The sequence below is a fragment of the Variovorax sp. GW823-FHT02B07 genome, from assembly GCF_058797695.1.
The window spans coordinates 1-54,085 of the sequence record NZ_JBXAJX010000002.1 but is presented as its reverse complement, the minus strand read 5'-3'; the positions used below and the strand labels follow the sequence as shown (position 1 = coordinate 54,085).

Annotated in this window: 58 protein-coding genes (1 of these 58 cut by a window edge); 21 read left to right on the top strand and 37 right to left on the bottom strand. The window is 68.8% G+C overall.

The genetic code is table 11. The features are described from left to right. The 10 genes in view from AC1RGU_RS11415 to AC1RGU_RS11370 are tightly spaced (at most 32 nt apart) and all read right to left on the bottom strand, a layout consistent with a single transcriptional unit that may run on beyond the window. Window positions 1–416 carry the 5' portion of an SDR family oxidoreductase gene (locus tag AC1RGU_RS11415; protein ID WP_492699967.1) on the bottom strand. It extends 319 nt beyond the left edge of the window, so the window shows 416 of its 735 coding nt (coding positions 1–416); the start codon lies at window positions 414–416; the stop codon falls past the left edge of the window. Further along, window positions 413–1,228, bottom strand: coding sequence for a cyclase family protein (locus AC1RGU_RS11410; protein ID WP_062475012.1), 816 nt, complete (start codon window positions 1,226–1,228; stop codon window positions 413–415). The genes AC1RGU_RS11415 and AC1RGU_RS11410 overlap by 4 nt, the downstream gene beginning before the upstream one ends. A gap of 16 nt (window positions 1,229–1,244) precedes the next feature. Next, window positions 1,245–2,498 (bottom strand): SDR family NAD(P)-dependent oxidoreductase, encoded by a 1,254-nt coding sequence (locus tag AC1RGU_RS11405; protein WP_492699969.1) that lies wholly within the window; start codon window positions 2,496–2,498, stop codon window positions 1,245–1,247. Beyond that, window positions 2,495–3,667, bottom strand: coding sequence for a thiolase family protein (locus tag AC1RGU_RS11400; protein WP_492699971.1), 1,173 nt, complete (start codon window positions 3,665–3,667; stop codon window positions 2,495–2,497). The genes AC1RGU_RS11405 and AC1RGU_RS11400 overlap by 4 nt, the downstream gene beginning before the upstream one ends. Continuing rightward, window positions 3,664–5,289 (bottom strand): AMP-binding protein, encoded by a 1,626-nt coding sequence (locus tag AC1RGU_RS11395; RefSeq protein ID WP_492699973.1) that lies wholly within the window; start codon window positions 5,287–5,289, stop codon window positions 3,664–3,666. The genes AC1RGU_RS11400 and AC1RGU_RS11395 overlap by 4 nt, the downstream gene beginning before the upstream one ends. A 10-nt stretch (window positions 5,290–5,299) precedes the next feature. Beyond that, complete coding sequence (locus AC1RGU_RS11390) at window positions 5,300–5,788, bottom strand: aromatic-ring-hydroxylating dioxygenase subunit beta (RefSeq protein ID WP_492699975.1); 489 nt, start codon at window positions 5,786–5,788, stop codon at window positions 5,300–5,302. After that, entirely contained in the window at window positions 5,788–7,101 is a 1,314-nt protein-coding gene (locus AC1RGU_RS11385) for an aromatic ring-hydroxylating dioxygenase subunit alpha (protein WP_492680855.1), read from the bottom strand. Before AC1RGU_RS11385 ends, AC1RGU_RS11390 begins: the two co-directional genes overlap by 1 nt. Window positions 7,102–7,133: 32 nt before the next feature. Continuing rightward, a complete protein-coding gene (locus AC1RGU_RS11380; protein WP_492699977.1) occupies window positions 7,134–8,120 on the bottom strand; it encodes a PDR/VanB family oxidoreductase in 987 nt (328 codons plus the stop codon). Between the two features lie 13 nt (window positions 8,121–8,133). Continuing rightward, a complete protein-coding gene (locus AC1RGU_RS11375) occupies window positions 8,134–9,639 on the bottom strand; it encodes an indolepyruvate oxidoreductase subunit beta family protein (protein ID WP_492699979.1) in 1,506 nt (501 codons plus the stop codon). Window positions 9,640–9,643: 4 nt separating this feature from the next. After that, complete coding sequence (locus AC1RGU_RS11370; RefSeq protein WP_492699981.1) at window positions 9,644–11,836, bottom strand: thiamine pyrophosphate-dependent enzyme; 2,193 nt, start codon at window positions 11,834–11,836, stop codon at window positions 9,644–9,646. 144 nt (window positions 11,837–11,980) lie between these two features. Between AC1RGU_RS11370 and AC1RGU_RS11365 the strand changes: the two genes are divergently transcribed. After that, window positions 11,981–12,457, top strand: coding sequence for a MarR family winged helix-turn-helix transcriptional regulator (locus AC1RGU_RS11365; protein ID WP_492699983.1), 477 nt, complete (start codon window positions 11,981–11,983; stop codon window positions 12,455–12,457). On the opposite strand, the gene AC1RGU_RS11360 is transcribed toward AC1RGU_RS11365, so the two are convergent. From AC1RGU_RS11360 to orn, 6 genes are all read right to left on the bottom strand, one after another. After that, window positions 12,454–13,332 carry a quinone oxidoreductase family protein gene (locus AC1RGU_RS11360; RefSeq protein ID WP_492699985.1) on the bottom strand — a complete coding sequence of 293 codons (879 nt, stop codon included), beginning with the start codon at window positions 13,330–13,332 and terminating at the stop codon, window positions 12,454–12,456. The genes AC1RGU_RS11365 and AC1RGU_RS11360 overlap by 4 nt on opposite strands. Continuing rightward, window positions 13,329–14,132 (bottom strand): alpha/beta fold hydrolase, encoded by an 804-nt coding sequence (locus tag AC1RGU_RS11355; RefSeq protein WP_492699987.1) that lies wholly within the window; start codon window positions 14,130–14,132, stop codon window positions 13,329–13,331. The genes AC1RGU_RS11360 and AC1RGU_RS11355 overlap by 4 nt, the downstream gene beginning before the upstream one ends. Beyond that, window positions 14,129–15,133: a 3-hydroxybutyryl-CoA dehydrogenase gene (locus tag AC1RGU_RS11350; protein ID WP_492699989.1), complete on the bottom strand. Its 1,005-nt coding sequence runs from the start codon at window positions 15,131–15,133 to the stop codon at window positions 14,129–14,131. The genes AC1RGU_RS11355 and AC1RGU_RS11350 overlap by 4 nt, the downstream gene beginning before the upstream one ends. Beyond that, complete coding sequence (locus AC1RGU_RS11345) at window positions 15,123–16,196, bottom strand: NAD/NADP octopine/nopaline dehydrogenase family protein (RefSeq protein ID WP_492699991.1); 1,074 nt, start codon at window positions 16,194–16,196, stop codon at window positions 15,123–15,125. Before AC1RGU_RS11345 ends, AC1RGU_RS11350 begins: the two co-directional genes overlap by 11 nt. Before the next feature lie 216 nt (window positions 16,197–16,412). Continuing rightward, entirely contained in the window at window positions 16,413–18,320 is a 1,908-nt protein-coding gene (locus tag AC1RGU_RS11340; protein WP_070062330.1) for a DEAD/DEAH box helicase, read from the bottom strand. A 248-nt stretch (window positions 18,321–18,568) separates the two neighbouring features. Then, the gene (orn, locus tag AC1RGU_RS11335) at window positions 18,569–19,165 is read right to left on the bottom strand and encodes an oligoribonuclease (protein WP_492699993.1); all 597 of its coding nucleotides are present in this window, start codon (window positions 19,163–19,165) and stop codon (window positions 18,569–18,571) included. Window positions 19,166–19,227: 62 nt separating this feature from the next. On the opposite strand from orn, the gene AC1RGU_RS11330 reads away from it, so the two are divergent. The 3 genes from AC1RGU_RS11330 to rsgA are packed head-to-tail and all read left to right on the top strand — an operon-like array spanning window position 19,228 to window position 21,847. Further along, on the top strand, window positions 19,228–20,493 hold the full coding sequence (locus AC1RGU_RS11330) for a M48 family metallopeptidase (RefSeq protein WP_492699995.1): 1,266 nt from the start codon (window positions 19,228–19,230) through the stop codon (window positions 20,491–20,493). Window positions 20,494–20,524: 31 nt separating this feature from the next. Then, window positions 20,525–20,875 (top strand): 4a-hydroxytetrahydrobiopterin dehydratase, encoded by a 351-nt coding sequence (locus AC1RGU_RS11325; protein WP_062475054.1) that lies wholly within the window; start codon window positions 20,525–20,527, stop codon window positions 20,873–20,875. Between the two features lie 12 nt (window positions 20,876–20,887). Beyond that, window positions 20,888–21,847 carry a ribosome small subunit-dependent GTPase A gene (rsgA, locus tag AC1RGU_RS11320; protein ID WP_083259283.1) on the top strand — a complete coding sequence of 320 codons (960 nt, stop codon included), beginning with the start codon at window positions 20,888–20,890 and terminating at the stop codon, window positions 21,845–21,847. Between the two features lie 25 nt (window positions 21,848–21,872). Here rsgA and AC1RGU_RS11315 read toward each other — a convergent pair whose 3' ends face one another. The 8 genes from AC1RGU_RS11315 to rpsP form a co-directional block, all read right to left on the bottom strand. Next, on the bottom strand, window positions 21,873–22,898 hold the full coding sequence (locus tag AC1RGU_RS11315) for a hypothetical protein (protein WP_492699998.1): 1,026 nt from the start codon (window positions 22,896–22,898) through the stop codon (window positions 21,873–21,875). A 17-nt stretch (window positions 22,899–22,915) separates the two neighbouring features. Continuing rightward, on the bottom strand, window positions 22,916–24,001 hold the full coding sequence (gene hisC, locus AC1RGU_RS11310; RefSeq protein ID WP_492700000.1) for a histidinol-phosphate transaminase: 1,086 nt from the start codon (window positions 23,999–24,001) through the stop codon (window positions 22,916–22,918). A 4-nt stretch (window positions 24,002–24,005) separates the two neighbouring features. Further along, window positions 24,006–25,007 (bottom strand): CobD/CbiB family protein, encoded by a 1,002-nt coding sequence (locus AC1RGU_RS11305; RefSeq protein WP_062475069.1) that lies wholly within the window; start codon window positions 25,005–25,007, stop codon window positions 24,006–24,008. Between the two features lie 58 nt (window positions 25,008–25,065). After that, a complete protein-coding gene (locus tag AC1RGU_RS11300) occupies window positions 25,066–25,809 on the bottom strand; it encodes a CoA pyrophosphatase (RefSeq protein WP_492700002.1) in 744 nt (247 codons plus the stop codon). A 127-nt stretch (window positions 25,810–25,936) separates the two neighbouring features. Next, on the bottom strand, window positions 25,937–26,320 hold the full coding sequence (gene rplS, locus AC1RGU_RS11295) for a 50S ribosomal protein L19 (RefSeq protein ID WP_056572437.1): 384 nt from the start codon (window positions 26,318–26,320) through the stop codon (window positions 25,937–25,939). A gap of 110 nt (window positions 26,321–26,430) precedes the next feature. Next, window positions 26,431–27,177, bottom strand: a complete 747-nt coding sequence (gene trmD / locus AC1RGU_RS11290) for a tRNA (guanosine(37)-N1)-methyltransferase TrmD (RefSeq protein WP_307694758.1) — start codon at window positions 27,175–27,177, stop codon at window positions 26,431–26,433. Between the two features lie 16 nt (window positions 27,178–27,193). Next, window positions 27,194–27,748, bottom strand: coding sequence for a ribosome maturation factor RimM (rimM, locus tag AC1RGU_RS11285; protein WP_095950554.1), 555 nt, complete (start codon window positions 27,746–27,748; stop codon window positions 27,194–27,196). Between the two features lie 15 nt (window positions 27,749–27,763). Beyond that, window positions 27,764–28,027 carry a 30S ribosomal protein S16 gene (gene rpsP, locus AC1RGU_RS11280; protein WP_007831311.1) on the bottom strand — a complete coding sequence of 88 codons (264 nt, stop codon included), beginning with the start codon at window positions 28,025–28,027 and terminating at the stop codon, window positions 27,764–27,766. Between the two features lie 179 nt (window positions 28,028–28,206). Here rpsP and AC1RGU_RS11275 point away from each other — a divergent pair, with 179 nt between their 5' ends. Both AC1RGU_RS11275 and AC1RGU_RS11270 read left to right on the top strand, forming a co-directional pair. Continuing rightward, on the top strand, window positions 28,207–28,731 hold the full coding sequence (locus AC1RGU_RS11275; RefSeq protein WP_139701981.1) for a GNAT family N-acetyltransferase: 525 nt from the start codon (window positions 28,207–28,209) through the stop codon (window positions 28,729–28,731). A 13-nt stretch (window positions 28,732–28,744) separates the two neighbouring features. Continuing rightward, window positions 28,745–29,191 (top strand): TM2 domain-containing protein, encoded by a 447-nt coding sequence (locus tag AC1RGU_RS11270; protein ID WP_070062592.1) that lies wholly within the window; start codon window positions 28,745–28,747, stop codon window positions 29,189–29,191. 51 nt (window positions 29,192–29,242) lie between these two features. Here AC1RGU_RS11270 and AC1RGU_RS11265 read toward each other — a convergent pair whose 3' ends face one another. The 5 genes from AC1RGU_RS11265 to hda form a co-directional block, all read right to left on the bottom strand. Then, a complete protein-coding gene (locus tag AC1RGU_RS11265; protein ID WP_062475084.1) occupies window positions 29,243–30,253 on the bottom strand; it encodes an inorganic phosphate transporter in 1,011 nt (336 codons plus the stop codon). A 14-nt stretch (window positions 30,254–30,267) separates the two neighbouring features. Further along, complete coding sequence (locus AC1RGU_RS11260; RefSeq protein WP_056571891.1) at window positions 30,268–30,912, bottom strand: DUF47 domain-containing protein; 645 nt, start codon at window positions 30,910–30,912, stop codon at window positions 30,268–30,270. Between the two features lie 217 nt (window positions 30,913–31,129). Further along, the gene (gene folK / locus AC1RGU_RS11255; RefSeq protein WP_492700005.1) at window positions 31,130–31,768 is read right to left on the bottom strand and encodes a 2-amino-4-hydroxy-6-hydroxymethyldihydropteridine diphosphokinase; all 639 of its coding nucleotides are present in this window, start codon (window positions 31,766–31,768) and stop codon (window positions 31,130–31,132) included. Beyond that, window positions 31,765–33,402, bottom strand: coding sequence for a polynucleotide adenylyltransferase PcnB (gene pcnB, locus AC1RGU_RS11250; protein ID WP_492700007.1), 1,638 nt, complete (start codon window positions 33,400–33,402; stop codon window positions 31,765–31,767). The genes folK and pcnB overlap by 4 nt, the downstream gene beginning before the upstream one ends. Window positions 33,403–33,444: 42 nt before the next feature. Continuing rightward, entirely contained in the window at window positions 33,445–34,134 is a 690-nt protein-coding gene (gene hda / locus AC1RGU_RS11245; protein ID WP_056571899.1) for a DnaA regulatory inactivator Hda, read from the bottom strand. Between the two features lie 152 nt (window positions 34,135–34,286). On the opposite strand from hda, the gene purM reads away from it, so the two are divergent. From purM to AC1RGU_RS11220, 5 genes are all read left to right on the top strand, one after another. Next, entirely contained in the window at window positions 34,287–35,327 is a 1,041-nt protein-coding gene (purM, locus tag AC1RGU_RS11240) for a phosphoribosylformylglycinamidine cyclo-ligase (RefSeq protein WP_062475090.1), read from the top strand. A gap of 50 nt (window positions 35,328–35,377) precedes the next feature. Then, window positions 35,378–36,448 (top strand): AI-2E family transporter, encoded by a 1,071-nt coding sequence (locus tag AC1RGU_RS11235; protein WP_492700009.1) that lies wholly within the window; start codon window positions 35,378–35,380, stop codon window positions 36,446–36,448. Between the two features lie 112 nt (window positions 36,449–36,560). Beyond that, window positions 36,561–37,133, top strand: coding sequence for an isochorismatase family protein (locus tag AC1RGU_RS11230; RefSeq protein WP_492700011.1), 573 nt, complete (start codon window positions 36,561–36,563; stop codon window positions 37,131–37,133). 61 nt (window positions 37,134–37,194) lie between these two features. After that, window positions 37,195–37,824, top strand: a complete 630-nt coding sequence (locus AC1RGU_RS11225) for a DJ-1/PfpI family protein (RefSeq protein ID WP_492700013.1) — start codon at window positions 37,195–37,197, stop codon at window positions 37,822–37,824. Further along, window positions 37,794–38,789: a GlxA family transcriptional regulator gene (locus AC1RGU_RS11220; protein ID WP_095950560.1), complete on the top strand. Its 996-nt coding sequence runs from the start codon at window positions 37,794–37,796 to the stop codon at window positions 38,787–38,789. Before AC1RGU_RS11225 ends, AC1RGU_RS11220 begins: the two co-directional genes overlap by 31 nt. Here AC1RGU_RS11220 and AC1RGU_RS11215 read toward each other — a convergent pair. Beyond that, a complete protein-coding gene (locus AC1RGU_RS11215) occupies window positions 38,786–40,078 on the bottom strand; it encodes an RNA polymerase sigma factor (RefSeq protein ID WP_492700015.1) in 1,293 nt (430 codons plus the stop codon). The genes AC1RGU_RS11220 and AC1RGU_RS11215 overlap by 4 nt on opposite strands. 143 nt (window positions 40,079–40,221) lie before the next feature. Between AC1RGU_RS11215 and AC1RGU_RS11210 the strand changes: the two genes are divergently transcribed. Beyond that, a complete protein-coding gene (locus AC1RGU_RS11210) occupies window positions 40,222–41,115 on the top strand; it encodes a formylglycine-generating enzyme family protein (RefSeq protein WP_492700029.1) in 894 nt (297 codons plus the stop codon). Window positions 41,116–41,128: 13 nt separating this feature from the next. Here the strand turns inward: AC1RGU_RS11210 and AC1RGU_RS11205 are convergent, their stop codons facing one another. The 5 genes from AC1RGU_RS11205 to murJ all read right to left on the bottom strand — a co-directional run bounded on the left by AC1RGU_RS11205 (window position 41,129) and on the right by murJ (window position 45,046). Continuing rightward, complete coding sequence (locus tag AC1RGU_RS11205) at window positions 41,129–41,548, bottom strand: YciI family protein (protein WP_095950563.1); 420 nt, start codon at window positions 41,546–41,548, stop codon at window positions 41,129–41,131. Between the two features lie 31 nt (window positions 41,549–41,579). Continuing rightward, the gene (locus AC1RGU_RS11200) at window positions 41,580–42,002 is read right to left on the bottom strand and encodes a YciI family protein (RefSeq protein ID WP_062477217.1); all 423 of its coding nucleotides are present in this window, start codon (window positions 42,000–42,002) and stop codon (window positions 41,580–41,582) included. A gap of 122 nt (window positions 42,003–42,124) precedes the next feature. After that, complete coding sequence (locus AC1RGU_RS11195) at window positions 42,125–42,553, bottom strand: bleomycin resistance protein (protein WP_056571928.1); 429 nt, start codon at window positions 42,551–42,553, stop codon at window positions 42,125–42,127. Between the two features lie 23 nt (window positions 42,554–42,576). Further along, entirely contained in the window at window positions 42,577–43,428 is an 852-nt protein-coding gene (locus AC1RGU_RS11190; RefSeq protein ID WP_492700017.1) for a SirB1 family protein, read from the bottom strand. Window positions 43,429–43,492: 64 nt separating this feature from the next. Beyond that, entirely contained in the window at window positions 43,493–45,046 is a 1,554-nt protein-coding gene (gene murJ, locus AC1RGU_RS11185; protein ID WP_492700019.1) for a murein biosynthesis integral membrane protein MurJ, read from the bottom strand. 118 nt (window positions 45,047–45,164) lie between these two features. Between murJ and rpsT the strand changes: the two genes are divergently transcribed. Beyond that, the gene (gene rpsT, locus AC1RGU_RS11180) at window positions 45,165–45,479 is read left to right on the top strand and encodes a 30S ribosomal protein S20 (RefSeq protein ID WP_056571937.1); all 315 of its coding nucleotides are present in this window, start codon (window positions 45,165–45,167) and stop codon (window positions 45,477–45,479) included. A 163-nt stretch (window positions 45,480–45,642) separates the two neighbouring features. Here the strand turns inward: rpsT and AC1RGU_RS11175 are convergent, their stop codons facing one another. After that, on the bottom strand, window positions 45,643–45,981 hold the full coding sequence (locus AC1RGU_RS11175) for a DUF3579 domain-containing protein (RefSeq protein ID WP_119558463.1): 339 nt from the start codon (window positions 45,979–45,981) through the stop codon (window positions 45,643–45,645). 160 nt (window positions 45,982–46,141) lie between these two features. On the opposite strand from AC1RGU_RS11175, the gene AC1RGU_RS11170 reads away from it, so the two are divergent. The 4 genes from AC1RGU_RS11170 to AC1RGU_RS11155 are packed head-to-tail and all read left to right on the top strand — an operon-like array spanning window position 46,142 to window position 49,198. Then, complete coding sequence (locus AC1RGU_RS11170) at window positions 46,142–47,353, top strand: aspartate aminotransferase family protein (RefSeq protein WP_492700021.1); 1,212 nt, start codon at window positions 46,142–46,144, stop codon at window positions 47,351–47,353. Beyond that, window positions 47,350–48,285, top strand: a complete 936-nt coding sequence (argF, locus tag AC1RGU_RS11165; RefSeq protein ID WP_159275677.1) for an ornithine carbamoyltransferase — start codon at window positions 47,350–47,352, stop codon at window positions 48,283–48,285. The genes AC1RGU_RS11170 and argF overlap by 4 nt, the downstream gene beginning before the upstream one ends. A 30-nt stretch (window positions 48,286–48,315) precedes the next feature. After that, on the top strand, window positions 48,316–48,876 hold the full coding sequence (locus AC1RGU_RS11160; protein WP_492700023.1) for a hypothetical protein: 561 nt from the start codon (window positions 48,316–48,318) through the stop codon (window positions 48,874–48,876). A 4-nt stretch (window positions 48,877–48,880) separates the two neighbouring features. After that, on the top strand, window positions 48,881–49,198 hold the full coding sequence (locus AC1RGU_RS11155; protein ID WP_159275675.1) for a YkgJ family cysteine cluster protein: 318 nt from the start codon (window positions 48,881–48,883) through the stop codon (window positions 49,196–49,198). Between the two features lie 4 nt (window positions 49,199–49,202). On the opposite strand, the gene AC1RGU_RS11150 is transcribed toward AC1RGU_RS11155, so the two are convergent. Next, the gene (locus AC1RGU_RS11150) at window positions 49,203–49,679 is read right to left on the bottom strand and encodes an Lrp/AsnC family transcriptional regulator (protein ID WP_062477192.1); all 477 of its coding nucleotides are present in this window, start codon (window positions 49,677–49,679) and stop codon (window positions 49,203–49,205) included. Window positions 49,680–49,855: 176 nt separating this feature from the next. On the opposite strand from AC1RGU_RS11150, the gene kynB reads away from it, so the two are divergent. From kynB to AC1RGU_RS11130, 4 genes are all read left to right on the top strand, one after another. Continuing rightward, complete coding sequence (kynB, locus tag AC1RGU_RS11145; protein WP_159273237.1) at window positions 49,856–50,500, top strand: arylformamidase; 645 nt, start codon at window positions 49,856–49,858, stop codon at window positions 50,498–50,500. Window positions 50,501–50,513: 13 nt separating this feature from the next. Next, window positions 50,514–51,794: a kynureninase gene (kynU, locus tag AC1RGU_RS11140; protein WP_492700025.1), complete on the top strand. Its 1,281-nt coding sequence runs from the start codon at window positions 50,514–50,516 to the stop codon at window positions 51,792–51,794. Further along, window positions 51,791–52,651: a tryptophan 2,3-dioxygenase gene (gene kynA / locus AC1RGU_RS11135; RefSeq protein ID WP_095746431.1), complete on the top strand. Its 861-nt coding sequence runs from the start codon at window positions 51,791–51,793 to the stop codon at window positions 52,649–52,651. Before kynU ends, kynA begins: the two co-directional genes overlap by 4 nt. 94 nt (window positions 52,652–52,745) lie before the next feature. Continuing rightward, on the top strand, window positions 52,746–53,999 hold the full coding sequence (locus AC1RGU_RS11130) for an SMI1/KNR4 family protein (RefSeq protein WP_492700027.1): 1,254 nt from the start codon (window positions 52,746–52,748) through the stop codon (window positions 53,997–53,999). The last annotated feature ends 86 nt before the right edge of the window (window positions 54,000–54,085 follow it).

The following is a 54,085-nucleotide window of genomic DNA, read 5'->3' as shown; positions in this document are numbered from 1 at the left end:
GCCAGGCCCAGCGCGGCGCGCGACGACAGCAGCACCACGCGGCCGAAGCGCTGCGCACGCATCGCGGGCAGCGCGCCCTGCACGAGCTGGATGGCGCAGCCCAGGTGCAGGTCGACCAGTGCATCCAAGTCGTCGAGCTTCACGTCGGGCAGCAGCGCGGCGCGGATGACGCCGGCGTTGTGGACGATCGTGGTCGGTGCGAAGCGTTCGACGAGTTCGCGCACGGCCTCGCCAGTGGCGGCGCGGTCGGCCAGGTCGACCTCGAGGCTGTGCATCTTCGGGTGGTCGATCTCGGCCTTGCGGCGCGCGAGCGAGACCACCTCGTAGCCTTGCGCGAGCAGGTCTTCGCAGATGGCCTTGCCGATGCCGGCGCTGCCGCCGGTGACGGCCGCGACCTTGGGGGCGGCGGCGCTCATGCCGTGGCTCCCACCAGGGCCAGCACGCGCAGCGGGCTGCCGCTGCCCTTCTCGATCTTCAGCGGCGGGCAGATCAGCACCGCGCCCGAGGCTGGCAGCAGGTCGAGGTTGCTCAGGCACTGCAGGCCGTAGCGGCCCGCGCCGTGCATGTAGTAGTGGCAGGGGTAGGGCGGGCGCAGGTGGTAGCCCTGCCCGGCGTCGGTGCCGATGGCTTCGGAGCCGAAGCCCAGCACGTCGCGCTGCTCGACCAGGAAGCGCACGGCCTCGGTGCTCGGGCCGGGCGTGTGCTGGCCGGTCTCATCGAAGTTCTGGTAGGCCTCGGGGTCCGTGCGCTTGGACCAGTCGGTGCGCATGAGCACCCACGCGCCCTTGGGAATGCGGCCGTGCGCGGCCTCGTAGGCCTCGATGTCCTCGAGCGTCAGCAGGTAGTCGGGATCGTCCTTCACCTGCGGCGAGCAGTCGATCACGCAGGCCGGCGCCACGAAGTGCTGCACGGGAATGGTGTCGACCGAGTTGTTCGGCAGGTCGCGGCCCGAGATCCAGTGGATCGGCGCGTCGAAGTGCGTGCCGGTGTGCTCGCCGCAGGAGAAGTTGTTCCAGTACCAGCCCGGGCCGCGCTCGTCGTACTTCGACACTTCCTCGATGCGGAAGGGCCAGCACTGGCCCATCTCGGGCGGCAGCGCGATCTGCGGAAACTCGGGCGTGAGCGTCTGCGTGAGGTCGATCACGCGGATGCGGCCGCTGGCCATGGCGGTCACGAGGCTGCCGAGGACTTCGGCGGCGGACATCAGTTCGTTGGTGGTCGTGGTCATCGTGTGATTCCTCTGCTCAGCCGCCCGCCGCGAGTTCGCGCTCCAGCACCTTGGGGTTGTCGCGCCAGCGCTCCAGCCACTCCTGCGCCACGTCGCCCGGGTACACGTCTTCCACGCCGTCGCGCAGCGCCTTCACGATGGCGTTGGCCAGCGCGGTGGGCGCCAGCTTGGGCGGCGGCGTGTGCTGGTTCCATTCGTCGTCGATGGGGCCGGGGAACACGTTGATCACGCGGATGCCGGCGGGCCGCATCTCGGCGCGCAGGCACTGCGCGAGCGAATGCGCGGCCGCCTTCGACGCGCTGAAGGTGCCGTGCGGCGGGAAGTTGCTCAGCGCGTAGATCGACAGCAGGTTGACCCACGCCGTCGCACCCGTGGCGCCGTCGGCCGAGCGGCCCTTGAGCGCGGGGCCGAACTCCTGCGCCAGGCGCAGCAGGCCGAAGTAGTTGATGTCCATCTCGGCCTTGGCCACGTCGGTGCCGCGGCGCGCGCCGATGCCGAAGGTGCGGTGCACCTCGGCGTTGTTGATCACGATGTCGACCTTGCCGCCGATGGAGCCGGCCAGCTCGGTCACCTGGCGGCCGTTGGTGAGGTCCAGCGGCACGAGCGTGACCTGCGGCAGCGCCGAGATGTCGTCCAGCCCGTCGCCCATCTTCTTCCATGGTTCGGCATGGCCGACCCACACGATGTCGGCGCCGGCCTTCACCAGCGCACGCACGAGGGCCTGGCCCGTCTCGGTCTTGCCGTCGGTCACCAGCACCTTGCGGAACTTGGGGTCGCTGGTCATTTCGCGCAGCATCTTGTCGTCGGCCATGTGGGGACTCCCTTCAGTCGGAAAAGCAATGAGGACGGCCTGGCCGGCGCGGTCGAGCCGGGCGCCGACACGCACGCGCGTGGGCGCATCGCCGACCTCGCCGTGCAGGTGGACCATGAGCGTGGGACCGGCATCCAGGTGCACCAGGCCCAGCCGCCAGGGCAGCCGCTCGCGAAAGAACAGGTCGTTGCTGTGGTGCAGCGTGGTGCTGCCGAGCAGCGCCCCCTCGCCGCTCTGCGGGCGCCAGCGCAGCGCCGCCGACAGGCACTTGTGGCAGACCTCGCGCGGCGGGTACTGCACCGTGCCGCAGTCTTCGCAGGTCTGCAGCTCGAAGCGGCCCTCGGCGGCGGCGGCCGTGAGGCCGAGCGCCACGCGTCCGCGTGCGCCGGGCGGCAGGTTCATCTGCCGGGTGCGCAGCACCGGGTTCTTGCGCGGGGGGCGCATCATCGGCATCGTCATGCGGATCTCCCGAGGATGACGGCGCCTGTGCACAGGCAGCGGTCGTAGGTCACCATGCCGAAGCCGGCGACAAGGCCCAGCTGGGCGTTGGGCACGGCGCGCGCGCCGGCCTGGTCGGTCAGTTGGCGGATCGCCTCGACCATGCCGAGGAAGCCGCCCGCCGCACCGGCCTGCCCGGCCGACAACTGGCCGCCGCTGGTGTTGTTCGGAAAGCTGCCGTCGAAGGTCATGGTGTTCGCCTGCACGAAGGCCGAGCCCTCGCCCTTCTCGCAGAACCCCAGGTCCTCGAACTGCATCATCACGATGACGGGGTAGTCGTCGTAGGTCTGCACGAAGTCGAGCGCGGCGGGCTGCACGCCGGCCTGCGCATAGAGGTCGTCGCGGTCCTTGCGCCAGCCGCCCTGCACCATCACCGGTTCTTCGGCGTAGGCGTTGTGGCGCTCGATGGCGCCGCGGATCACGACGTGCGCCAGGCCCAGGTCGCGCGCACGCTCCTCGCTCATCACGAGGAAGGCGTCGGCGCCGGCGCAGGGCATCACGCAGTCGAACAGGTGGATCGGGTCGGAGATCGGCCGCGCGGCCATGTACTCGTCGAGCGTGAGGCCCTTCTTGAACATGGCGTTCGGGTTGCCCAGCGCGTTGGTGCGCTGGTCCACGCAGATGCGGCCGAAGTCTTCGCGCGTGGCGCCGTAGGTGCGCATGTAGTTGGCGGTGATGAACGCGAAGATCGAGTTCGGGCCGCCCGAGCCGTAGGGGTAGCTGGCGTCGCGCGCGAAGTTGCTGAAGCTGCCCAGCGTCTGGCGAAAGGAGTCGACGTGGTTGGTGTCGGCGCCCACGCAGGCGACGATGTCGGCATCGCCCGCCTGCACCGCACGCGCGGCGCGGCGCAGGCACATCACGCCCGAAGCACCGCCGGTGGGCATGTGATCGAGCCAGCGCGGCGACAGGCCCAGGTGCTGCGTGACGCCCACGGCCGTGTCGGGCGCGAGCGAGAAGCTGCTCAGGCACAGGCCGTCGATCTGTTCCTTGGCCACGCCGCTGGCCTGCACCAGCGCGTCGATGGCCTGGCCGACGAACCAGTGCGCGGTGCGCGTGGAGTAGCGCACGTAGGGCACGGTGACGGGCACCGCGACCGCGACGCCTTCATAAGAGAGCCGTCGCTTGGTCATGCCTGCCTCTTTTTCATGGAGCGCGTGTCGATGCAATGGCCTTGACCCGGCAGCGACTGCGCCATCTCGCGCAGCTGGCCGCGCTGGATCTTCTGCGAGGGCGTGAGCGGCAGCGCCTCGACGAAGGCCACGTAGCCCGGCGCCTTGTAGTACGCCAGCTGCGCCAGCGCGTGCTGGACGATGCTGGCCGCAACTGCTTCCCGCTGCGCCACGTCAGGGGTTTCGCGCAGCACGATGCAGGCGAGCACTTCGTCGCCGCGCACCGCATCGGGCGTGGCGGCCACGGCCGAGGTCTTCACGGCCGGGTGCTGGTTGAGCACGCTCTCGACCTCGACGGCCGAGATGTTCTCGCCGCTGCGGCGGATCACGTTCTTCTTGCGGTCGACGAAGAAGAAGTTGCCGTCGGCATCGCGCCGCACGAGGTCGCCGGTGTGGAACCAGCCGTCGGCCCAGGCTTCGCGCGTGGCCTCTTCATCTTTCAGGTAACCGGAGAAGAAATAGCGGCACGGGTCGGTGCCGGCCGAGCGCACCAGCAGTTCGCCGGGCATGTCGGTGCCCACGTCGCTGCCGTCCTCGCCCATGAGGCGGATCTCGACGAAGTCTTCCTGCCGCCCGAAGCAGCTGGTGCCCACGAGGCGCGGCTCGCGGTTGGCCATGATGCAGGCGGCCGCGCCGGTCTCGGTCATGGCCCAGGCCTCGACCAGCGGGAAGCCGAAGCGCTCTTCGAAGGGCGCGTGGTTCTTGCGGTCGACACCGGCGCCGAAGCCCCAGCGGATCGCGTGGTCGCGGTCGGCCGCCGACGCGGGGGCCGACAGCAGCATCGCGGGCATCACGCCCAGGTAGTGGACGATGGTCGCGCCGCTTTCCTTCGCGCTGGCCAGCCAGCTCTTCGGGTGGAAGCGGTCGAGCTGCACGAGGCAGCCGCCGGCAATGAGCACCACCATGGTCGAGAACGCCATCGCGTTCATGTGGTTGAGCGGCAGCGGCGTGATCACGCGCTCGGCGTCGGGGCGGATGCTGCACACGCCGTCGAGCGCGGCATACCACTCGCCGGCGCGCAGGAAGTACGCGTTGCTCAGGATGCAGCCCTTGGGCCGGCCGGTGGTGCCCGAGGTGTAGAGCAGGCCGCATTCGGTGTCGGTGCCGATGGGCTCGCCGGCGCGCGGCGCGGCGGTCTTCGCGGGCGGCACGGCGTCGTCGGGGCCCATGGTCTCGAAGGCCACGCCGGCCTGCGCGGCGGCAGCCTGCAGGTCGGCGGCGCGCTCGGGCAGCGTGACGGCCAGGCCGATCTCGCTGTGGCCGATGAGGTAGACCAGCTCGGCCGAGCGCATCTCGGCGTTGATCGGCACCACGCTCGCGCCCAGCGCGTTCAGCGCGAGCCAGTGGAAGATGAAGGCGGGCCGGTTCTCCAGCAGCAGGCCGACGCGGTGGCCGTGGCCGTAGCCGGCCTGCGCATAGGCGCTGCGCAGCCGCTCGATTTCTGCGGCGGCTTCGCCCCAGCGGATGGCGCCGGCGGCGATGCCGTAGGCGGCGGCGGTCACCGATTCGGTGAAGAGAAATTCGGCCTGCGGGGTGCGCGCGGCCGTGGCGGCGAACACCTGGTGGACGGTGGCGTGGGTCATCGCGTCCCTGTCAGATGAAGAGCTGCACGGCCGGAAGCGCCGCGTCGCAGTTGAGCAGGTCGACGCGCTTGAGTGTCATGCGCAGCGCGCCGTCCTGCACCGTGAGGTGGTGGAAGAAGGTGCCGACGTAGAACTGCAGTTCGTCGCCCTGCGACTCGGTGTAGTGGAATTCGGTGCGCACCACGAAGCGCTGGCCCTCGGTGTCGAAGGTCTCGACCACGGGCACCTGCAGCAGATGGTGGCAGCGGCTTTGCGGCTGCTGCGAGAACGCGCGCGGGCTCTTCAGGCGCTCGATGCGCAGCTCGCGCAGCAGCTTGTCCTCGTACAGGTGCGAGGTGTGGTTGAGGCCGTCTTCCTGCTCGGGCACGAGCGGAATCCAGTAGAACGCGTCGTCGGTGAAGAGCGCGTTCCATTCCTCGTACCGGCGGGTGTCGAGCAGGCGCGCTTCGTTGACGACGAAGTCGATGAGGTCCTGGCGGGTGATATTGACGGCGGCCATTACATCGTCTCCGTCATGCGCTGCACCCAGCTTCGATATTGGTTGCGCATGGGCAGCTCGTTGGTGCCGCCCGTGGTGATCTCGCCGCCCTTCAACTCCGATGCGTCGTAGTCGCGGTGCAGGCTCACCCACTCGTTGCCGCTGGCGTGCAGGCCGGCCTGCATGCCGCGGTAGGCCTGCAGGTCGTCGTGGCCCACCACCGAGAACGGCGAGTTGATGAGGCGGTTGTACATGGTGGTGCGCTGCAGCAGCTCGGGCGGCGCGCCCTTGAGGCGGAAGGTCCAGCTCTCGATGAGGGTCTTGTCGGCCGAGATCGGCTTGACCACGCGGATCGCCTGGATCGCGCCCTTGATCGTGAGGTTCGGGTAGTACACGGTGTTGTGCCGCGCCATGCCCAGGATCTGCGCCGTCTTCTCTTCGCCGTAGCGCGCCTTCATGGCGTCGTCGTACTCGGGGATCGCCTTGTACTTGCTGTGGATGCTGAAGTGCACGCCCGTGAAGCTGTGGCCGTGGTCGTAGGTGCGGATGCCCATGTCCTCGAAGAACTTGTAGTCGGACATGAAGGGAACGAACTGCTCCACGGCCATGGGCTTGGGCTCGTCCTCGGGCTTGTCGGCCCACATGCGCTTGGCGGTGCCGGCCGACGACTCGTGCGCCACCATGGGGTGCATGGTGTCGTTGAGGTTCTCGACGAACATCTTCCAGTTGCACTGGTGCATGAAGCGCAGGCAGCCGCCGGCGATTTCCAGCTCGCCCTCGGGAGAGCGGTCGGCCATGTTGTCGATGGAGCTGAGCGAGTCGCCGAAGTACTCGTCGAAGTCGGGGCCGGCATCGTTGATCTTCACGAAGATGAAGCCACGGTGGCTGCGCACGTGCTTCACCGGCGTGAGGCCCTTGCCCGACTCGCACTCGTGCAGCTGCGTGTGCTCGTAGCCGGTCTTCAGCGGAATGGCCAGCGGCGCACCGTCGGTCTTGAAGGTCCAGGCGTGGTACGGGCAGCGAAAGAACTTGCCGGTGTTGCCGCAGGGCCCGTTCACCAGGCGCGAGCCCTTGTGAGCGCAGCGGTTCATCATGACGCGCACGCTGCCGTCGCTGTGGCGCACGACGATCAGCGGGCGGCCCGCGATCTCGTTGGTGATCCAGTCGCCCGACTTCGGCAGCTGGCTCTCGTGACCGACGTAGTTCCAGGTGTTGGCGAAGAAGTGCTCCTGCTCCAGCTCGAAGAGCTCCTGGCTGGTGTACAGGTCGCGGTGCACGCGGTCGTTCTGCACGAGCGCGCGAACGGCATCGGGGTTGTCTCGGTACGAAGGCATGGTTCTCCTGGCTCCTTCCTGGCTGGCTTTTCTCAGAGGTCGAGCACCAGGCGCGCTCCCTTGGCGCGCGAGATGCAGATCTGCATGACGGTGCCTTCCGCCTTCTCGCGGGCGGTGAGCACGTAGTCGCGGTGGTCGATCTCGCCCTCGATCACGGGCACGGCGCACACGCCGCATTCGCCGCGCTTGCAATCGAACATCGGGTCGCAGCCGTGTTCGATGAGGCAGTCGAGGATGCTCTGGCCGACCGGCACGGTGAAGCGCTGGCCCGACTGGGCGAGCTCTACTTCGAAGGGCTGGTCGCCCTCCTCCACGACGGGTTCGGTGAAGAGCTCGAAGTGCACGCGGTCGTGCTCCCAGCCGCGGGCCTGGGTGCGCGCGAGCACGGCATCGAGCATGACCTTGGGGCCGCACACGTAGAGGCGGTCGCCGGCGGGCACGGCGTCGAGCAGCGCGTCGATGTCCAGCGGCGCGCCGGCCTCGGCGTCGGCGTGCACGCGCAGGTCGTCGCCCAGCAGCGCCTGCAGCTCGGGCAGAAAGGCCATCAGGTCGCGGCTGCGGCCGGCGTAGTGCATGCGCACGGCGGCGCCTTCGGCACGGCGGCGCGCGGCCATCGAGGCGAGCGGCGTCACGCCGATGCCGCCGGCCACCAGCACCGTGCCGCCCGGGCCGGTGTGCAGCGGAAAGTCGTTCTTCGGCGGCTCGATGGTGAGCACGCTGCCTTCGGCCAGCCTTTCGTGCATGAAGCGCGAGCCGCCGCGGCCGTCGGCCTCCTTGCGCACGGCGATCACGTAGTCGGTCGGGGCGTTGGTGGCGTTGCGCTCGGTGGCGAAGTTGATGAGCGAGTAGTGGCGCCAGTCGGTGGTGCCGTCGGCCAGCGTCACCTGCACGCGGATGTGCGCGCCGGCGGCGAAGCCGGGCAGCGCGCGGCCGTCTTCGGCGCGCAGACGCAGCAGGCGGATCAGCGGGTTGAGGGCGCGCGCTTCGGCGACGCGAAGCTGGAGCGTGGGGGCGGTCATGGTTCGGGTCCCTTCAGGCCAAGGCGTGCTGCACCAGCGCGGCCTGCAGCTTGTGGCCGTGTTCGTCGGCCAGCGCCGCGTCGCGCAGTTCGCGCAGGGTGGCGGGCGCCAGCGCGGCACCCGCACGTTCGAACGCGCGCATCACGGTGTCGTAGTTGCGCAGGCCGCGCTCGTGCGTGTCGCTGTAGCCCTTGACCAGGCGCTGGCACTGGGCGAGTTCGACGGCGAGCGCGGGGTTGCGTGGCGCGGTGGCGGCGATGCGTTGCAGCCATTCTTCGATGCGGCGGTTTTCGTCGGCGTAGCGCATCGTCGAGCGGCGCCAGCCCTTGCAGGCCGCGACCATGCGCAGCATCAGGTAGCCGCGCAGCGAGCTGGTGCGGATCACGCGGCCGTGCTGCGTGAAGCGTTCGACGATCTTCTTCGGCAGCGTGGAGTGCATGAGCCAGCGGCCGAGGCCGCCGGGCAGCGTCTCGCAGATTTCCTGCAGGCGCGGGTGCATGTACTCGTGGATGGCGAGCAGCTGGCCTGGCTGCACGCCGGCCTCGCCGTGCACGCGCTCGAAGCGGGTGGCGCGGGTCTTCAGGGCGGCGACGCGGGCCGTGTCTTCGTAGGACATCCACAGCGCCAGGTGGCGCGCGGTTTCGCGCAGCAGGCGGTGGGCGTCGTCGGGCAGCTTCACAACGGCGGCCATGCGGTCGAGGTATAGGCCGGCGTAGGCCAGGTCCTGGTAGTCGATGAGGCGGCGCACGCCTTCGAGCAGGAAGTCCTGCGCGGGCAGCGGAAAGTCACGCTGCACGCGCTCGACCAGCGCGCGCACGGCCGGATGGCGCGGCTGCGGTGCGGGCGTGGCGGCCGGTGCGACCTTGGCGGGTTCGCCGTCGTCGCCGTCCTGTGCGCGGTCGAAGGCCGCACCGAAGGCCTTGAGGCTGGGCTTCACGCCCACGCCGCCGCGCTCGATGGTGGCCTCGAACTGCGCGCGGCCGAACGGCAGCACGCCCGAGCCCGCGAGCGTGCCGAAAAGCACGGCGCTGATCACGCTACCCGAGGCTTCGGCGGCCTGCGCCATGTCGAAGCGGATGAAGCGCTTGGCGGCGCGCGCGGTGTGGGCGAGCAGCTGGTCGCTGTCGACACGGCCGTCACCCATGGCGCTCTTTTCGGCGATGGAGAAGACGCGGTGCGTCGAGGCGATGAGCGTGGTGCGGTCGCGCGTGACCAGCCCGCGCTGCACCGCGCGGCCGGCTTCCATGAGCTCGGAGGCGAGCACCACGTCGACATCGCCCGGCAGCGGCATCAGCGCGAGCACGGGGCGCCCGCCGTCGGACTGCGCCTGTGCGTCGGGGTACAGCTCGACGTAGTAGATGGTCGCGCCGGTGCGCTGGGCCACGCCCGGCACGGAGGTGGTCTGGGCGACGTAGCCGTTGGCTTCGCCCATGTCGACGATCCAGTCGGCAAGCACGCCGCCGCCCTCCCCGCCCATGGCGAGGATGGCAATCTTGATGGGTTGAACCTTGTTCGTCATGGCGTCAGAAGGCATAGGCGTCACGGCGGCGCGCGTCGCCGCGCTGCATCCAGCCGATGACGGCGGTTCGCACGCGCTGGCGGAAGCGGTCCCAGGCGGTCGGGTTGCTCACGACTTGGGCCTTGTAGAACGAGGGGCACAGCACGGCGGCATGCGACACATCACCGCAGTTGCCACAGCCCACGCAGCTGTCGAGCACGGTGGCGACGGGGTCGACGCGCAGCGGGTCGGGGTTGGGCTTGATCGAGAGCGAGGGGCAGCCCGACAGGCGGATGCACGAGTGGTCGCCGGTGCAGGTGTCGGCATCTACGCCGAACTTGTCGCGCACCATGCGCTTGCCGTCGGCGATGGCCTTGCGCACCAGCGGCTTCTCGCGGCGCTGCTTGTTGAGCATGCACTCCGACTGGGCGATGAGAACCTTGGGGCCCTTCTTGGTGGTGGTGAGTGCGTCTTTGAGCGCGTCGCGCATGCCGGCGACGTCGTAGGTGCGGCGCATCGTCTTCACCCATTCGACGCCCACGCCGCGCACGGCGCGCTCGATCTCGTGGCCAGTGCTGCGCGTCTTGTTGACAGCCGTGGACGAGAGGATGTCCTGCCCGCCCGTGGCCGAGGTGTAGTTGTTGTCGACGATGATGGTGAGGTTGTCGCTCTTGTTGAAGACCGCGTTGGCCACGCCACTCGTCAGGCCGTTGTGCCAGAAGCCACCGTCGCCCATCATCGAGATCGCGCGCTTGCCCGCGGGTGCGTTGAGCGCCGAGGCGCCTGCACCGCCGAGGCCGTAGCCCATCGTCGTGTTGCCGATGTTGAAGGGCGGCAGGATCGAGAACAGGTGGCAGCCGATGTCGGCGCTCACGTGGTGCGCACCGAGTTCGCGCTCGACCAGCTTCATGGCGCTGAAGATGGGGCGTTCGGGGCAGCCGGTGCAAAAGCCCGGCGGACGCGAATGCACCACGTCGCCGAGCGCGCTCGACGGCTGCGCGGGTTCAGGCGCGGCATCGACGCCGATGGCCGCCACTTCCTTCAGCGGAATCACCTTGCGCACCGGTGCGGGCACGGGCAGCGGCGCGAGGCGTTCGTAGCGCTCGCAGAAGGTGCGCGTGCCCTTGAGCAGCTCGAGCGTCGTGTACTCGCCGGCCACGGGCAGCATGTCCTTGCCGTGCAGCGCGGTGGTGGAGCCGGCCTGGCGCAGGATGGTCGCGAGGTTCTGCTCGACGAAGTTGGGCTGGCCTTCTTCCACGATGAGCACGGCGCGCTTGCCTTCGCAGAAGCGGATGACTTCGCTCTCGATGACGGGGTAAGCCACGTTCATCACATACAGCGGCACGCGGGTCTCGCCATACACGTCGGCCAGGCCCAGGCGTTCGAGTGCACGCAGCAGCGTGTTGTAGCTGCCGCCCTGCACGATGATGCCGATGTCGTCGGCGTCCTCGGAGAAGAACTCGTTGAGTTGGCGCTCCTCGATGAAGCGCACGGCGGCAGGCCAGCGGTCCTTCACCTTCTCTTGCTCGTGCACGAAGCTCGCGGGCGGCAGCACGATGCGGCTGACGTCGCGCTGCGGGTTCTCCAGCGCTTCCTTCAGCGTGAACTTGGCGCGCTTGTTGTCGCCGGCGATGAAGTGGCCGTGCACGTGGCAGGCGCGGATGCGCAGCTGCAGCATCACGGGCGTGTTGCTGGCCTCGGAGAGGTCGAAGCCGGTCTTCACCGCATCGACGATGCTCGGCAGGTTGGGCCGCGGATCGAGCAGCCAGATCTGCGACTTCATGGCGAACGCATGGCTGCGCTCCTGCATGATCGACGAGCCTTCGCCGTAGTCCTCGCCCACGATGATGAGCGCGCCACCAGTGACGCCGCCCGAGGCCAGGTTGGCCAGCGCATCGGACGCCACGTTGGTGCCCACGGTCGCCTTGAAGGTGACGGCGCCGCGCAGCGGGTAGTTGACGGAGGCGGCCAGCGTGGCGGCAGCAGTGGCTTCGCTGGCGCTATTCTCGAAGCGGATGCCGTGGTCGGCCAGGATGTCCTGAGCGTCGGCCAGCACGTCCATGAGGTGCGAGATGGGCGCGCCCTGGTAGCCCGCCACATACGACACCCCCGACTCCAGCAGGGCCTTGGTGACGGCCAGAATGCCTTCGCCGCGGAACACTTCTCCACCAGTAAGTCTCAGCTTCTTGACTTCTTCGACGAACGAACGCTCAGCCATGGATGTCCTTCTTCTTTCTCGTGGGAGGATGCGGCCCCGGGGTCACATCACGGTTCCTATAATGTTTAGAAATGAATGTATCCACAATCATGAATTACCCTAGCCATGCAATCCGCATGCCTGCGGCAAACAGGAGGCGCCTTCATGTCTGAACCATCCAAGGAAACGCATCGCTTCGTCGATGACTACCTGCCCGCACTGCTTGCGCAGGCCAGCCAGCTGATCTCTTCGGAGTTCCACGAGGTGGCGCGGCAGCAGGGCTTCTCGGTGTCGGAGTGGCGCGTGATGGCATCGCTGGCGGGCAGCGACGCGGTCAGCATCGGCCAGCTCGCGCAGGTGACGGTGACCAAGCAGCCGACGGTGACGCGGCTGCTCGACCGCATGGAAGCGCGCGGCCAGGTCGAGCGCCTGCCCCATGAAAGTGATCGCCGCATCACGCTGGTGCGCATCACGCCCGCGGGGCTGAGGGCGGTCGAGCACCTGATGGAACTGGCGCGCGAACACGAGCGCCGCGTGCTCGAACCGTTCGGGCTGCGACGTGCCGAAGAGCTCAAGCAGACGCTGCGGCAGATGATCGACCTGCATGTGCATGTGCCGGTCGAGGTGCCGGACGAAGACTAAGGCACGAGCACCGCGCGGCCGCGATGGCCGCGCTGCGAGATCCAGTCGAGTGCCAGCGCGGCATCGGCGAGCGCAAAGGGCTGCACGTCGAGGTGCAGTCGGCCGTCGGCCAGGCGCGCAAGCAACTCTGGAGCGGCTGCGCGGCCCGCGGCTTCTCGCCGGAACATGTTGAGCGGCAGCAGCGCCACGTCGCGCTGCAGGAAGTGCGCGATGTCCAGGTGCATCGTTGGGCCAGCCGTGTAGCCGATCAGCACGGCGCGGCCGCCGGGGCGCACGGCAGGCAAGGCGGTGGCGAGCACATCGCCGCCGACGGTGTCGATGAGCAGGTCGGCGCTGGCGAGTTCAGGCGGTGCGGCCTTCGGATCGACCGGCGTTGCGGTGCAGCCTGCATCGCGTGCCAGCTGCATCACCAGAGAACCCACCGCGCCGCTTGCGCCCGTCACCAACACTTGCTCTCCAGACTGCAATCGGGCGACGTCATGCAAGGCGACCCACGCCGATGTGGTGGGCGAGAAGAACGCTGCGCCGAGCGTCATCGGCACCGCATCGGGCAACACGCCGAGTGCGTCGTCAGGCGCATCGATCAGCTCGCACCACGTGCCGTCGAACAGCGTGCCCAAGCCGCTGCCACGCAACCACACGCGTTGCCCCTCGGCATATCGCTCGCTCGCGACGACAACGCCCGCGGCTTCCACGCCCGGCGTGTACGGCAACGGCGGATGCCGCAGGAAGCGGCCCTGCCACACGGTGCGGTCGATGTGGCCGACGGTGGCGGCCTGCATGCGCACGAGGGTGCGGCCGGGTCGCGCCACGGGGTCGGCCACGTCCTCGAGCACCGGTGCGGCATCGAAGCCCTGGATGCGAACGGCCTTCATGGCCGCGTCGCCAGAAAGTCGAGCACCGTGCGCGCGAAGGCCTCGGGCATCTGGTCGGGCAAGGGCACCATGCCGCCGTCGATGTCGACGATGCGCGCCTGCGGCAGGTGATGCTGCAGCTCTGCCGCATGCGGTGCGGCAAACGGGTCGAGCGTGGCGCGCACGATGAGCGTCGGCTGCGCGACGCGGCCGATTCGGTCTTCCATGCGGTACGAGGCCACGGCGCGATGCCCTTCTTCGACACGGTGACCCACCTTCATCGCATCGCGCACAAAGGCCTCGAGCAGGTCGGGACGTCCCGGCGGATAGAAGGCCTGCCGCTTCTGCCACAGCGCGGCGAGGTGACTGCCGTCGTCGCTGGGCGCCACTTCGTCGATGGGCGGACGCTGCGCGCGGGCGCGGCGAAACACCTCGTCGGTGTACGGCGTGGACGAGAGCACGAGGCTGCGCACGCGCGCTGGAAACGCCGCGGCCAGTTCGATCGCGATCACGCCGCCGGTGTGGTGTCCCACCACGTCGGCCTGCGCGATGCCGAGCGCATCGAGCAGCTCGCATGCGACGCGCGCCCACTGCGCAATGCTTGCCGGCACGCCGCCGTCGGCTGAATCACCGAAGCCCGCCGTGTCCATGGCGATGGCGCGGTAGCCCGCGCCGGCGATCAGTGGCAGCACCTCGCGGTACTCGGCCCAGCTGCGCGGCGACTGGTGCAGCAGCAGCACGGCCGGTGCCTGCGTGTCGCCGCACACGGCGTGGTGCACCTGCCCCACCGACAGGTCGGCGAAGGCGCGGCGGATCGTCATGACAGCGTCTCGTCGGCCGGTGCGCGCCACAGGCCCGCGTGCTTGAGTTCGCCGAGCGTGCGCGAGAGCACGTCGCGCCGGTAGGCGGCGGTGTCGCGGCCCGCGTAGTCGTAGAAGCCGCTGCCGCTCTTCAGGCCCAGCCGACCTTCCTCGACCATGCGCCCGACGATGGCCGGCGCGGTGTAGCGCCCCGCGTCGAGCGAGGCCGACATCTCGCGGCTCGCGTGGTGCAGGATGTCGCAGCCGCCGAAGTCGATGAACTCGACCACGCCGAGCGCCGCGAAGCGCAGGCCCAGGCCGTAGCGCGTGGCCTTGTCGATTTCTTCCGCTGTGGCAGCGCCTTCTTCGATCATGCGGGCCGCCTCGTTCATCACGAGCGCCTGCAGGCGCGGCACGATGTAGCCCGGCGACGCGCCGCAGACCACGGGCAGCTTGCCGATGGCCTCCATCAGCGCCTTGGTGCGCGCGAGCACGCCGGCGTCGGTGCCGGGGTGGCAGCTCAGTTCGACCACGGGGATCACGTAGGCCGGGTTGAGCCAGTGCATGTTCAGGAAGCGCTCGGGCCGGCGCACCAGCGCGGCCAGCTGCGTCACGAGGATGCTGCTGGTGGTCGAGGTGAGGATCGCGTCGTCACGGCAATGGCGGTTGAGGTGCTCGAAGGCCTCGCGCTTGGCCTCCATGGTTTCGGGCACGCCTTCGAACACCAGTTCGGCGGCGGCCAGCGCGTGCGGTGCGTCTGCTGCATTCACGAAGTCCACGCGCGCGGCGATGCGCTCGACCTGCGAGACATCGATCACGCCGAGCTGCGCAAGGCCCGAAAGGCTTGCTGCGATTTCCGCCTGCGCCTCGTCGCGCAAGCGCTGCCAGGCCTCGGGCGCGCGCGGGCGCAGGTCGATCAGCGAGATGCGATGGCCCGCATAGGCGAACGCGATGGCGATGCCGCGGCCCATGCGGCCGGCGCCCACGGCGGCGAAGCGCGGCGGCGCGGGCTCATTCGCCATCGTGCAGCCTCTGCTTGAGCTGGGCCGCGCTCAGGCTGGCCAGGCCCAGGCTCTCGAAGGTGCGCGGGCCCTGGCGCAGGTCGCGCCCGAGGAAGCCGCCGACGATGGCCAGCAGGCCGTGCGCAATGGGCGCATCGACGCCCGCATGGCGCGCGGCCGAGGCCAGGAAGGCCAGACCGAGCTCGGTGTCTTCGGTGATGTAGCGGTGCGTGTGCAGGTCGATGTTCTCGCGCCAGTCGCCCGACTTGACGAGCTGCTTGTGCGCATCGCCGTACATCCACTGGTCGTTGTTGTAGTGGTCGGCCAGCGGATAGTGCGGCGCGCCCTGCCCGAAGGCCTCGCGCACGGCCATGCGCTCGCGGTCGAGCCGGTCGGTCACGTCGCGCACGGCGCGTTGCGTGCCTTCGTTGTGGATGTCCCAGCGCTCGAAGTGCTGCAGCGGCGCGGCGTTCATCACCATCAGCGGCGGGTGGATGACGGGGCCGGCGTTCATCAGCGCGCCCGAGAGCGCATCGCCGCAGCCGTGTACGGCCGAGTAGGCGCGGCGGATCACCTCGATGGCCTGCGCCTCCTTGCGCGCCGGGTAGACGCCGGTGGGCAGGCGGATCGCGCGGATGGTGACGTTGACTTCGCGCTCGCCGTGCTTGCGCGCGAGGTACGGCAAGGTGCCGGTCTCGGCCCAAGCCACGTCGGCGCGGTTGCCGGCGGCCTTCACCGCCTGCGCCATCACGTAGCTGCCGAAGGTGCCCGGTGGCAGGAACACGACCTGGCCGTCGACCAGGTGCGGCGCCATGGCCAGCGCGATGTCGTGCTGGGCGATGGCGGGCGTGGGAATGACGATGAGCTCGGCGCCCTTCAGCGCGGCGCCTATGTCGGCGGTGGCAAGGGCAATGGGCACCTCGCGCGCGCCGTTCGCATCCTTCAGCGTGATCGCGCCGGCGCGCACGACCGGTTCGAGCGCCGCCGCGTCGCGGCGCCACAGGCGCACTTCATGGCCGGTTTCAGACAGGTCCGCAGCGGCCGCATAGGCGCCGTGGCCACCCCCAAGAATCGCAATTTTCATGATCGAAAGTCGAGAACAGGTGTCGATGAACCGGCAGCCGCGAACGGACCGGGGAGAAGCAATGCGCCATTACATTACTTTTCATCGATTCAGGTGTCAACCAACTTCATGGGCGCCGGACTGCTCGGAAACCCGACAACGAAAAAGCCCGCGTTCGTGAGAAGCGCGGGCTTTTTGGGGGGAAGCAGCCCTTTTCAGGGCCGCTTGCGGGGGCGATCAGCGGCTGGGCTTGAACGCGCGCTTTTGCGCGTCGCGGGGCACGAACACCTTGCCCGGGCCACCGTGGCCGGCGCCGTTGCCGCGCGGTGCGAAACCTTCGCGGGGTGCAAAGCCTTCACGGGGTGCGAAACCGCCGTCGCCGCGACCGCCGCCATGGCCGTGGCCGCCGCGCGGGGCGCTGTCGCCCCAGCCCGGCTTGCGACCGTAGCCGCCGCCATTGCCGCCTTCGTCACGGCCGCCGCCGAAGCCGGCGTTCTGGCCGCCCTGGAAGCCGCGCGGGCCTTGGCCCTGGGCCGGACCGCGCGAATTGCGGTCGTTGAAGCCGCTGGCGCCGGCATAGCCGCCGCCGTTGTTGTTGCCGCGGTAGCCACCGCCGCCGCCCGCACCGCCGTTGCCGAACTTGCGATCGCGCGAGAAGTTGTCGCCGCGGCCACCGCGGTACTCGCCCATCGGGGGACGCGATTGCGGCATGCGCTGTTGCGGCTCGAGGCCGGCCACCACTTCCGCCTTGAACTGCTGGCGGCTGTAGTGCTCGATGTCCATGATCTTGCGGCGATCGCGGAACTCGGCGAACGTGATGGCCAGGCCATCGCGGCCGGCACGGCCGGTGCGGCCGATGCGGTGGGTGTAGTCCTCGGCCTTCATCGGCAGGCCGAAGTTGAAGACGTGGGTGATGGTCGGCACGTCGATGCCGCGGGCGGCAACGTCGGTGGCCACCAGGATCTGCACCTGGCCCTGGCGCAGTGCCATCAGGCGGCGGTTGCGCAGGCCCTGGCTCAGGGCGCCGTGCAGCGCGACGGCGCTGAAGCCTTCTTGCTGCAGGTCGTTGGCGAGGCCGTCGCACTCGACTTGCGTGCTGGCGAACACGATGGCCTGGTTGATGCTGGTGTCGCGCAGCCAGTGGTCGAGCAGCTTGCGCTTGTGCTGGCTGTTGTCGGCCCAGTACAGCGACTGCTTGATGTTGGCGTGCTTTTCTTGCGGGCTGTCGATGGTGATGCGCTGCGGCTCGCGCATGACGCGCTGGGCCAGCTGCTGGATGCGCGGCGCGAAGGTGGCGCTGAACATCATCGTCTGCTGGCGCTCGATGGTGAGCTGGTTGACTTCAGCCAGGTCGTCGGCAAAGCCGAGGTCGAGCATGCGGTCGGCTTCGTCGACGACCAGGAACTTGACCTGGTCGAGCTTGAGCTGCTGCGAGCGCTGCAGGTCGAGCAGGCGGCCCGGCGTGGCAACCACGAGGTCGGCGTTCTGCAGCTTGGCGATCTGCAGCTGGTAAGGCATGCCGCCCACCACGTTGGCGACGCGCAGGCCGCGGCAATGGCGAACCAGTTCGATGGCGTCGTGTGCGACTTGCTGCGCGAGTTCGCGCGTCGGGCACAGGATCAGGGCGCCGGGGGTGGCGGCCTTGAAATGACGGGCGTTGGTCGGGTCCTTGCGCTTGGGCTTCTTGAGCGGCGCTTCGCCACGGGCAGCGGCTTCAGCGGCCAGGCGCTGGAACTCGGCCTTGGCTTCGGCTTCGGCTTCGGCCTGGCGCTTGATCAGCGTGTGCAGCACGGGCAGCAGGAAGGCGGCGGTCTTGCCCGAGCCGGTCTGGCTCGACACCATCAGGTCGACGAAGCGGGCCGAGCCGGCTTCGCCCATGGCGATCGGCACGACCTTTTCCTGCACGGTGGTCGGCTGGGTGAAACCCATGTCGGCCACGGCGGCGATCAGTTCGGGGGCCAGGCCCAGCTTGATGAAACCGTTGGGCGCGGCAGGCGCTTCGGCTTCGGCGGCCTCGGGGGCTGCAGCGTCCAGTGCGTCGAGGATCGGGGCCTCGGACACGGTTTCCGCGACAGCGGTGAATTCGTTATGGGTAGCGGATTGCACAGGCGCGAGTTCGCCCTGCGCTTCAAAAGCGTCGGTCATGAATATCAATCTCAAACGCGAGCGCTGCCGTAGGCGGCGCCCCGTTGGTGGTTAAAAACATCAACCATCCAACGACATTCAACTTCCGGCTTTCGTCGGAGGCTGCGGCCCTTTTTGATCAGCGAATGCGATCGGGCGCGGTGTGCAAGATAGGGAGATGCGAGAGACGCTGATCTGTGTCCAAAGACGCGTTCAAATCAGCGAAGCCTGCGATTATGGCACGGCTTCGGGTTTTTACCTAATTGTTGTCAATCTACCAAGCGCAGGAAGGTTTCCCGGTAGTGCGCCAGCTCCTCGATGGACTCGTGCACGTCGGCCAGCGCGGTGTGCGCCTGCTGCTTCTTGAAGGCGGTGTAGGCCGTGGGCTTCCAGCGCTTGGCCAGCTCCTTGAGGGTGCTGACGTCGAGGTTGCGGTAGTGGAAGTACGCCTCGAGCTTGGGCATGAACTTGACCAGGAAGCGCCGGTCCTGCCCGATGGTGTTGCCGCACATCGGCGAGCCGCTCCTGGGGATGTACTTGGCGATGAATTCGAGCAGCTGCTGCTCGGCCGCGGCTTCGTCCAGCGTGGAGGCCTTGACCTTGTCGATCAGGCCGCTGCGGCCGTGGGTGCCCTTGTTCCAGGCGTCCATGCCGTCGAGCACGGCATCGCTCTGGTGGATGACGAGCACGGGGCCGTCGATGCGGGGCGTGAGGTCGGGGCCGGTGACGACCACGGCGATCTCGAGCAGGCGCTCTTTCTCGGGGTCGAGGCCGCTCATTTCGCAGTCCAGCCAGACCAGGTTCTGGTCGCTTTTCTTCAGGGTGGGGGCGGCTGCGGGGGGCGTCGGGTCAAGGGATTCGGGCATCGCAGGATTGTCGTCGAAGGCCTGCACCCCGATATACCGGGGACTAAACTCGCCGCTTCATGATGTCTTATTCGCTCATCTTCACCCTTGCCTTCGCGGCGGCGCTCGTGGCGGGCCTGCTCGTGAAGTTCTGGCTGGCCACCCGCCAGGTGCGCCACGTGGCGCGCCACCGCGGCGCCGTGCCGGCCGCCTTCGCCAGCACCATCACGCTGGCCGCCCACCAGAAGGCGGCCGACTACACGATCGCCAAGGCGCGCTTCGGGCTCGTCGAAATGGCCTGGGGCGCCGCCCTGCTGCTGGGCTGGACGCTGCTCGGCGGGCTCGACCTGCTGAACAAGCTGCTGCTGGTGTGGCTGGGCGGCGGCATGGTGCAGCAACTGGCGCTGCTGGCGGCCTTTGCCGTCATTGGCGGGCTGCTGGAGCTGCCGTTCACGCTGTGGCAGACCTTCCGGCTCGAGGAGCGCTTCGGCTTCAACAAGATGACCTGGAAGCTCTGGCTCACCGACACCGTCAAGTCGACGCTGCTCGGCGCGCTGATCGGGCTGCCGATCGCGGCACTCATCCTGTGGCTCATGGGTGCGGCCGGCACACTCTGGTGGCTCTGGGCCTGGGGCGCGTGGATGGGCTTCAACCTGCTGCTGATGCTGATCTACCCGACCTTCATCGCGCCGCTGTTCAACAAGTTCAAGCCGCTGGACGACCCCACGCTCAAGGCGCGCGTCACGGCGCTCATGAAGCGCTGCGGCTTCGCGGCCAAGGGCCTGTTCGTGATGGACGGCAGCACGCGCAGCGCGCACGCCAATGCCTACTTCACCGGCTTCGGCGCCAGCAAGCGCGTGGTGTTCTACGACACGCTGCTGCGCCAGCTCAACGCCGGCGAAGTCGAGGCCGTGCTCGCGCACGAACTCGGCCACTTCAAGCACCGCCACATCGTGAAGCGGCTCATCGCGATGTTCGCGCTGAGCCTGGCCGGCTTTGCGTTGCTGGGCTGGGTCTCGACGCAGGTCTGGTTCTACGCCGGCCTGGGCGTGCAGCCCAACCTGTCGCCGGCCGCGCCCAACAACGCGCTGGCGCTGCTGCTGTTCATGCTGGCCGTGCCGGTGTTCAGCTTCTTCGTCGCCCCGCTGCCGGCGCGCCTGTCGCGCAAGCACGAGTTCGAGGCCGACGCCTACGCCGTGGCGCAGACCAGCGGCGCCGACCTGTCGGCCGCCCTGCTCAAGCTCTACCAGGACAACGCCTCGACGCTCACGCCCGACCCGGTGTTCGTCAAGTTCTACTACTCCCACCCGCCCGCCTCCGAGCGCCTTGCGCGCATGACCGCGGCGTGACCCTCGACCCACCTTTTCAGCGAAGCCCCTCATGAGCAGCATGTTCAAACCCAAGGACTGGAAAAACCTCCCGGCCCGCAAGGCCCTGAGCGCCACCGAGATCGTCTCGGGCCTGGCCCAGCTCGACGGCTGGAAGCTCACCGGCGACGGCGCCGATGTCGCGATCGAGAAGACCTTCACCTTCGCGAACTACTTCGAGACCATCGCCTTCGTGAATGCACTGGCCATGGTGGCCCACACGCAGGACCACCACCCCGACCTGTCGGTGCACTACAACCGCTGCGTGGTGCGCTTCAACACGCACGACGTGAACGGTCTGTCGATCACCGATTTCGATTGCGCTCGGCAGGCCGACGCGCTGGTTGCGAGCCCCGCCGCATGAGGACACGCGCCTGTGGCTAAGCCGGGCCGCGCCGCCTTCACCCCCGCTGCGCACAACACGGGGAAGGCGCACCACGACGGCCTCGTCGTCGCCAGCCACGGGCGTCACTGCCTCGTCGAAACGCCCACGGGCGAGCGGCTGATCTGCCATCCGCGCGGCAAGAAGAGCCAGGCCGTGGTCGGCGACCGCGTGCGCTGGCAGGCCACCGAAGACGAAGGCACCATCGAAGAGGTGCTGCCGCGGCGCAACCTCTTCTACCGGCAGGACGAGATCCGCACCAAGTCGTTCGCGGCCAACCTCGACCATGTGCTGATCCTGATCGCGGCCGAGCCGGAGTTTTCCGAACACCAGCTGGCGCGCGCGCTGATCGCTGCCGAGGCCGAGCGCATCACGCCCATCATCGCGCTCAACAAGAGCGACCTCGTCGAACCCTTTGCGCGCGCCTGGGCGAAGCTGGCGCCCTACCGCCGCATGCACCACGGCGTGCTGCCGCTGTCGCTCAAGGCCTCGGGCGAGGCGGACTACGCCTCGCTGATGAAGCTGCTGGCAGGCAAGTCGACGCTGGTGCTCGGCCCGTCGGGCTCGGGCAAGAGCACGCTCACCAACCTGCTGGTGCCCGGCGCGAGCGTGCTGACGCAAGAGATTTCGCAGGCCCTCAATTCAGGCAAGCACACGACCACCAGCACCACCTGGTACTGGATCGACGAGGCCCGCACCACCGGCCTGATCGACTCGCCCGGCTTCCAGGAATTCGGCCTGAACCACATCGAGCCGATGCAGCTCGCCGGCCTCATGCCCGACATCGCCGAGCACACGGGCGACTGCAAGTTCTACAACTGCACCCATCTGCACGAACCCGGCTGCGGCGTGATCTCGAACGTCGAAACGGCGACGCAACCCGGACCGATCAGCGCCTCGCGCTACAAGATCTACGGCGAGCTGTTCGCAGAGCTGAGCCAGACACGCTACTGACGCCGCACCGGGGGCCCGGCCGCGCTCAGGCCAGCCAGGTGCGGTACGACTTCCAAGTCGGGTCGAAGACCAGGTCGAGGGTCACTGGCAATTCCAACGCCTCTTGCACCGATTGCGCATGCACGATGGCCGCCTGCGGATCGGCCACATGGAAGTGCACGGTGCGAACGCCCTCCTCCAGCACGATGTGCGTGCAGCAGCCTTCGCCGTGCGTCTGCAGCAGCGCGGTCAGTCGGTCTTCGTAAGCACGGGCCTCGTCCAGTTCCTCGCCCGATTCGACGGGGATGGCGGCCGAGAGCCGATGGCCCAGGTCGGCACGCCCGAGCAGTGCGTTCGCGGCGTCGTTTCGCATCACGACCGCCTCGACCTCGCTGCCGTCCTCGGCGGTGCGCGTGGCCGTCAGGCCGGACCAGCCGTGCTCGCCTGCGGGAAACACGCCGGTGTGGCCCAGATCCTCGCGCCAACATGCGTCGAACAGAGGCACGAAGTCATCGAGCGGCACGCCATCGAAATCCGCTTGCGCATCCGCCTCGACGTGATCGACCGGCCCGACCTTCACGGCGAAGTCGTACTCGCCCAGGATGTGGTCGAGCATGATCAGGCTCATGTGGCGCGCGTGGTCCTGCATGTCCATCGGAATGGGCTTGGCAAAGCCGATCTCCAGCGCCACCCGCCCCCTGTAGGGCTCGTGCTTCACGAGAACGTCCGAGCAGGCGAGTTCGAAGTCGTTCATGCGCATGCTGAAACCTTCGCGCATGCGCTGCCGGAAGGCCTCCACCTCGACCTGGGGCAACGCCGGCGCGCTGCGCACCAGCGCCATGAGGTCTTCGAAATCGTCTTCGGCGCCGTGCGCTGTCAGCACGAGCGTGAAAGCCGGCGGGTCGCCCAGCACTTCGGCGGCCAGGTTCGGAAAGAAGGGCTGCAGCAGCGCGTTCAGCGCCTCCACCAGCGCGTGGCCCGACAAGGCATGCAGACTCTCGAGCCTGTCGCTCAAGGCTTGCCAGAACGATGTGCAGCCAACGGCGCGCGGATCGGCGTGAAGGGTCGACATGGGCTTGCCTCGGGGTGTCAGGCCAGGATGTCCTGCAGGCACTGAACGAGCGCGCTGCACTGATCCCGCGTGCCGATGCTGATGCGCAGGTACTGCGCGATGCGCGGCTGCTTGAAATGCCGCACCAGCACCGCGCGCTCGCGCAGCAAGGCGGCCAGTTCGGCCGCATCGCGCTGCGGGTGGCGCGCGAACACGAAGTTGGCCTGCGACGGCAGCACCTCGAAGCCCAGGTCCTCGAGCTGCAGAGTCAGGCCTTCGCGCGTGTCGACGACCTGGTCGCGTGTCTTGCGGAACCACGCCTCGTCGTCGAGCGAGGCCACGGCGCCGGCGGATGCCAGCCGGTCGATGGGGTACGAATTGAAGCTGTCCTTGACCCGCACGAGCGCGTCGATCAGGTGCGCCTGCCCACAAGCGAAACCGACGCGCAGGCCGGCCAGCGAGCGCGACTTGGACAGCGTCTGCACCACGAGCAGGTTCGGATAGCGGCCGATCAGCGACAGCGCGCTCTCGCCGCCGAAATCGACATACGCCTCGTCGACCAGCACGACGCGATCGGGGCAGGCCGCCAGCAGCTGCTCGATGCGCGCCAGCGGCTGGCCGATGCCGGTCGGCGCGTTCGGGTTGGCGATGACGATGCCGCCGCAGCCCTGCCGTGCGCGCGCCACGAACGCATCGATGTCGATGCGCAGGCCCTCATCGACCGGCAACTGCTCGCAGGCGATGCCGTAGAGCTGGGCATAGACCTTGTAGAAGCTGTAGCTCACGTCGGGCATCAGCAGCGGCTGCGCCTGCTGGAAGAAGGCGAAGAACGCGTGCGCGAGCACTTCGTCCGATCCGTTGCCCGCGAACACTTCGCCCACCTGCAGGCCGTGGCGGCGCGCCACGGCTTCGCGCAGCGCGAGCGACGTGGGGTCGGGGTAGCGTTCGAGGCCGTCGGCGGCCGCGCGCTGGATCGCCGCGATGGCGTCCGGCGACGGCGGGTACGGGTTCTCGTTGGTGTTGAGCTTGACGAGGTTGGCGATGCGCGGCTGCTCGCCGGGCACGTAAGGCTCGAGCGCGCCGATGCGCGGGCTCCAGAAGGCCGGTGCGGACGGCGTGGTCATGGCCTCAGCCCAGCAGCCGCGCGAGCGTGAGCAAGGCCAGCAGCACCATCCACATCACGACCGATCGCCAGACCAGGCCGACCACGCTGCGAAGGTGGCCGGGCTCGGGCTCGCGACCCGGCGTGCTGCCGCTGTCCAGGCGCCGGCCGACGCTCGGCGATTCGCCGGCCTGCGCGCGCGGCAGCGGATCGGCCACCGGGATCGGGCTCAGCGAGCCGCCGCCCAGACGCACGTTCACCGCGCCGGACGTGGCCGCGAGGATCACGCCATCGTTCTCGTTGGGAAAGCGCCGCGCGTCATTGCGCCAGCAGTCGATGGCCTCTTCGAAGCTGCCGACCACGGCGAAGCCGAGCGCGGTGATGCGCGCGGGCAGCCAGTCGACGGCATGCCAGGCGCGCTCGGCGGCGTCCTGCACCGCCACGCTCGAAGGCTGCACGGGCGCGCCGTTCTTGTGGGCCCAGTAGCGCGCCACGAACTCGCTCATGCGATAGAACACCGCGCCCGCCGGCCCCAGGCCGAGGGCTGCGAGCACCGAGAACCAGGCCAGCACGCCGAAGACATGGCGGTGCGCCGCAATGACCGAATGCTCGATCACATGGCGCACGATTTCGCTGCGCGGCAGCTCGGCGGCATCGACGCCCTGCCAGTGCGCCAGCAGCGAGCGCGCGAGCGGCTCGTCGCCCTCGTCGAGCGCATCGCGGATGTCGGTGAAATGGTGGCTGAACTGGCGAAAGCCCAGCGTCATGTAGAGCACCGCGACGCTCCACAGCACGGCGAACGGCAGGCCCAGTGTGAGCACCAGCAGCCAATGCACGCCCAGCGACAGCAGCGTGGGCACGAACACCGCGAGCCCCCAGGCGATCCATCCGTGGTGCGGCTTGCCCGCATCGAAGTTGCGGCTGGTCCAGCGCGTCCACGCCAGGACGCCGCCGTACACGGGGTTGTGCGGGCCCAGCGGCCGCACCTGCTCGATCAGCAACGCGCACAGGATGGCAAAGAAGCTCATCCTTCGATGATAGCGAGAGCACCTGAAGGTTTTGGCCCCAGGTGGCGCCCGATCCGGCTCAGGCGGCGAGGAAGCGGTAGAGGTTGCGCAACATGCCCGCCGTGGCGCCCCAGACGAAGCGCTCATGGGGCCCGTCGACGTACGGCATCGAGTACCACTCGCGCCGGACCCCATCGGTGGCGCTGACCGCGTGACGGCGGTGGTTGGCCGGGTCCATCAGCCAGGCCAGCGGCACCTCGAAGGCCTCGGCCACTTCGAAGGGATTGATGTCGAGCGCGAAGTCGGGCTGCACCAGCGCGACCACCGGGGTCACGACGAACGACGTGACGGTCGTGTAGGTCGGCAAGGTGCCGAGCACCTCGATGAACTGCGCCGACAGGCCCACCTCTTCCCAGGCTTCGCGCAGCGCGGCAGCTTGGATATTCGCGTCTTCAGGGTCGACGCGCCCGCCGGGAAAGGCCACCTGCCCCGAATGGGTCGACAGGTGCGTGGTGCGCTCGGTGAGCAGCACGGTCGCGCCTTGCGGTCGCTGCACGATCGGCACCAGCACGGCGGCCTGGGCGGGCACGCGGTCGGTCATGCGGGGCTCGCGGCGCAGCTCGGGCGTCCACACGGGCGGCGAGGCAAAGCGCGCGCGCAGGGCCGTTGCTGTCAGCTGCGCCGGGGCCACCGCCGGCAGACCGTCGCTTCCGTCCACGAAGGGCGCCTGGCGCGGGTCGATCTGCAGCAACGCGGGCGGCACCACGGCATTGACGGGTTCGACGACGGCGGAGGACGTGGGGGCGGAAGTGGAGGAGGTCAAGAGAGGATGCGGCCTGTGGCGGGATGAAAGGAGTAGAGCGTAAAAATGGAAAACTGTCTTGAAGCGCAGCGCCAACGCAAAAAGCCGCCAGAGCGGCGGCTTTTTGAGCAGAAAGGACGGCGGCTGATTAAGCGGCCGACGCAGCCTTCTGCGACTTGCCCGGCAGCTTTTCCTTGATGCGTGCCGAACGACCGCTGCGCTCGCGCAGGTAGTACAGCTTGGCACGGCGCACGTCGCCGCGGCGCTTGACTTCGATGCCGGCGATCAGAGGGCTGTAGGTCTGGAACGTACGCTCCACGCCTTCGCCGCTGGAGATCTTGCGCACGGTGAAGCCGCTGTTGAGGCCACGGTTGCGCTTGGCGATCACGACGCCTTCGTAGGCCTGCACGCGCTTGCGGCTGCCTTCGACGACGTTCACGCTGACGATGACCGTGTCACCGGGCATGAAATCGGGGATGGTCTTGCCGAGACGGGAAATTTCTTCCTGCTCGAGGGTCTGGATGAGGTTCATGATTTCCTGGATATCGATCGTTTCGGGCTGCACTAAAGGCGCCGTGGGCTTTGGCGGAAGAACCACCAAGAAACCGGGCGCGGCCGGACAGAGGATCGGGGAACTGCGGATTATAGCTTTTTTTTCAGCGCGGCCTCATCGGCCTTGTTGAGCTTGCCTGCCGCCCGGGCGGCATCGATCAACTCGGGGCGCCGCGCGGCCGTGATGGCCAGGCGCTGGTCGCGCCGCCAGCGCTCGATCTGCGCATGGTGGCCCGAGAGCAGCGGCGCCGGAACGCCCTGCCCGCTCCACTGCTCGGGCCGTGTGTAGTGCGGGCAGTCGAGCAGGCCGTCGAGCGCCGGGTTGAAGCTGTCCTGCACATGGCTGGCCTCGTCGCCCAGCACGCCGGGCTGCAGGCGGGCCACGGCGTCGAGCAGCGCCATGGCCGCGATCTCGCCGCCCGACAGCACGAAGTCGCCGAGGCTGACCTGGTGGGTGACACGCGCATCGATGAAGCGCTGGTCGATGCCTTCGTAGCGTCCGCAGACCAGCACCGCACCCTCGCTCGCCGACCAGCGCTCGACGGCCTCGTGGCGCAGCGCCTCGCCGATGGGCGAGAACAGCACCACCGGCGCCGGTGCGCCACGGGCCGCCAGCGCGGCATCGAGGCAGGCAGCCAGGGGCTCGGCCATCATCACCATGCCGGGCCCGCCGCCGAACGGCCGGTCGTCCACGCGCTTGTAATTGCCCTGGGCGAAATCGCGCGGATTCCACAGCACGACCTCGACCTGCTTCGATTCGTAGGCGCGGCGCGTCACGCCGCTGGCCATGAAGGGCGCGAACAGTTCGGGAAAAAGCGTGAGGACGTCGAAGCGCATGCGCGCGCGGCCCGGGTCAGAAATCGGGTTGCCAGTCGACCGTGATGAGGCGGCCGGGCAGGTCGACCTTGTCGACGAAGACCGAGACGAACGGCACCATGCGCTCGATGGCCTTGCCGTCTTCTTCGGCTGTCAGCACCAGCGTGGTCTGCGGGCCGGTGGCGAGCAGTTCGCGCACCGTGCCGAGCACGACGCCTTCGCGGTTGACGACCGACAGGCCGATCAGGTCGACCCAGTAGTACTCGTCGTCGCCGGCGGTCGGGAAGCTCGAGCGCGGCACGAACACGCGCGCGCCGCGCAGCGCCTCGGCCGCATTGCGGTCGGGCACATCCTCGGACGAGGCGACGATGCAGTCGGAATGTTCTTTGGCTTCGCGGACCGCGAGCCGGAAAGCGGCGGGTGTGGAGGCTCCGGGAGCCTGCAGAAACCAGCGCTTGGAAGAAAAAAGCGCCTCGGGCTGGGCGCTGTGGGGCAGGACCTTGAACCAGCCCTTGATGCCCCAGGCATCGGCGATGCGTCCGACCTCGATCGCATCCGCCGGCAGTTCGGCGGCTTCGAGTGTGGGCAGCATCGCCGTGCGGGCGGCTTAGGCGGCCGCCTTGGGGGCCGCGGCAGCGGCTTGCTTGATCAGGCGCAGCACCGTGGGCGAAGCCTGGGCACCGACGCTCTTCCAGTACGCGAGGCGGTCCTGGGCGATGCGGATGCTTTCTTCGTTTTCCTTGGCGGTCGGGTTGTAGAAACCCAGGCGCTCGATGAAACGGCCATCGCGGCGAACGCGCTTGTCCGACACGACGATGTTGAAGAACGGACGGCCTTTGGAGCCGCCGCGGGAGAGTCGAATGACGACCATGATTTATCCTTGGGTGGTCAGCGAGCCAGTTCAAATAGAAAGAGGCCCGCTCACGATGTTCTTCCAGCGTCGAGACACGCGACATGGCCACCCGGCCAGCGCACGCTGAAAAGCCCATGATTATAGCCCGACCCGGGTTTTTCTCCGAATTCCGGCCCCGCGCCGCCGCCCTCACCCGCATGACCCTCACCCTCCGCCCCAGCCGCGACGAAGACATCGCAGCCATCACGGCCATCTATGCGCACCACGTGCTGCACGGCACCGGCACCTTCGAAACCGAGCCCCCGTCCGAGGCCGACATGGCCGCCCGGCGCGCCGACGTGCTGGGCAAGAACCTGCCCTACCTCGTGGCCGAAGAAAACGGCGAAGTGTTGGGTTTTGCCTACTGCAACTGGTTCAAGCCCCGCCCGGCCTACCGGTTTTCGGCCGAAGACTCGATCTACATGTCCGAGGCCGCGCGCGGCAAGGGCGTAGGCGCGCAGCTGCTGGCGGCGCTCTCGCAGGCGGCCGAAGCGGCCGGCGTGCGCAAGCTGATCGCGGTGATCGGCGATTCGGCCAACGCCGGCTCGGTCGGCGTGCACCGCAGCCAGGGCTTCACGCACGTGGGCGTGCTGAAAGACTGCGGCTGGAAGTTCGACGCCTGGCGCGACGTGGTCCTGATGGAAAAAGTACTCGGCGAAGGCAGCCGCACCAAACCCGAATGATGTGATGAAGAAAATGAAAAGCAAGACCGTCGCCGCCTGGCTCTCCTTCCTCGGTGGCCCGCTGGGCCTGCATCGCTTCTACCTGCGCGGCATGGGCGACTGGCTCGGCTGGCTGCTGCCCATTCCCACGGCGCTGGGCATCTACGGCATCGAGCGCTTGCGCATGTACGGCGTGGACGACGGCGTGAGCTGGGCGCTGATCCCGCTGCTCGGCTTCACGATCGCAGGCTGCGCGCTGATGGCGATCATCTACGGCCTGATGACGCCCGAGAAATGGAATGCCCGCTTCAACGCTGGCGCAGCGCCCGACGCCGCGCCGGGCCAGACCAACTGGCTCACGATCGGCGCCGTGGTCGCGTCTTTGTTCTTCGGCAGCTCGATCCTGATGGCGAGCATCGTGTACAGCTTCCAGCACTACTTCGAGCACCAGATCGAAGAGGGTCGAAAGATCTCGCAGTAGCCGGATCAAGCGCGGCAGCCTCTGCGAACGAGGCGCCGACGCTTCAGTGCTTCAGAAAATCTGCCAGCTGAACCAGTAAGCCATCGCCGCGACGAAGGCCGAGGCGGGAATGGTCAGGACCCAGGCCCAGACGATGTTCCCCGCCACACCCCAGCGCACCGCGCTGGCGCGCTGCGTGGCACCGACGCCGACGATGGCGCCCGTGATGGTGTGCGTGGTCGACACCGGAATGCCCAGCGCGGTGGCCAGGAACAGGGTCAGCGCCCCGCCGGTCTCGGCGCAGAAGCCGCCCACGGGCTTGAGCTTGGTGATCTTCTGGCCCATGGTCTTCACGATGCGCCAGCCGCCGAACATGGTGCCCAGCGCAATGGCTGCGTAGCAGCTCACGATGACCCAGGTCGGCGGCACTGCGTCGCTGGCCGAGGCGTAGCCGGTGGCGATCAGCAGCATCCAGATGATGCCGATGGTCTTCTGCGCGTCGTTGCCGCCGTGGCCCAGGCTGTAGGCACCGGCCGAGACCAGCTGCAATCGCCGGAACCATCGGTCCACGCGCGACGGCGTGGCGCGCCGGAAGCCCCAGGCCACCACGATCATCATCAGCGAGCCCAGCAGGAAGCCCAGCAGCGGCGACACGAAGATGAAAGCCACGGTCTTCCAGATGCCGGAGGCCACGAGGCCGCTGGTGCCGGTCTTGGCGATCACGGCGCCCACGATGCCACCGATCAGCGCGTGCGACGAGCTGCTCGGGATGCCGTAGTACCAGGTGACGAGGTTCCAGCTGATGGCGCCGATGAGCGCCCCGAACACCACGTGCACGTCGACCACCCCGGGCTGGGCGATGCCCTTGCCCACGGTGGCCGCCACGCTCAGGTGGAAGACGAAGATCGCGATCAGGTTGAAGAAAGCCGCGAACACCACGGCCTGCCCCGGCTTGAGCACGCCGGTGGACACCACCGTCGCGATCGAATTGGCGGCATCGTGGAAGCCGTTCATGAAGTCGAACAGGATCGCGAGCGCGACCAGCACCACCACCACCCAGAGGGCGACCTGCACCGTTGTCATCGGCTGCTACCCGCTCAGGAATTCTCGAGGACGATGCCCTCGATCACGTTGGCCACGTCCTCGCACTTGTCGGTGATCGTCTCGAGCAGCTCGTAGATCGCCTTGAGCTTGATGACCTCGCGCACGTCCGGCTCTTCGCGGAACAGCTTGCTCATGGCGCTGCGCATCACGCGGTCGGCGTCGGATTCGAGGCGGTCGATTTCCTCGCAGGTCTTGAGCGTGGCCTCGGCCACGGCCGGATCGGCGATCTTGCCGAGGTACTTCACGGCGTCCTTGAGGCGGTCGCAGCACTTCACGCTCAGGGCCGTGAGGCGCACGATCTCGTCGGTCATGTGGCGCACGTCGTACAGCGCCATGGTCTCGGCCGAGTCCTGGATCAGGTCGGCCACGTCGTCCATCGTGTTGATGAGCTTGTGGATCTGCTCGCGGTCGATGGGCGTGATGAAGGTCTTGTGGATCAGGCGGTTGACGTCGTGCGTCACGCGGTCGGCGGCGCGCTCGGCGTTGTCGACGTCGCGGTTGTACTGTTCGCGCAGGTGCACGTCCGCATAGTGGGTGACGAGCTGCTCGAACGCACGCGCCGCCTCCACGATGCGCTCGGCATGCTGGTTGAACATTTCAAAAAAATTGCCCTCTCGGGGCAGCAGCTTGCCGAACATGGAAAAAACTCCTGGGACGCGCCAATCACAATTTCATGACGCCTTCGTGAAAACTTCCCGAGTTTAACGGGCGCGACCGGAACGACCGGTCGGGCCGACCTTCCGGCCCCGGCTTGACCGGCTCGCTCAGGCCGGCAGCTGCAGTGCCACGACCAGCCGCACGCACGCGGTAACGCCGGCGAGAGCGGGCAGTTGCGGCCGCCCCCCCCACGAGGGGTCAGCGGATTTTCTGGATGACCTGGCCGGTCACGCGTGCCAGCGCGGCGCGCGGCACCTTGTCGGGGGCAATCTCGGCCAGCGGCTTGAGCACGAAGGCGCGCTCGCGCATGCGCGGGTGCGGCAGGGTCAGCGTGGGGCTTTCGATCACCGAATTGCCGTGCATCAGCAGGTCGAGGTCGAGCGTGCGCGGCGCATTGGGAAAGGGCCGCTCGCGGCCGGCCAGCGTCTCCAGGCGCTGCAACGCGATGAGCAGTTGCTCCGCGTCCAGCCCGGTGCGCACGGCCACCACGGCGTTGATGAAGTCGGGGCCTTCGGCATCGACCGGCGCGCTGCGGTAGAGCGACGAGCGGGCCGTGACCTGGGTGCGTTGCAACGCGCCGATGGCGGCCATGGCCTCCTTCACGGTCGCCTCGGCATCGCCCAGGTTGGCGCCGATGGCGACGAAGGCCTGCACGGTCGGGTAGTCCTCGCGCGGACCGCGTGGACGACTCGTCGGTACGCGGCGCGCGGGCGGGCCGCTCTTGCTAGCGGCCGATGGCGGCTTGCCTCCGGCGCGCGGCGCGGGCTTGCCCCCCTTGGCGGCCTTGGCAGCCGGGGCGCTCTTCTTGCCGTCCTTCGGCCGGTCGGGCGTGCTCATTCGCCTGCGGCGCTCCCGCCGCCCTCGCTGCCACCACCACCGCTACCGCCGCCCACGGGGCGCGGCTTGCGCCGGCGCTTGCGCTTGCGCGGCGCGGCGGCTTCGCCATCCGGCGGCACGGCGTCGGCCTCGATGTCGGGTCCGTCGCCGTCGTCCGATTCGGTCGCGGCCTGTTTCTGGCGCACCGGCTGCTCGCTGCGCGGCTTGGGCGCAGCGGCCGGATCGCGCAGGCGCACGCGCTGACGCACCTTCTGTTCTTCGCGGACCTGTTCGAGCAGGTCCTGGCGGCGCAGGTCATCGGCGGTGCTGAACTCTTGCCACCACTCGGCGATGGCTTCACCGACCTCGCCCACGTCGGCACGCAGGCGCATGAAGTCGAAGGCCGCGCGGAAGCGCGCCTGCTCGACCAGACTGTAGGGCGTGGAGCCGGTGCGCTTGTCGAAGCGCGGCTGCATCATCCAGATCTCGCGCATGTCGGCGGCCAGCTTGCCGCGGCCCGACACGTCGCCGATGCGCGAATTGAACACGTCATCGATGGCGTCCTGCAGCGCCGGGAACGGCGGCTGCGGGCGCTGGCCGTGGCGGCCTTCCTGGCGCTGGGCCCAGCCGTCGCGCACGTCGGCCCACAGCACGCAGGCCAGGAGGAAACTGGGCGCCACGGGCTTGCCTTCGCCGACGCGGCGATCGGTGTCCTGCAGGGCGGCCTTCACGAAGGGCTGGTCGGCGCGTTCCACCACCACGTCGAGCAGCGGATAGATGCCGGTGGCGAGCCCCAGCTTGCGCAGCTGCTCGACCGTCGCGATGGCGTGGCCGGTCTGCAACAGCTTGAGCATCTCGTCGAACATGCGGCTTTGCGGCACGTCGGCCAGCAGCTTGCTCGATTCGATGAGCGGCGCGGCGGTCTTGGCTTCCATCTTGAAACCGAGCGCTGCGAGCTTGGCCGAGAAGCGGATCGCGCGAATGATGCGCACCGGGTCTTCGCGGTAGCGCGTGACCGGGTCGCCGATCATGCGCAGCGTGAGCTTCTGGGCGTCCTTGATGCCGTTGTGATAGTCGACCACGACCTGGTTGGCCGGGTCGTAGTACATGGCGTTGACGGTGAAGTCGCGGCGCGCCGCGTCTTCTTCCTGCGGGCCCCAGACGTTGTCGCGCAGCACGCGACCGCTGGCGTCCACGGCGTGCTTCATGCTCGCGAGCTCGCCCTTGCTGGTGCGTTCATTGCCGGCCACCTGCTCGGCGGCGGCGCTGTCCATGTAGGCGCGGAAGGTCGAGACCTCGATCACCTCGTGCTCGCGGCCGCGGCCGTACACCACGTGCACGATGCGAAAGCGCCGGCCGATGATGAAGGCGCGGCGGAACAGCGACTTGACCTGCTCGGGCGTGGCGTTGGTAGCCACGTCGAAGTCTTTCGGGCGCAGGCCCAGCAGCAGGTCGCGCACCGCGCCGCCCACCACGTAGGCCTCGTAGCCGGCCTGCTGCAGCGTGGTGACCACGTTCTTCGCGCGTTCGTCGACCAGGGCGGGATCGATCTTGTGAACCTCTGCCGGCACCTCCTGGCGCTTGCCGAAGCGGCTCTTGCCCTGTGCGCTGCCGGCGGACTTGCCGAGCAGCTTGTCGATGAATTTCTTGATCATTGGTTGTTTTTCGAGGAGGAGCAGGCGCTTCTTCTTATCTGTCTATTCGTTTTCGAGCATGGAGCGGATCAGCGGAATGGTGATCGCGCGTTGGGTCTGCAGGGCGTAGCCGTCCAGCTGCGACAGCAACTCCATCAGGCTGCCCAGGTCGCGGCTGAAGCGGTGCAGCATGAAGTCGAGCACGTCGTCGGACAGCATCACGCCGCGCGCGTCGGCCGCCTGGCGCAGCACCGCGCGGCGTTCGCTTTCACTCAGCACCTGCAGATGGAAGACATGGCCCCAGCCGAGGCGGGTGCGCAGGTCTTCGCGCAGCGGCAGGTCGGCCGGCGGCAAGGCGCCGGCGGCGACCACGCCGCGCTGCAGGGTCTGAGCGTTGACGAACCAGTTGAAGGCCGCGTGCTGCTGCACCGCGGTGTAGAGGTGGACGTCGTCGAGCAGGACGGCGCCCCAGCGCTCGTCGAACTCGGGCGGCTCCAGCAGGCCGGCGTGCAGCCAGCCCACGCTGGCGCCCTGCTCGGCCAGTGCGACACGCACGGATTCGAGCAGGTGGGTCTTGCCACTGCCGCTGTCGCCCCAGAGGTAGGTCGGCACCGGCGAGTGCAGCGCAGGGCTGCCGTCGGCGCCGCCCACCCACACTTGCAGGTGTCGCAGCGCCGCCTCGTTGGGGCCGGCAAAAAAGGCGTCGAAGCTGGGGCCCGTCGCAATGCCGATATCGAGCGCGAGCTGTTTCATCCCGGGAAGGTTCATGGAGGGGGCCCGGAGGGCCCTTAAAATCGTGAGGAATTCTATCGGCCCGGCCGCCTCGGTCGCCGGCGCCTCCCCTGCCCGCCCTTCCTCGCCGCTTCGCGAACCTTTTCGCTCCTTCTTCTCGACACCGCCCGCCCATGACCTCCTCCACGCCCACCCCGCTCAGCTACAAGGACGCCGGTGTCGATATCGACGCAGGCGACGCCCTGGTCGACCGCATCAAGCCCCTGGCGAAGAAAACCATGCGCGAAGGCGTGCTGGCCGGCATCGGCGGCTTCGGCGCGCTGTTCGAAGTGCCCAAGCGCTACAAGGAACCGGTGCTGGTGAGCGGCACCGACGGCGTGGGCACCAAGCTCAAGCTGGCCTTCGAATGGAACATGCACGACACGGTCGGCATCGACCTCGTGGCCATGAGCGTCAACGACGTGCTCGTGCAAGGCGCCGAGCCCCTGTTCTTCCTGGACTACTTCGCCTGCGGCAAGCTCGACGTGGACACGGCCGCGGCCGTGGTCGGCGGCATCGCCCGCGGCTGCGAAATCTCCGGCTGCGCCCTCATCGGCGGCGAAACCGCCGAAATGCCCGGCATGTACCCGGCCGGCGAGTACGACCTGGCCGGCTTTGCGGTCGGCGCGGTCGAAAAGTCGAAGATCCTCACGGGCCAGAACGTCAAGCCCGGCGACGTGGTGCTGGGCCTGGCCTCGGCCGGCGTGCATTCCAACGGTTTCAGCCTCGTGCGCAAGGTGATCGAACGCGCCGGCGCCGACCTGCCCGCCACCCTCGACGGCAAGCCCTTCCGCGAAGCCGTGATGGAGCCCACCCACCTGTACGTGAAGCCCGTGCTCGAAGCGCTGGGCAAGCACCCGATCAAGGCGCTGGCCCACATCACCGGCGGCGGCCTGCTCGAGAACATCCCGCGCGTGCTGCCCGAAGGCACCGCCGCCCACCTGAAGAAGGGCAGCTGGCCGCAGACCGAGCTGTTCGCCTGGCTGCAGAAGGTGGCCGGCATCGACGACATCGAGATGAACCGCACCTTCAACAACGGCATCGGCATGGTCGTGGTGATCGACGCGGCCGAAGCCGCCGCCTGCGCCGCCACGCTGCGCGCCGCCGGCGAATCGGTGCACGAGATCGGCGTGATCGCCGAGCGCGGCGACGGCGCGGCCGTGGTCGTCGCCTGATCGCGCGCCCTTTCTTTTTTCCTTTTTTCACCGCACGCCCCGCTCCCCGGATGGCCAAGCCGCTGCCCGACGCCACCTTCGCCGCCCCGCCCCAGGCCGCAACCTCCCGCCACGTGACACTGGCCAGCTACCTGCTGATGCTCGCGGGGCTGATGCTCGTGATGTGGCAGCACCTGCTGCCGGGGCTGCTGTGCGTGTGCATCGGCTTCCTCGTCGCGCGCTGGTTCGCCCGGCTGCTGGGCGGCTGGCTGTCGCGCCTGAAGCCCCTGCGTTCCGGCGCCGACGGCTTGGCCCGGGTGGTGGCGGTCACGCTGGTGCTGCTGGGCCCGATCGGCCTGGTCACGCTGGGGTTCTCGCAGGCGCGTGAATACGTGCTCGATGCGCCCGACCAGTACCGCGAACTGCTCGACTACACGGCCCGCACGGTGCTCGAACTGCGCTCCAAGCTGCCGGCCGACATCGCCGTCTACCTGCCCGAGGGCGCGGCCGAGGTGCAGCGCATCGTCGCCAACTACCTGCGCACGCAGGCCGGCTCGCTCGCCATGGCCGGACGCGCCTGGCTGGGCGGGCTGCTGTTTGCCTACGTGGGGTTGATCATCGGTGCGCTGGCCGCGGTGGCGCCGGCGCCGGCCCAGCGCCGGCCGCTCGCGCAGCAGATGTTCCAGCGCATCACCACCTTCGGCGAGGCCTTCGGCCAGATCGTCGCGGCGCAGTTCTGGATCGCCGCCTTCAACACGCTGCTGACCGCGATCTTCCTGCTGTTCCTGATGCCGCTGTGGGGCCTCGAGCTGCCCTACACGCCCGCCCTCATCACCCTGACCTTCGTGGCCGGACTGGTGCCGATCGTGGGCAACCTGGTCTGCAACTCGGTGATCACGCTGGTGGCGCTGTCGGTGTCGCCGGTCACGGCCGCGGCCTGCCTGGGCTTCCTGATCCTGATCCACAAGGCCGAGTACGTGATCAACGCCAAGGTGGTCGGCGCGCGCACGCAGATGCGCGTGTGGGAGCTGCTGTCGGTGATGTTCGTGGCCGAGGCGGTGTTCGGCCCCGCCGGGCTGGTGGCGGCGCCGCTGTACTACGCGTACCTGAAAAAAGAACTGCACGCAGGCGGCCTCGTCTAGAGGCTGCTTGATGTCCTGATCTGATCGGTTCCGGTCCGCTTCGGCGCGGACGACGGGCTGGCGGCGCCCAAGAATAGGCGGCATCATCCACTTTGCCTTGCCCGCCCCCGCCATGACCACCTGTCTGATTGTGATCGACGCCCAGGAATCGTTCCGCCACCGCCCGTACTGGAACGCCGCCCTGCTCGCGCCCTACCTCGAGGCCCAGAACGCCCTGATCGCCGGCGCCGTGGCGGCCGGACTGCCGGTGGTGCGTGTTTTCCACGTCGATCCGCCGCAGGTTGCGTCCAACCCCTTCGCGATCGAATCGGGCCATGTGCGCCCGATCGAGGGCCTAGCGTCCTTCGAGGCGGCCGCCACCTTCACCAAGCACCGCCACAGCGCGCTGGTCAACAGCGGCCTGGACGTGTGGCTCACGCAGCACGGCATCCGCCGCCTGATCGTGAGCGGCATCCGCACCGAGCAGTGCTGCGAAACCACCACGCGCCACGCCTCGGACCTGGGCTGGGAAGTCGACTACGTGACCGACGCCACCCTCACCTTCGACATGGTGCAGCCCGACGGCCGGCCGCTGTCGGCCGCCGACATCAAGGCGCGCACCGCGACCGTGCTGGACGGGCGCTTCGCCACGGTCTGCAGCGTGGCGCAGGCGTTGGCGCGGGCCACGGAAGGCGCGACCGCATGAGCGCCGCGCCGGGCCGCCCCAAGCAAGCTCGCACCGAAGTGCGAAGCACGGAGGTATTTCAATGACCCCGCTGCGCGTGCGCATCCTGGCCTACGACGGCGTCGAGGCACTCGACTTCGCCGGCCCCTTCGAGGTCTTCACCACCGCTGCCCGCGTCCACCAGCGCCTGCAGCCGGGTGCGCCCGCGCCGTTCGAGGTGGCCTCGGTCGCCCACACCCGCGCCGGGGAACCGGTGCAGGCGCGCGCCGGTCTGCGGCTGCTCGCCGACCACACGCTGGCCGATGCCGCCACCACCGCCGACGTGCTGGTCGTCCCCGGCGGCGTGGTCGATGCGCCGATGGCGAGCCCTGACACCCTGCGCTGGATCGCGCACTGCGCGGCCAGCGCGCAGCTCGTCGCCTCGGTCTGCACCGGCGTCTTCCTGCTCGCGCAAAGCGGCGTCGTGACGCGCGAAGCGGTCACCACGCACTGGGAAGACCTCGCCGACCTGCGCGCGCAATTCCCGCAGCTCGACGTGCGCGACGGCGTGCGCTGGGTCGACACCGGCCGCATCGTCAGCTCGGCCGGCATCAGCGCGGGCATCGACATGAGCCTGCACCTGGTCGAACGCCTGGCCGGACGCGAACTGGCCGAGCGCACCGGGCGCCAGATGGACTACGCATGGACCCACAACGAGCCCCTGTCCGCGTAGTCTTCGTGCTCCTGCCCGACAGCTTGGTGCTCGACTGGGCCGGGCCGGCCGAGGCGCTGCGCATCGCCAACCAGCGGCTGCGCGCGGCGGGCCAGCCCGAGCGCTTCGTCATCGAATTCGCGGGGCCGCGGCCCAGCATGAGGGGCTCGGTCGGCGTCGCGCTGTCGGGGCTGTCGCCGCTACCGACGCAGTGGGACGGTCCGGGCTGGGTGGTGCTGGTCGGCCTGCCAGGCGACACCATCGCGACCGACACGCCCGAGGCGCAGGACCTGCTGCACTGGCTGCGCGGCCAGCGCTTCACGCGCGGCGGCGTCGAGCTGGTCACGGTCTGCGCGGGCGCCCTGCTCGCGGCGCACGCGGGCGCGCTCGCGGGCCGGCGCGTCACCACGCACCACCATCACCTGGACGAGCTGCGCGCAGTGGAGCCGCGCTGCGAGGTGGTGAGCAACCGCGTGTTCGTGATCGACCCGCCGGTCTATAGCAGCGCGGGCGTCACGACGGGCATCGACCTGATGCTGCACCGCATCGCCGACACCTGCGGCGAGGCGCTGGCGGCCCAGGTGGCGCAGGCGATGGTGGTGGCGCTGCGGCGCGGCCCGCACGACCCGGAGCTGTCGCCCTTTCTCGCCTACCGCAACCACCTGCACGCGGCGCTGCACCGGGTGCAGGACGCGGTCAGCGAACAACCGCAGGCCGACTGGAGCGTGCCGCGCATGGCCGAGGTCGCCCACACCTCGGCGCGGCACCTGACGCGGCTCTTCGTCGAGCACGCGGGCGTGGCGCCGCTGGCCTACCTGCGCCGGCTGCGGCTGGCCGCCGCGCAACTGGCGCTGGCCTCGGGCGCCAGCGTGACGCGGGCGGCCGAACTGTCGGGCTTCGGCTCGGACACGCAGCTGCGCCGCGCGTGGCACCAGTTCGGGCTGCCGGGCTCGCCCTCCGCAGGCACCTCGGCGCCCGTCCGCTAAGGCCTGTCGCCGCAGGCCTCGGCGCGCGCCCGCAGCAGCGCCTGCTCGCGCGTGTTGCGCGTGAGCGAGGCGGCGCGCTGGAACTCCCGCCGCGCCTCGTCGCGGCGGCCCAGCTTGAAGAGCAGGTCGCCGCGCACGGTCGGCAGCAGGTGGTAGCCCTTCAGCGCGGGCTCGTCCTGCAACGCATCGACCACCTCCAGCCCCGCGGCCGGCCCGAAGGCCATCGACAGCGCGACCGCGCGGTTCAGCTCGACGATGGGTGACGGCGACAGCGCGGCCAGCGCGTCGTACAGCGCCGCGATGCGGACCCAGTCGGTCTCGCCCGCGGTGCGCGCGCGGGCATGGCAGGCGGCGATGGCGGCCTGCAGCGCGTAGGGGCCGAGCGCGCCGCCCAGCGCTTCGGCGCGCGCCAGCGCCGCCAGGCCGCGGCGGATCAGCAGCGGGTCCCAGCGCGCGCGGTTCTGGTCGAGCAGCAGCACCGGTTCGCCCGAGGCGCCCACGCGCGCGGCGGTGCGCGAGGCCTGGATTTCCATCAGCGCGACCAGCCCGTGCACCTCGGCTTCGCCGGGCACCAGCTCGGCCACGATGCGGCCCAGGCGCAGCGCCTCGTCACACAGCGCGGGGCGCATCCAGTCGTCGCCGGCGGTGGCCGAGTAGCCTTCGTTGAAGATCAGGTAGAGCACCTCGAGCACCGAGGCCAGTCGGGCTTCGAGCTCGTGGCGGCGCGGCACCTCGAAGGGCACGCGCGCCTCGGCCAGCGTGCGCTTGGCTCGCACGATGCGCTGCGCCACGGTGGCCTCGGGCACCAGAAAGGCGCGCGCGATCTCGTCGGTCGTCAGGCCGCCCATCAGCCGCAGGGTGAGCGCCACGCGCGCCTCGGTCGAGAGCACCGGATGGCAGGCGGTGAACACCAGGCGCAGCAGGTCGTCGCCGATGTCGTCGTCGAGCGCCGCATCCACGGCTTGCGCGAAATCGGCCTGGGCCATGGCGTGCAGCGCGTCGAGTTCGCGGCCGATCTCGGGCGCCTTGCGCTCGGCCAGCTGCACGTGGCGCAAGCGGTCGAGGGCGCGGTGCTTGGCCACCTGCGTGAGCCAGGCGGCGGGGTTGTCGGGCACGCCGTCGACGGGCCACTGCTCGAGCGCGGCCACCAGCGCGTCCTGCGCCAGCTCTTCGGCCAGGCCCACGTCGTGCACCTTGCGCGCGAGCGCGGCGATGATCTTCGCGGACTCGATGCGCCAGACCGCCTCGATGGCGCGGTGGATGGCGGCGGTGTCTGGTCCGCTGCTCATGCGGCCTCGCTGCGGCCCCGCGGGCCGGATAGCATGCGGCCATGACACCACGCCTCGTCTTGTGGAGCCTGGGTTTCGCGTTCGGCCTCGCCTGCGGCGGCGTGCGGGCGGACGACCTCGCCGTGGAGCGCAACAGCCTGGGCATGGCCTTCGTGCGATTGCCGGCCGGCGAATTCCTCATGGGCAGCGACGAAGCGCCCGAGGCGCTGGCACGCGACTACCCCCAACTGCCCAAGGAACGCTTCACCCAGCTGGCCGACGAAGGGCCGGTGCACAAGGTGCGCATCACGCGGGCGTTCTGGATGGGACAGCACGAGGTGACGGTGGGCCAGTTCCGGCGTTTTCTCGAGGCCTCGGGCCACGTGCCCGAATCGGTGGCCGACGGCACCGGCGGCTACGGCTGGCGTGCCGACTACGACCCCGCCACCACGCGGCGCGGCGACGCCTTCGAAGGCCGCGACCCGCGCTACTCGTGGCGCAACCCGGGCTTCGCACAGGGCGACGACCACCCGGTCGTCAACGTGAGCTGGAACGACGCGCAGGCGCTGGCCGCCTGGCTGAGCAAGACGGAGGGCCGGCGCTACCGCCTGCCGACCGAGGCCGAGTGGGAGTACGCCTGCCGCGCCGGCACGCGCACGCGCTACAGCACGGGGGACGATCCGGCCACGCTGCTGCGCGGGGCGAATGTATTCGACACGCGCAGCGCCGCGCATTGGCCGCGCTGGCGCGCGATGGCGCTCGCGGGTGACGACGGTTTTGCCTTCACCGCCCCGGTCGGCAGCTTCGCGCCGAACGCCTGGGGCCTCTACGACATGCACGGCAATGCGTGGGAGTGGGTGGCCGACTGGCATGGCGACGAATACTACGCGCGCTCGCCGGTCGACGACCCCCAGGGCCCCGCCACGGGCACCGTGCGCGTGCGCCGCGGCGGCTCCTGGCACACCTGGGCTTTCTATACCCGCTCGTCGTACCGCAACTGGAATGCGCCGGACACGCGCTACACGCTGGTGGGCATCCGGCTGGTGCGGGACGACTAGGCCCCGCTCACTTTCACTTCTTGAGCGTCTGCTGCATCGACGTGAACTCGCTCGCCACGTCCTGCACCTCGGGCGAGAAATCCTCGAGTTCCTGCACCTGGCGGATCTCGATGACCTCGTTCTCGCTGCCCGGGCAGCGGCTCGCCCATTCGATGGCCTCGGCGCGCGAGGCGACATCGATCAGCCAGTAGCCGCCCAGCACTTCCTTGGCCTCGGCGAAGGGGCCGTCGACCACCTTCGGCTTGCCGCCCGGAAAGCTCACGCGCGCGCCCATCGACGGCGGGTGCAGGCCTTCGCAGCCGATCAGCACGCCGGCCTTCTGCAAGGATTCGTTGAAGGCCATCATCGAGCCCACGCGTTCGACGTCGTCGGGCACGGTGCCGGGCGCCGCGCTTTCGTAGCCGTGGGGAATCATCAGCAGCATGAATCGCATGATCGTTTCTCCTTCGAGGAATGGATGAAGCTCAGCGGCCGGCCTTGGCAGCCGACTCGGCGCGCAGGCGGTCTTCCTGGGCCAGCAGCTCGGGCGTCATGGCCTCGCCGAAATCGGTGGCCTCGAAGACCTGGCGGATCTCGATCTCGCCTTCCTGGAAGGGGCTGCGCTTGATCCACTCGATGGCTTCTTCCTTCGACTTGACCTGCAGCAGCCAGAAGCCCGCGAGCAGCTCCTTCGTCTCGGTGAAGGGGCCGTCGATGACGGTGCGCTTCTTGCCTTCGCAGCGCACGCGCGCGCCCTTGGACGACGGGTGCAGCCCTTCGCCCGCCAGCAGCACGCCGGCCTTGACCAGTTCTTCGTTGAACCGGCCCATCTCGGTGAGGAGCTCGGTGCTCGGCATCACGCCGGCTTCGGAATCCTTGCTCGCCTTGACCAGAACCATGAATCGCATGTCGTTTCTCCTGAAAGTGGGTGGGATCGGGAGACGCCGGAATCTGCGTGCTCCTGTTCACACGTCGCGCGAGCGGGCCACGGATCGACACGGCCGCATCGATCCGCTTGTAATTTTGTGTTTCAGAGATAGCCGCAGAACCGCAGCACGTGGCCGTCGGGTTCGCGGATCGCGAATTCGCGCAGGCCCCAGGGCTGGGACGTGGGCGGCTCGATGATGGTCACGCCGCGCTTCACGTAGGCGGCATGCAGGCCGTCGATGTCCTTGCCGACGTGGATCACGATTTCGCCGCGCCAGGGCCGGGCCTCGCGGCTGCCGCATTGCCACAGGCGCAGGTACACGGGGTCGCCATAGCTGCGGTCGCCCTTCATCACGCGGGCGTAGCTGGGCGGCTCGCCGGCGATGAAGTCGATCTCGAAACCCAGCACCTCGGAAAACCAGCGCGCGGCGCGCGAGACGTCGGACACCGGCAGCACCGGCTGCACGCCGTGGAATTCGTGCAGCGTGCCCAGGTCGGGCGCCGCGCTCACGCCGGTGCGGGTGTCGGTCATGGGCGTTGTGGCTGTAGGGCTGGTTAGTTGGCCAGGCGCCGCAGCAGCGCCACGCGCTCGGCGATCGCGTCGATGTCGAGCGCGTCTTCGGCGTTGGCGAGGTAGGTTTCGAGGTCGCACACGGCCAGCGCCGCGTGGCCCTGCTCGGCATGCGCCACGCCGCGGTCGCGGTGCTCGCCCCAGGCGGTGGGCAAGAGCGCAATGAGGCGGTTCTGCACCGCGATGTAGCGCGGCCAGTCTTCCTGCGCGTGGTGCACTTCCTTCAGGTTGCGCAGCATGCGCGCGATGATCTCGCGCGGGCTCGCGGGCTGCAAGTACAGGCCCAGCGGCACGTCGAACTCGCCGACCAGCCCGTTGCCACGCTTGTAGGGTTCGAGCCGCTCGCCCAGCTCTTCGCGCGAGAGCGACTTGCCGGTGAACGGGTCGATCACGACCTGCCCCTTGGGCAGCGTGACCTTGACCATGAAATGCCCCGGGAAGCTGATGCCGCGCGTCTGCAGGCCCAGGCCCTGCGCCAGCTCCATCCACAGCACGGCCAGCGAGATCGGAATGCCGCGGCGGGTGCGCAGCACGGCGTTCAGGTAGCTGTTGTCGGGGTCGTAGTAGTCGTTGACGTTGCCGCCGAAATTCAGGTCGCTGAAGAAGAACTGGTTCAGCGCGCGCAGCCGGGCCAGCGGCGCGGCGTCGGCCGGCAGGCGGCGCTTGAGGCGCGCGAGCAGTTGGTCGACGTCGCCCAGCACCTGCTGCACGTCGAGTTCGGGGTATTCGTCCTGCGCGATGCTGGCGGCCGCTTCGAGCAGCGGAAAGTGGTCATCGCTGCCGACCAGCGACTCGAAATATTCCAGTGCCGTGGGAACCTGGTAGCTGAACGTCATATGGCTTTGTAGAGGAGCCCGCGGGGAGCGTCAAGGCAGTGTTTTCCGGCTCGCCAACGGCGCTTCAGCGGCGCATGAAACTGCGCAGGCGCACGCCTGCGGCGGTGAGCACGGCGAAATAGAGCAGCGCGGCGCCGGCGATGAGCGCGGCCAGAAGGCCGATGCGGTGCAGGCGCTGCGCGCGCAGGCCAACCCAGTCGAAATAGTGCGCGCCCCAGGCCAGCAGGGCCGCCAGCACCACGGTGCCCAGCAGCACCTGCAGCGCGAACTTGCCCCAGCCGGGCTCGGGGGTGTAGCTGCCACGCCGGATCAGGCCGATCAGCAGCCACAGCGCGTTGACCAGCGCGCCGATGCCGATGGTCAGTGTGAGCGCCGCGTGCTGCAGCAGCGGCACGAGGAAGAAGTTGAGCACCTGCGTGAGCACCAGCACGGTGACGGCGATCAGCATGGGCGTGCGCGTGTCGTGTTTGGCGTAGTAGCCGGGCGCGAGCACCTTGACGGCCACGAGGCCGACCAGCCCCACGCCGTAGCCCATGAGCGCCACGGTGGTGCGGCCGACGTCCTCGCCGGTGTAGGCGCCGTTGTGGAACAGCACGGCCACGAGCGGTTTGGCGAACAGCAGCAGCGCCACCGCGCACGGCGCCGCCAGCAGCACCACGAGGCGCAGGCCCCAGTCAAGCAGCGAGGAATAGCGCGTGTCGTCCTTGGCGGCGCGGGCGCCCGCGAGCTGCGGCATCAGCACCACGCCCAGCGCCACGCCGAGCATGGCGGTGGGGAATTCCATCAGCCGGTCGGCGTTGGTGACCCAGGTCACGCTGCCGGTGGCCAGGTGCGAAGCGATCTGCGTGTTGATGAGCAGCGAGATCTGCGCCACGCTCACGCCCAGCAGCGCCGGCAGCATGAGCTTCATGACCTTGCGGGTGGTCGGATCGGTCCACGCGGCGCGCAGCGCCTTGAAGCTGGCGCCGATGCGCGGCAGGAGCCCCAGCGCGCGCAGCGCCGGGATCTGCAGGGCCAGCTGCAGCACGCCGCCGACCATCACGCCCACGCACTGGGCGTAGATCGGCTCGATGCCGTAGCGACGGAACAGCGGCGCGCCGATGGAGATCGAAAGGATCAGCGCAATGTTGAGCAGCACCGGCGACGCCGCCGGCACCGCGAACTTGCGCCAGGTGTTGAGAATGCCGCCCGCCAGCGCCACCAGCGACATGAAGCCGATGTAGGGGAACATCCAGCGCGTCATGACCACGGCGGCGTCGAAGCCCTGCAGGCCGCTGGCCATGGCCCAGACCAGCAGCGGCGCGCCGGCCACGCCGGCCACGCACAGCACCACCAGGGCCCAGGTCAGCAGCGTGGCGACGTGGTCGACCAGCTCCCGGGCACCCTCCTGCCCCGCCTCGGTCTTGCGCGCGGCCAGCACCGGCACGAAGGCCTGGCTGAAGGCGCCCTCGCCGAACACGCGGCGAAACAGGTTGGGGATGCGAAAGGCGACGTTGAAGGCGTCGGTGAGCGCGCTGACGCCGAACACCGAGGCAAACAGCACGTCGCGCACGAGGCCCGTGATCCGCGAAGCGAGGGTCAGCAGGGAGACGGTGGAGGCGGATTTGAACAGGGACACGGGGGCGAGTGTAGGGCTGCGAAAGGTGGCAAAAGCAGGCAATTCGGCAAAAACCGGAACCCAGCCTATAATGGAGGGCTTTGCTGCATCATCCTCAGACACCTAAGGAACACTAAATATGGCATCCGCCAAGCCCAAGAAGAAGAACCCGCGCCTCGCGTCGGGCCGCAAGCGCGTCCGCCAGGACGTCAAGCTCAACGCTGCGAACACCTCGCTGCGCTCCAAATACCGTACCGCTGTCAAGAACGTCGAAAAGGCTGTTCTGGCTGGCGACAAGACCAAGGCAAGCGAACTGTTCGCGAAGGCCCAGAGCATCGTCGACACCGTCGCCGACAAGGGCATCTTCCACAAGAACAAGGCCGCCCGCGACAAGAGCCGCCTGTCGGCCAAGGTCAAGGCCCTTGCCCTGGCGCCTGAAAAGGCCGCCGCCTGACACCTGTCAGGCAAGCCCGGACCGGAATTCTCCGGTCCGCCGTTTGATCGGGGTGCGCTGCAGCAAGCAAAAGTGAAAAACCGCCTTCGGGCGGTTTTTTCATGGGCGCTCGAAAAGTGCCCAGGCCAGAGCGGCCCGCGCAGAAAAGAAAAAGGCCTGGAAGTCAGGCCTTTTTGGGAGGGGGCGGCGTGTCCGCCGGGTCGGGCACCAGGCAGGCCTCGGCCACCTGCAGGTTGTTGTCTTTGGCGAAGTTCACGCAGAAGTCCCAGGCCATGGGCTCGGCGTCGCGCAGGGCGCGGTTCACCACCACGCATTTCACGCCGTTGATGGTCGTGGGAATGCACCAGGGCGAATAGCTCAGGTGGCTGCCCGGGTAGGCGCCGCCGGGGCGGAAGGAGCACATGACGCCGGCGAGGCGTTCGGCCCAGTCGCTGGGGCGAAAAGTGCGGCCATCGTGGGTGATGCCCTGGATGAAGATTTCTTTGGCGTTGGGGGAAATCATCGTGAAGTGAGGCGACCGGAACAGGTGCTGCGGTGCAGCAAGCGATTGTATCCGGGGCCCTTTTTGCATCCTGAATGGGGGGCATTGCTGTGATGCGGAATCCTCAACGAAGCCGTCAAACCGCACGCCTAGAATTCGCGTTCCCTATCTGGAGAACCGAATGAGCGCCACCGCCCAGCAACCCACCTCGCCCCACGTCATGAACACCTACGGTCGCCTGCCGATCGCGCTGTCGCACGGCCAGGGCTGCCGAGTCTGGGACACCACGGGCAAGGCCTACCTCGACGGCCTGGGCGGCATCGCCGTCAACACGCTGGGCCACAACCACCCCGAACTGGTGCCCGCCCTGCAGGACCAGCTGACCAAGCTGATCCACAGCTCCAACTACTACCACGTGACCGGCCAGGAACAGCTCGCCACCAAGCTCACCGAGCTGTCGGGCCTGACCAACGCTTTCTTCTGCTGCACCGGCCTGGAAGCCAACGAAGCCGCCCTGAAGCTGGCCCGCAAGTTCGGCCACGACAAGGGCATCGAGCGCCCCGAGATCGTCGTCTACGAAGCCGCCTTCCACGGCCGCAGCATCGCCACGCTGTCGGCCACCGGCAACCCCAAGGTGCAGGCCGGCTTCGGCCCGCTGGTCGAAGGCTTCATTCGCGTGCCGCTGAACGACATCGAGGCGCTGAAGAAGGCCACCGAAGGCAACCCGAACGTGGTCGCCGTGTTCTTCGAAACCATCCAGGGCGAAGGCGGCATCAACCCGATGCGCGTCGACTACCTCCAGCAGGTGCGCCAGCTGTGCGACGAGCGCGACTGGCTCATGATGATCGACGAAGTGCAGTGCGGCATGGGCCGCACCGGCAAGTGGTTCGCCCACCAGTGGGCGGGCATCAAGCCCGACGTGATGCCGCTGGCCAAGGGCCTGGGCTCGGGCGTGCCGATCGGCGCCGTCGTGGCCGGCCCCAAGGCCGCCAACATCTTCGGCCCCGGCAACCACGGCACCACCTTCGGCGGCAACCCGCTGGCCATGCGCGCCGGTGTGGAAACCATCCGCATCATGGAAGAGCACAAGCTGCTCGAGAACGCCGCCACCGTCGGCGCCCACCTGAAGGCCGCGCTGGAGCGCGAGATCGGCAGCCTGCCGGGCGTGAAGGAAATCCGCGGCCAGGGCCTGATGCTGGGCATCGAGCTCGACCGCCCCTGCGGCGCGATCCTGAACCGCGCCTGCGACGCCGGCCTGCTGCTGAGCGTGACGGCCGACAAGGTGATCCGCCTCGTGCCGCCGCTCATCCTGAGCATTGCCGAAGCCGACGAGATCGTCGCGATCCTCGCGCCGATCGTCAAAACCTTCCTCTCGGAGCCCGTTGCGCAATGACGACCGCCGCCGCACCGAACGCCCTGCGCCACTACCTGCAGTTCTCGGACCTCACGGCCGACGAGTACGTCTACCTCTTCGATCGCATGGCGATCATCAAGAAGAAGTTCAAGACGTACGAAAAGCACCAGCCGCTGGTCGACCGCACGCTGGCCATGATCTTCGAGAAGGCCAGCACGCGCACCCGCGTGAGCTTCGAGGCCGGCATGTACCAGCTCGGCGGCAGCGTGGTGCACCTGACCACGGGCGACAGCCAGCTGGGCCGCGCCGAGCCCATCGAGGACAGCGCCAAGGTCATCAGCCGCATGGTCGACCTGGTGATGATCCGCACCTACGAGCAGACCAAGATCGACGCCTTCGCCGCGCACTCGCGCGTGCCCGTCATCAACGGCCTGACCAACGAGTTCCACCCCTGCCAGATCCTGGCGGACATCTTCACCTACATCGAGCACCGCGGCTCGATCCAGGGCAAGACGGTGGCGTGGGTCGGCGACGGCAACAACATGGCCAACACCTGGCTGCAGGCCGCCGAGATCCTGGGCTTCACCGTGCACGTGAGCACGCCCAGCGGCTACGAGGTCGACCAGTCGATCGCCGGCATCCGCTCGGGCGACAGCTACAAGGTCTTCAAGGACCCGATGGAAGCCTGCCGCGGCGCCGACCTGGTCACCACCGACGTGTGGACCAGCATGGGCTACGAGGCCGAGAACGAAGCGCGCCGCAAGGCCTTCGCCGACTGGTGCGTCGACGAGGACATGATGCGCATCGCCCAGTCCGACGCCCTCTTCATGCACTGCCTGCCCGCGCACCGCGGCGAGGAAGTGCAGGCCGAGGTCATCGACGGCCCGCAGTCGGTCGTGTGGGACGAGGCCGAGAACCGCCTGCACGCGCAGAAGGCGCTGATGGAGTTCCTGCTGCTCGGCAGGCTCTGACATCGATCCAATGAACCACCCGGGCGCCGCATGGAGTTGATGAACCGCTACCTGCCGCGCTACCAGTTCGCGGAGACGCACAGCCTCCACGTGCTCGCGCCGCCCGCGCGCGTGCTCGACGTGGCGGCCCGCCCCGAGATCACCGACGACCCCGTGGCGCGCAGCCTGATCGCGCTGCGCGAACTGCCGAACCGGCTGGCCAGCCGGCTCGGGCTGGCCGCCCCCACGCTGCGCCAGCGCGAGGCCTTCGGTTTTGCCGACTTCACGCCGCTGGGGCGCGACGGCGAACGCGAACTGGCCTTCGGCCTGGCCGGCCGCTTCTGGCGCTTCGACTACGGCCTGGTCCCGCTGGCCGACGGCCCGGCCTTCGCCGCGCTCGACGCCACGGGCCTGGCCAAGCTGGTGCTTCACTTCACGGCCGAGCCCGAAGGCACGGGCACACGCCTCACCACGCGCACCCGGGTCTGGTGCGGCGATGCCGCCGCGCAGCGCCGCTTCACCGCCTACTGGCTGCTGATCCGTCCCGCGAGCGGGCTGATCCGCCGCCGCATGCTGCAGCGCGTGCGTGACGCCGCGCTACTCGCTTCCTGATCCCATGTCTCCCTGCCAGACCTGCGGCGCCTGCTGCGCCAGCTACCGCGTCGACTTCAGCGTGCACGAGCTCGACGACCACGGCGGCCGCGTGCCCTCGGGCCTGGCGGTCGACGTGAACGACGCGCTTTGCCGCATGCGCGGCACCGACCACACGCCGGCGCGCTGCGCCGCGCTCACCGGCAAGATCGGCCAGTCGGTGGCCTGCGGCATCTACGAATGGCGCCCCAACCCCTGCCACGAGCTGCAGGCCGGCAGCGACGCCTGCCAGCGCGCGCGCCTGCGGCATGGGCTGCCGATGCTGTCCGACGAGCTGCACTGACCGCTCAGGCCACGGGCACTGGCAGTCCCCCCAACTGCCCCTTGAACTCCTGTAGAGAGAAATGCGTCTGCACATGGCGCACGCCCGGCAGGCGGTGCAGCTTGCGCTGCAGCAGGTCGGAATAGGCGTCGAGGTCCTTCGCGACCACCACGAGGATGAAATCCGCCGGCCCCGAGATGCCGTGGAACATCACCACCTCGGGAATGGCGCACACCGCGTCCTCGAAGGCGCGCGACGAGATCTCGGTCTGGTGGTCGATGCCGACCATCACGAAGGCCAGCACGCCGAAACCCAGCGCGCGCCGGTTCAGGCCCGCGTGGTAGCCGCCGATCACGCCGTCGTCCTCCAGCTTCTTCACCCGCCGCCAGCACGGCGACTGCGACAGGTGCGCCATCTGCGCCAGCTCGCCCGAGGTCAGGCGGGCGTTGTCCTGCAGCGCGCGCAGCAGCTGGAGGTCGGTTCGGTCGAGGTCGGCTTGCATGATTTGTTCTCCATTTCCTGTCGATTGAATAGATTATTCAATCTTTCTATGATTGATGGATAACTTCTCGACTCAAGGCAGTCACTGCGCATAGCATTCGGCACCCGCCGGCCCCTTGTGGACCGACTCCAACCGGCCCACACTGCCCTTTTTCTTCCTTCGCCCTGCCGCCCGCCATGACCGCCCCGCTCCGACTCTGGGACATCTCCGCCCCCGTGCACGCCGGCAGCCCGGTGTTCCCGGGCGACACGCCGTATTCGCAGCAGTGGTGCGCCACCATCGGCCCCGGCTGCCCGGTCAACGTGAGCGCCATCACGCTGTCGCCGCACGTGGGCACCCATGCCGACGCGCCGCTGCACTACGCCCCCGAGGGCCAGACCATCGGCCAGGTCGACCTCACGCCCTTCCTCGGCCCCTGCCGCGTGATCCACGCGATCGGCCGCGGCCCGCTGGTCACCTGGGAGCACATCGCGCATGCCGTGAACGACACGCTGCCCCCGCGCGTGCTCGTGCGCACCTACCCAGCCATGCCCGTCGACCGCTGGGACCCGCAGCTCGCGGCCTACGCGCCCGCCACCGTCGAGCGCCTGGCGGCCATGGGCGTGAAGCTCATCGGCATCGACACCGCCAGCATCGACCCGGCCGACAGCAAGACCCTCGACAGCCACCAGCGCATCCGCCACCTCGACCTGCGCGTGCTCGAGAACCTCGTGCTCGACGACGTGCCCGAGGGCGACTACGAACTCATCGCGCTGCCGCTCAAGCTGACGAGCGCCGATGCCTCCCCCGTGCGCGCCGTGCTGCGCGAACTTCCCCGCTGAAACCCTCCCTTCCATGACGACGACCCTCGCCGACTGCCGCGCCCTCGACGCGCAAGACCCGCTGCGCGCCCTGCGCGACCAATTCACTCTGCCCGAAGGCGTGCTCTACCTCGACGGCAACTCGCTCGGCGTGCTGCCCAAGGCCGCGCCCGCGCGCATCGCCGAAGTGGTGGCCAAGGAATGGGGCGAAGGCCTGATCCGCTCGTGGAACACCGCGAGCTGGTTCGACCTGCCGCAGCGCCTGGGCGACAAGGTGGCCCGCCTGATCGGCGCCGCGCCGGGCGAAGTGGTGTGCACCGACAGCACCTCCGTCAATCTCTACAAGGTGCTGTTCGCCGCGCTCTCGCAGCAGAAGACCAGCGGCCGCAAGCTGGTGGTCAGCGAGCGCAGCAACTTCCCCACTGACCTGTACATCGCCGAATCACTGTGCCGTGAGCGCGGCTTCACGCTGAAGCTCATCGATGCAGCCGAGCTGCCTGCTGCGCTGACCGATGAGGTCGCCGTGCTCATGCTCACGCACGTCAACTACCGCACCGGCGCCATGCACGACATGAAGGCCGTCACCGCCGCCGCGCACGCCGCGGGCGCGCTCACCGTGTGGGACCTGGCGCACAGCGCGGGCGCCGTGCCCGTGGCGCTCAACGACAGCAACGCCGACTACGCCATCGGCTGCGGCTACAAGTACCTCAACGGCGGCCCCGGCGCGCCAGCCTTCGCCTGGGTGAACACCAAGCACGCAGGCCAGTTCGAGCAACCGCTGTCGGGCTGGTGGGGCCACGCGGCGCCCTTCGAGTTCACGCCGCACTACCGCCCCGCGCCGGGCGTCGGCCGCTACCTGTGCGGCACGCAACCGGTCATCGCCTTGGCCGGGCTCGAATGCGGACTCGACACCGTGCTGGCCGCCGAAGCCTTCAACGGCACCGGCGGTGCGATGGCCGCGCTGCGCACCAAGTCGCTCGCGCTCACCGACCTGTTCATCCGCCTGGTCGAAGAACGCTGCGCCGGCCAGGGCCTGTCGCTCGTCACGCCGCGCGACCACGCACTGCGCGGCTCGCAGGTGTGCCTCAGCCGCGAGGAAGGCGCCTACGCCATCGTGCAGGCGTTGATCGCGCGCGGCGTGATCGGCGACTACCGCGCCGGCGATTCGCAGATGCCCGACATCCTGCGCTTCGGCTTCACGCCGCTGTATGTCGGCTTCGAGGATGTGTGGCACTCCGTCGAACACCTCGTGCAGGTGTTCGAAACCGGCGAGTGGCGACGCGCCGAATTCAACCGCAAGAACGCAGTGACATGAGCACCGACAACGACAACAACAAGACCCCCGAGTCGATCGTCCACGAAGAGAAGGCGCAGCTGGACTTCAGCAAGTCCATGAGCTACGGCGACTACCTGCACCTCGACGAGATCCTGAACGCGCAGCATCCGCTGTCGCCCGCGCACGACGAGATGCTGTTCATCGTGCAGCACCAGACCAGCGAACTCTGGATGAAGCTCATGCTGCACGAACTGCACGCCGCCGTGCAGTGCATCGCGCAAGAGCGCCTGCCTGACGCCTTCAAGATGCTCGCGCGCGTGAGCCGCATCATGGAACAGCTGGTGAGCGCATGGACCGTGCTCTCGACCATGACGCCGCCCGAATACACGGCGATGCGCCCCTACCTCGCCAACTCCAGCGGCTTCCAGAGCGCGCAGTACCGCTGCATCGAGTTCCTGCTCGGCAACAAGAACGCCGCCATGCTCAAGCCCCACGCCCACCGCGCCGACCTGCTCGCGCAGGTGGATGCAGCCTACCGCGCACCCTCGCTCTACGACGAATCGCTGCGCCTGCTCGCACGCCACGGCCTGCCCGTGCCCGCCGACCGCCTGGAGCGCGACTGGACCCAGCCCTACGAATCGAGCGACGGCGTCGAAGCCGCCTGGCTCACGGTCTATCGCAACCCGCACGACCACTGGGACCTGTACCAGCTCGGCGAAAAACTCACCGACCTCGAAGACGCCTTCCGCCTCTGGCGCTTCCGCCATGTGACCACGGTCGAACGCGTGATCGGCTTCAAGCGCGGCACCGGCGGCACGGGCGGCGTGAGCTACCTGCGCAAGATGCTCGACGTGGTGTTGTTCCCCGAGATCTGGAAGTTGCGTACCGATCTGTAGTGCGTCATGCAGGGGCTTGCAGCAGCCCCGGGCGAACGAGGGTTGCTCCCTCGGCGCAAAGCGCTACATTTTGGAGAACACGGAGGCCGCTGCCATGAACAACAACACCTCGTTCTCTGCCGAAGAGCTCTCCACCCTGCGCGAACACGGCGTCGTGCTGTTCGCCGATCGCGTGATCTTCGACGCGCAGCCGCCGATGCCGCAGCAGCAGATCGACGCGGTGCAGGCGCTGTGCGCCGGCCCGTTGCCCGAAGCGCTGGTCGCGCTGTGGCAGCACACGGCAGGCGGGCGCCTCGACTACGACCTCGCGTTGCCGATGAACGGCAACGTCGAGAGCGTCAGCTGGTCGGAGCTGTTCTGGGACGGCAGCGACGGCTACCGCGACCTGCAGGGCTGGATCGAACATGAGCAGGAACTCGCCGAGGAAGGGGCCGAAGACAGCGGCACGCCCTGGAGCGGCAAGCTCACGCACCTGCCCTTCGGCGGCTTCGAGTACTGCGACCGCGTCTATGCGGTGGTCGAGCCTGGCGCCACGCACGGCCAGGTCATCGCGTGGAAGCAGGGCCTGCCACCGGCCTGGACCCACGCGCTGCACGAAGACGGCCTGAGCCCTGTCGCGGCCGACCTGTACGGCGCCTTCGCGGCCCTGCACCTCGACGAAGACCCGCTGGCGCCGACGGGCGACTACTTCTCGGGGCAGGCGCTGCTCGCCTACCTCGACGATCGCCACGAAGGCTACGGGTTGGATCTCGACCTGATGGACAAGCTGGTCACCTTCTATTGCCGCGCCATCGTCGACTGGCGCACGCCGCTCGCCGACGGCACACTGCGCCATCACCCGGCGCTCGCACGCGCGGCACTGCGCCACGCGATTGCCACCGACGACGCTGCGCTGGTCGCCGAACTTGCCGCCGCAGGCCTGAACTTCGAAGGGCCGCATGAAGGCAGTGCACTCGCCACCGACGTGGCAGTGGGACACAGCGCCTTCGCCGCCGCGGCAGCGCTGGTGCGCGCAGGCGCGCCGGTAGCATCCGACGTGCTGCGCAACATCGACGGTCAGATCTCGCCCGAACTCACGAGCGCCCTGCTGGACAACGGCGCCGAGCCGACCGTGGCGGCCATCGTGAAGTGCGCAGCCTGCGGTGCGCCCGCCAGCGCGCATCTGATCGCCGACGCCTGCACGCAGATCGGCATCGACGTGCCGCCGGCCTTCGTGGCCGATCGCGACGCGATGCTGGTCGAGCTGGAAACCACGCTGGCGCAGATGCGCGATGGGACGCATGGGCATTACCTGGGGCAGGAAGGTCTCGCGGAGCGCATCGAGCATCTGCAGACGTTCCGGCTCTGACTTTTTTCGGGGCGACGCTCACGCCGACGGGGCACCTTGCTCCGCGAATGTCCCCCGGGCTTCGCCCTCCTCCTTGATTTCGCTGC

Coding starts and splice junctions, on each gene's coding strand:
- AC1RGU_RS11410 (WP_062475012.1), bottom strand. CDS start 1,228: ATGACCACGACCACCAACGAACTGATGTCCGCCGCCGAAGTCCTCGGC.
- AC1RGU_RS11405 (WP_492699969.1), bottom strand. CDS start 2,498: ATGACGATGCCGATGATGCGCCCCCCGCGCAAGAACCCGGTGCTGCGC.
- AC1RGU_RS11400 (WP_492699971.1), bottom strand. CDS start 3,667: ATGACCAAGCGACGGCTCTCTTATGAAGGCGTCGCGGTCGCGGTGCCC.
- AC1RGU_RS11395 (WP_492699973.1), bottom strand. CDS start 5,289: ATGACCCACGCCACCGTCCACCAGGTGTTCGCCGCCACGGCCGCGCGC.
- AC1RGU_RS11390 (WP_492699975.1), bottom strand. CDS start 5,788: ATGGCCGCCGTCAATATCACCCGCCAGGACCTCATCGACTTCGTCGTC.
- AC1RGU_RS11385 (WP_492680855.1), bottom strand. CDS start 7,101: ATGCCTTCGTACCGAGACAACCCCGATGCCGTTCGCGCGCTCGTGCAG.
- AC1RGU_RS11380 (WP_492699977.1), bottom strand. CDS start 8,120: ATGACCGCCCCCACGCTCCAGCTTCGCGTCGCCGAAGCGCGCGCCCTC.
- AC1RGU_RS11375 (WP_492699979.1), bottom strand. CDS start 9,639: ATGACGAACAAGGTTCAACCCATCAAGATTGCCATCCTCGCCATGGGC.
- AC1RGU_RS11370 (WP_492699981.1), bottom strand. CDS start 11,836: ATGGCTGAGCGTTCGTTCGTCGAAGAAGTCAAGAAGCTGAGACTTACT.
- AC1RGU_RS11365 (WP_492699983.1), top strand. CDS start 11,981: ATGTCTGAACCATCCAAGGAAACGCATCGCTTCGTCGATGACTACCTG.
- AC1RGU_RS11360 (WP_492699985.1), bottom strand. CDS start 13,332: ATGAAGGCCGTTCGCATCCAGGGCTTCGATGCCGCACCGGTGCTCGAG.
- AC1RGU_RS11355 (WP_492699987.1), bottom strand. CDS start 14,132: ATGACGATCCGCCGCGCCTTCGCCGACCTGTCGGTGGGGCAGGTGCAC.
- AC1RGU_RS11350 (WP_492699989.1), bottom strand. CDS start 15,133: ATGGCGAATGAGCCCGCGCCGCCGCGCTTCGCCGCCGTGGGCGCCGGC.
- AC1RGU_RS11345 (WP_492699991.1), bottom strand. CDS start 16,196: ATGAAAATTGCGATTCTTGGGGGTGGCCACGGCGCCTATGCGGCCGCT.
- AC1RGU_RS11340 (WP_070062330.1), bottom strand. CDS start 18,320: ATGACCGACGCTTTTGAAGCGCAGGGCGAACTCGCGCCTGTGCAATCC.
- orn (WP_492699993.1), bottom strand. CDS start 19,165: ATGCCCGAATCCCTTGACCCGACGCCCCCCGCAGCCGCCCCCACCCTG.
- AC1RGU_RS11330 (WP_492699995.1), top strand. CDS start 19,228: ATGTCTTATTCGCTCATCTTCACCCTTGCCTTCGCGGCGGCGCTCGTG.
- AC1RGU_RS11325 (WP_062475054.1), top strand. CDS start 20,525: ATGAGCAGCATGTTCAAACCCAAGGACTGGAAAAACCTCCCGGCCCGC.
- AC1RGU_RS11315 (WP_492699998.1), bottom strand. CDS start 22,898: ATGTCGACCCTTCACGCCGATCCGCGCGCCGTTGGCTGCACATCGTTC.
- hisC (WP_492700000.1), bottom strand. CDS start 24,001: ATGACCACGCCGTCCGCACCGGCCTTCTGGAGCCCGCGCATCGGCGCG.
- AC1RGU_RS11305 (WP_062475069.1), bottom strand. CDS start 25,007: ATGAGCTTCTTTGCCATCCTGTGCGCGTTGCTGATCGAGCAGGTGCGG.
- rplS (WP_056572437.1), bottom strand. CDS start 26,320: ATGAACCTCATCCAGACCCTCGAGCAGGAAGAAATTTCCCGTCTCGGC.
- trmD (WP_307694758.1), bottom strand. CDS start 27,177: ATGCGCTTCGACGTCCTCACGCTTTTTCCCGAACTGTTCGCGCCCTTC.
- rimM (WP_095950554.1), bottom strand. CDS start 27,748: ATGCTGCCCACACTCGAAGCCGCCGAACTGCCGGCGGATGCGATCGAG.
- rpsP (WP_007831311.1), bottom strand. CDS start 28,027: ATGGTCGTCATTCGACTCTCCCGCGGCGGCTCCAAAGGCCGTCCGTTC.
- AC1RGU_RS11275 (WP_139701981.1), top strand. CDS start 28,207: ATGACCCTCACCCTCCGCCCCAGCCGCGACGAAGACATCGCAGCCATC.
- AC1RGU_RS11270 (WP_070062592.1), top strand. CDS start 28,745: ATGAAAAGCAAGACCGTCGCCGCCTGGCTCTCCTTCCTCGGTGGCCCG.
- AC1RGU_RS11265 (WP_062475084.1), bottom strand. CDS start 30,253: ATGACAACGGTGCAGGTCGCCCTCTGGGTGGTGGTGGTGCTGGTCGCG.
- AC1RGU_RS11260 (WP_056571891.1), bottom strand. CDS start 30,912: ATGTTCGGCAAGCTGCTGCCCCGAGAGGGCAATTTTTTTGAAATGTTC.
- folK (WP_492700005.1), bottom strand. CDS start 31,768: ATGAGCACGCCCGACCGGCCGAAGGACGGCAAGAAGAGCGCCCCGGCT.
- pcnB (WP_492700007.1), bottom strand. CDS start 33,402: ATGATCAAGAAATTCATCGACAAGCTGCTCGGCAAGTCCGCCGGCAGC.
- hda (WP_056571899.1), bottom strand. CDS start 34,134: ATGAAACAGCTCGCGCTCGATATCGGCATTGCGACGGGCCCCAGCTTC.
- purM (WP_062475090.1), top strand. CDS start 34,287: ATGACCTCCTCCACGCCCACCCCGCTCAGCTACAAGGACGCCGGTGTC.
- AC1RGU_RS11235 (WP_492700009.1), top strand. CDS start 35,378: ATGGCCAAGCCGCTGCCCGACGCCACCTTCGCCGCCCCGCCCCAGGCC.
- AC1RGU_RS11230 (WP_492700011.1), top strand. CDS start 36,561: ATGACCACCTGTCTGATTGTGATCGACGCCCAGGAATCGTTCCGCCAC.
- AC1RGU_RS11225 (WP_492700013.1), top strand. CDS start 37,195: ATGACCCCGCTGCGCGTGCGCATCCTGGCCTACGACGGCGTCGAGGCA.
- AC1RGU_RS11220 (WP_095950560.1), top strand. CDS start 37,794: ATGGACCCACAACGAGCCCCTGTCCGCGTAGTCTTCGTGCTCCTGCCC.
- AC1RGU_RS11215 (WP_492700015.1), bottom strand. CDS start 40,078: ATGAGCAGCGGACCAGACACCGCCGCCATCCACCGCGCCATCGAGGCG.
- AC1RGU_RS11210 (WP_492700029.1), top strand. CDS start 40,222: ATGGCCTTCGTGCGATTGCCGGCCGGCGAATTCCTCATGGGCAGCGAC.
- AC1RGU_RS11205 (WP_095950563.1), bottom strand. CDS start 41,548: ATGCGATTCATGCTGCTGATGATTCCCCACGGCTACGAAAGCGCGGCG.
- AC1RGU_RS11200 (WP_062477217.1), bottom strand. CDS start 42,002: ATGCGATTCATGGTTCTGGTCAAGGCGAGCAAGGATTCCGAAGCCGGC.
- AC1RGU_RS11195 (WP_056571928.1), bottom strand. CDS start 42,553: ATGACCGACACCCGCACCGGCGTGAGCGCGGCGCCCGACCTGGGCACG.
- AC1RGU_RS11190 (WP_492700017.1), bottom strand. CDS start 43,428: ATGACGTTCAGCTACCAGGTTCCCACGGCACTGGAATATTTCGAGTCG.
- rpsT (WP_056571937.1), top strand. CDS start 45,165: ATGGCATCCGCCAAGCCCAAGAAGAAGAACCCGCGCCTCGCGTCGGGC.
- AC1RGU_RS11175 (WP_119558463.1), bottom strand. CDS start 45,981: ATGATTTCCCCCAACGCCAAAGAAATCTTCATCCAGGGCATCACCCAC.
- AC1RGU_RS11170 (WP_492700021.1), top strand. CDS start 46,142: ATGAGCGCCACCGCCCAGCAACCCACCTCGCCCCACGTCATGAACACC.
- argF (WP_159275677.1), top strand. CDS start 47,350: ATGACGACCGCCGCCGCACCGAACGCCCTGCGCCACTACCTGCAGTTC.
- AC1RGU_RS11160 (WP_492700023.1), top strand. CDS start 48,316: ATGGAGTTGATGAACCGCTACCTGCCGCGCTACCAGTTCGCGGAGACG.
- AC1RGU_RS11155 (WP_159275675.1), top strand. CDS start 48,881: ATGTCTCCCTGCCAGACCTGCGGCGCCTGCTGCGCCAGCTACCGCGTC.
- AC1RGU_RS11150 (WP_062477192.1), bottom strand. CDS start 49,679: ATGCAAGCCGACCTCGACCGAACCGACCTCCAGCTGCTGCGCGCGCTG.
- kynB (WP_159273237.1), top strand. CDS start 49,856: ATGACCGCCCCGCTCCGACTCTGGGACATCTCCGCCCCCGTGCACGCC.
- kynU (WP_492700025.1), top strand. CDS start 50,514: ATGACGACGACCCTCGCCGACTGCCGCGCCCTCGACGCGCAAGACCCG.
- kynA (WP_095746431.1), top strand. CDS start 51,791: ATGAGCACCGACAACGACAACAACAAGACCCCCGAGTCGATCGTCCAC.
- AC1RGU_RS11130 (WP_492700027.1), top strand. CDS start 52,746: ATGAACAACAACACCTCGTTCTCTGCCGAAGAGCTCTCCACCCTGCGC.